Genomic DNA, 57,671 nt, shown 5'->3' with positions numbered 1-57,671 from the left:
TAATTTAATATCTTCTTTATAGTGATGATAAAAATCAATAGCAGAGTGGTTAGGGTAATTCTTACCTTCTTTAACGCCGTGAGTAATTTCACGTGGTTTATCAACGCTACCAGCAGTCATTACATCGGCTACTGAAACGCCTTTGCCATCTTCATTCCAAGCACCTTCTAATTGGTGAGCAGCAACAGCGCCACCCCACAAAAATCCTTTTGGCATCTTATATCCAGTCATAAAATAATACTTCCTTTCGAAAAAAATTATAATTATTTTTTGTATTACTCTTGAAAGCACTTACATTTTAGTATATTATACAGGTGTTGTCAAAATTGTTTAGGAACAATTTAGAAAGGAAAGAAACAATATGATCAAAACAGATCCAGAACTTGAAGCTAAAAAGCATGATATGAGCGTCCGCTCAATGTATTTTAGTCGCTATCTGATGATTAGATATTTTTCAGCGGCCTATGTTTTTACTAATCTATTTTGGTTTATATTTGCGATTTCCTATCGTGATATTGTTGCTTCAATCGTAGCAGGAATTTTACTAGCTTTAATTCTAATTGCTTCTATTGAGCAAGCTGGCAAGTGGCATAAAAAAGATACTGATCTGAAATTTACAACTTTATACTATGGAGTTCAGTTGATTTTTAACGTGCTTTTGGCTACTGCTTGCTACAGCCCACTTGGAAAGATGTTTTTCCCATTTATAACTACAATTGGGGTAGCGCATGTGATTTTTACAGTTTTAATTGCGGGTATTCTGGGATGCGTTTTAGTTTTGAAGAGAGTTCAAGCTATTCAAAGTGGAAAAGACAAATACTTACGAGCAATTAAGACATTTGAAAGAAATAGACAATAGACACAATTAAGAGGGGGATTATTATGTCAGATACTGCTAAACCTTCATTCAAGGATAATATGATGAAGTATCTCGGTAAGTTCTCTGGTTCACGTTTTGTACGTGCAATCATGGGTGCCGGATATTCAATCATTGCCTTTTCAATTATCGGATCAATGTTTTTAGTTTTAACTGTTTTGCCACAAGTTATTACTGCTAACTGGTTCGTAGAATTTTATAATGCAACTATTGGTCGTTTTAGTAACATGTACACTGTTATTTACAATGCGACAATGGGAATTATTGCTATCTTCTTTGCTGGATCATTTGCATATAACTATGCCGATATTTATCGTAAAGAAGAAAATTTGTTGCTTGATCCATTAAACGCTGTATTTTTAACTTTAATGGCTCTATTTATCACAGTTCCACAATTGATTTGGAAAAACGGTGCAACTATCTTTGTAGATATTTTAAAGAAAGGTAATGTTGTATCTGGTGGCTACGGTGTTTCTGGTTCTGGATTAACTAGAATCGGTGCTACTGGTATTTTTACTGGTTTGATTGTTGCCTGGTTAACTGTTCAAATTTACCGTTACTGTATGAAGCATAACTTGAGAATTAAGATGCCAGCTTCTGTTCCAGCCGGTGTTGCAAACTCTTTCTCAGCTATGATTCCAGGTTTCTTAATTGCAATTATTGTTGGAGTTATTGATGCAGCGTTAATTATTTTAGGAACTGATATTTTCCAAGTTCTTTACATTCCATTTTCATTTATTTCAGCAATTGCCGACACTTGGTGGGGATTCTTGATCGTTATCTTCTTTATCCACTTCTTATGGTGGTTTGGTATTCATGGTGCCACAATTACATCAAGTTTCTACCAAGCAATCGTTTTAGCAAATATGGCAGATAACGTAAAGGGAGGTTTTCACGTATTTGCTGGTGACCCAATTAACGCCTTTGTTACTATTGGTGGTTCTGGTGCTACTTTGGGTATGGCAATCTTTATTGCTTTCTTAGCTAGATCGCAACAATTGAAAGAATTAGGTAAATTGGAATTAGTTCCTGCTATTTTCAATATTAACGAACCTCTAATTTTTGGTTTGCCGATTGTTTATAATGTTAAATTACTTATTCCATTTATTTGTGCACCACTTGCTTCCGGTGCTGTAGGTTATGTCGCTATTGCAACTCACATGGTTCCAAAGATTAGTTTTCAACAACCATGGCCAACTCCTGTTGGTTTAAGTGGGATGATAGCTACTGCTAGTTGGCAAGGTTTTGTTCTTTCAGTAGTATGTGCTATCGTAGCATTTCTTGTTTGGTTCCCATTCATTAAACGTTATGACACTCAAATATATAAGAAAGAACAAGCAGATGCTGCAAAGACTGCTCAAAACTAATAAGTAAAAATAAAAAATCTCCATGGGACCGTCTATGGAGATTTTTTAATGAAAAGTAAGTTATTTAAGTAAGAGAAGTATTATGAAGAAATATCAATTGGTAGCTAGTAAAATTAGAAATTATATTATTGATAACAATTTAAAGCACGGAACGCAGCTTCCTAAGATAACTAAGCTAATGGAAGAATTTGATGTAGGTAAGTCAACAGTTTTGCAGGCTTTGACTTTGCTTGATCAGGAAGGTAGTGTGTATAAGATCCAAGGCTCTGGCATCTTTGTTCGCAGGCCTCCGGAAAAAGGCTACATGAGTTTAGGTGCTGATTGGGGTTTCAGCCATGCTTTTAATGACAATATTCATAAAATTAACGTCAAGGTTTCGCAAGTAGATAAACCACCAGTTGAATTAGCTAAGAATGTCTTTCCGCTTGAACCTTGTTATAAGGTTGTAAGAACGGTAGTTAAAAATGCTGATGAGCCACTACTTCAAGAAGAATCGTATTATTTAAAAGAGTACGTACCATTTTTAACTAAAGAAATTGCAGAAGGATCGATTTTTAGTTATTTACAAAAAGCTTTAAAACTAGAAATTCGTTTTTCTGATCAATATATGGAAATTAGAAAGTTAAACGACTTTGAAGCCAAGGCATTGCAGTTAAGTACTGGCGATCCTACCTTGCAAATTAAAGAACTACATTATTTAGCAAATGGTGAAGTATTTGATTTAGCCAAGTTGGTTTATAATTATAAAAACGTCAAGTTTATCAATCAAAGTCCAGATAAAATTATATAAAGTTTAATTAGTGACAAAAAGAGATCTAACGGTATAGTTAGATCTCTTTTCGTGATGTGAGTTTTCGTATCTATTTTAAACTTATTTTTGCAATTAGTCTAAGTCTTTTCCATTGGAAGCGATAACTTTTTTGTACCAGTTAAATGAATCCTTAGGATATCTCTTTAAGGATCCGTTGCCACGATCGTCACGATCAACATAAACAAAGCCATAGCGTTTCTTCATTTCGCCAGTGCCATTAGATACTAAATCAATTGCTGACCACATGGTGTAGCCCATTAGATCAACGCCGTCGATATTCACTGCTTGCTCCATTGACTTAATTTGAGAGCGTAAATATTTAATACGGTAGTCATCATGAATGCTATGATCTTCTTCTAATTTGTCATCCCAGCCTAAGCCGTTTTCTACGATAAATAATGGCTTGTGGTAACGATCCCAAAGATCATTTAAGGCAATGCGTAAAACATCAGGATCAGTTGCCCAGCCCCAGGCATTACTTTCTAGGTATGGATTAACTACGCCACCTGCAGAAACGTTTCCTGAGGCCTCAGCTTCTTTATGATGGGTAGTTAAGACGTTAGATGTGTAGCAAGAAAAACTTAAAAAGTCGACTGGATAGTTCTTAATTAAGTCATAATCTTCAGGTTTGTCATCTAACTTGACGCCATCGCGTTCATATTGCTTTAAGCGATAATCTGGATAGCGGCCGCCAGCTTGAACGTCGCTATAAAAGAGCATCTCTTGCTTAGCCTGCATTACTTTAACTTGATCTGCAGGATCGCAAGTATATGGATAAAGAGCGCTGTAAGCTAGCATCATGCCAACTTGGTTATTAGAGTCAATTTCGTGAGCCAATTTAACTACTTTAGAGCTAGCTACGAATTGATTATGAGCTCCTTGAGCGCGATTTTGCTCGCTATCGTCAATTAATCCGCCACCCATGTAAGGCGCCATATCCATTGCGTTAATTTCGTTAAAAGTTAACCAGTAACGGACTTTGCCTTTGTAATGCTTCATTACGATTTCAGCATAGTGGGTAAAGGCATCGATTAAATGGCGATCTTTCCAGCCACCAAAGCGTTGAATTAAAGATAGGGGAGTTTCATAGTGCGATAAGGTTACCAGTGGCTCAATGCCATATTTTGCGCATTCAGCGAATACTTTATCGTAAAACTCTAATCCTTCTTGATTTGGTGTTTCATCATCACCATTTGACAAAATACGCGACCAATTTAGCGACAAGCGAAAGACGTTAAAGCCCATTTGTGCCATATATTTAATATCTTCTTGGTAGTGGTGGTAAAAATCAGTTCCTTGGTGGCTAGGGTAGTAGTAGCCATCAACTAATTGAGGAACAGCTCTTTTTGGCAAAGCAAATTTTTTACCCCAAACTAAGTCTGTTGTCCCAGTTTCACCATCATCTTTTTTCCAAGTAACTTTTCGAGGTTCAGTAGCTGAGCCGTTTGTCAAAACGTCAATGGCATTTAAACCTTTGCCACCTTCGTCAAAACCGCCTTCGTATTGGTTAGCAGCACTGGCTCCGCCCCACATAAAATTCTTTGGTAAGGTCATAATTTCTCCTTGCTAATTATTAAAAACTCTTTGTTTCTAAAACAACATAATTTCGTTCATTGAATCGATTGCGACTAGTAGAGTATTCAATAGGCTGACCATTAGATAGCCAGATAATTTGTTCTAATTCTAAAATAAGATCGTCTTTTTTAGCTTTTAAAAATTCTTGATCCCATTGATCAGCTTTAGCCGCTTTTATTTTTCGATAAGCAACGCTAAATTTTAGTTTTAACTGTTTGTGTAGATACTCGTAAATTGAGTCATTCAAAATCACGTAATCAAGGTTAGGAACTAATTTTACAGGCATATAAGTATGCTCTAAGATAAAAGGCTTTTTATCATAGCGACGCAGGCGCAAAATATTGTAAACAGGTTCATTATTTTTGATGCGTAGATTTTTTTGAATATTCTCATCAGGAAAATCGATTGTGAAATGCAATACTTCGCTAGAAATATGATCTCGGCCCAGTTCTTCTTGAAGTCCGAAAAAGCCATTTGCGGCTGCATCATTGGACTCTTTAATGGGGATATCGCCTAAGACAAAAGTTCCTAAACCCGATTGCTTATAAACAAGGCCCTTGCGCTCCAGACCATCTAGCGCTTTTTTTACAGTCAACCGACTGACGCCGAGTTCCTTTGCGAGGGCCTCTTGATCAGGAAGGGGAGTTTGAGTTTTATAAGTCCCATCCTTGATTCTATTTTGAACTATCCGAGCAACTTTTAAGTATTTTGCTTCGTGCATAATTATTTTTCTTCATCCATCTTTTTGTAAACGTCAACAACTTCTTTTGCCAAATCGATAAAGGTAATTGCAGTCATTAGGTGGTCTTGGGCGTGAACCATGTATAAATCAACTTTTACATGGTGGCCTTGAGCTTCTTTAGTAAGCATGTCAGTTTGAACGTTGTGAGCATTTACTAAAGCTTCGTTTGCTTGGTGAATAAATTCATCTGCTTTTTTAAAGTCGCCTTTCTTTGCAGCTTGAATGGCTTGCATTGCAGCAGCTTTACCATTACCAGCTTGCATAATAATTCCCATTACGACTTCCATGTTTTGACTATTTTCTTCTGCCATTTTGATGAACTCCTTATATTTTGTAGTGTTTTTGAAATAAAAAATGCTGGAGACATTGTTTTTCGTGTCTACAGCATCTCTTAAAGTTTATATCGATTATTTTTCACCCATTAATTCCATTGCGGTGTGAAGAACTTTTTCACCGTTCATCATACCGTAATCCTGCATGTTAATAACTGCTAATGGAATACCTGCGGCATCAGTCATTTTTTGAACGCTATCTTTCATGTATTGAACTTGAGGTCCGAGCATTAATACGTCTGGGTGATCTTTATCTAATTCGTCTTGAATACCTGAAGCTGCAGTAGCAAAGATCTTGTAGTCCTTGCCTTCAGCTTTGGCTGCGTTTTGCATCTTTGAAACAAGTAATGAAGTTGACATACCAGCTGCACATGCTAACATAATAGTTTTTTCTGCCATAATAATTATCTCCCTTTAATAATCATAAAAGTGTTTATCTATTTTAATAAATGTATGTACTTTCTTCCCTTTGAAAGCACTTTCATTATACACTATTTTTTTGTTCCGGAACAATTATTTTTGTGAAAATTTTAAAAATAATTGTTTTTTATTTTATTCAGCAGTTTTTGTAAGTTAGTTTTTACAATTCATCGCCATTGTCTTTCAAGACTTTTTGGAACCAATAAAATGACTTCTTTGGTACGCGTTTTAAGTCTTTAAGATCGTGATTAGTGCGGTTGACATAAACTGCGCCGTAGCGCTTTTCAACATCGGCATGTGAGCTTGGAATATCAATTAAGCCCCAGCCTAAGTAGCCTAGTACTTTTGCACCGTCGATAAATACAGCATCTTTCAAGGCTTTGATATGATCGCGGTGGTAAGCAATTCGCTCATCATCTTCGATCATGTGCTTGCCATCCCAGGTTTCTTTTAAGCCAATTCCGTTTTCAATTGGAAAGACTGGAATGTGGTAGCGATCGTACATAGTAGTAATTGCATTTCTAAAGCCAAGAGGATCAATTGACCAGCCCCAGTCATTAGTTTTAAGAAACTTGTTTTCTACCGTTGCATCATTTAAGTAGCGATTAGGTGCAGTATTTTCTGGAATCTTATTAGAATCTAATACATTTGAAGAGTAGTAAGAAAATGCTAAAAAGTCAGCTTTAGCTTTTTTCATTTCTTCCAAATCTTCGTCGGTAATATCCATTTTAATATTGTGATCTTTGACATATTGCATGACTTGAGGGGAGTAGCCACGTCCAGTGTCAGCGTCATAAATATTAAAATCTAAGAATTCTTGGGCTTGCTTAGCTGCAAAGATATCGCTTGGCTGACAAGTTTCAGGATAGATTTGAGCGTAAGCAAGCATGCCGCCGATTTTAACATCGTCATATTTTTCATGAATATAATTTGCTAGGCGAATATGCGACATCATTGTGTGATGGAAAATAGTGTACATATCGTCTAAAGTCTTATCGCCTTTTTCGTATCCTGAAATTTGGAAAGCTTCGTCTTGGAAGTAAAGGTTATGTTCGTTAAAGACGATCCAATATTTAACGCGGTCGCTAAAGTGGTCAATCATCTTTTTACCAAAACGAACAAATGCATCAACGACGTGGCGTGACATAAATCCGTTATATTCTTTAGCTAAATGCAGTGGCATATCGAAGTGATAAAGACAGATCATTGGCTCAATGCCGCGCTTGAGCATGGCATCAACTAAGCGATCATAAAAGGCAATCCCTTTTTCATTGAATTTGCCGTCTCCATCAGGACAAACACGTGACCAGGATATTTGAATCCGGTACATGTTCATGTTCATTTCTTTCATTAAGTCTAAGTCTTCATCGTATCTGTGATATTCATCAATAGCTACATGCCAATCAGTAGTGTTTTCAGTAGCAGGACGGACATCGTAAACGGATAAGCCTTTACCATCTTCGTTCCAAGCACCTTCAGTTTGCATACTAGAAACTGAGTTACCCCAGAAAAAGTTGGCTGGTAATTTACGATTACTGTTCATTATCTATATCCTCCTATGTAAGTGCTTTCATAATTTTACGCTTTAATTATAGAATTAGTTTTTATAAAAATAAATAGTTTTTAAATAAAAAGCTATACTTTTATAAAATGCAAAGAAAAAAGCTTGAAAAATCAAGCTTTTAAGACAAATTATTTACTTAAATTAGTTACAGTGCTCATTTTCAAAATCAGCAATTGCTCCGCGCAAGTTGGCATTAGCTTTTAATTCACAAACGCTAATTTCTGGTTTTAAAGTAGCGATATCAAAGTTGTGACGAATGCGATCAATTTCATCGTTGATTAGAGGAACTAATTCTGGATTATTTGAAATGCCGCCTCCGAGTACAATTTTTTCTGGGTCAAAACTATGTTGAATATTAAAAATTGCACTAGCTAAGGCATGCAGCATAATATCTCTTTCTTTGGTAGCAATAGGGTCGCCATTATCAGCTAAAGTAAAGACAGTTTTGCCATCAAAATTTTTGCCAGTTTGTTCGTTATAGCGCTTAGCCATTGCCACAGGAGAGGCAATGGCACTTAACTGTTTACCATCAATTAGCATATAGCCGAATTCACCGCCATAAAGATGGGCGCCATGCCAAATTTTATTGTTGATAATGATACTGCCACCAATGCCAGTTCCGATTACAAAAAATGCTAAGCTATTGCAGCCTTTGCCAGCTCCGTCAGCTAATTCGCCTAAAGCAGCACAATTTGCATCATTTTCAATACTTATTGGCAAGTCAAAGCGTTTTTCTAATTCCGGTACAATTTCGAAGTTGTGAATATAAGGCAAAGCGCTAGCTCCTTCAATGACGCCAGTTTTTTTGTTAACTGCACCAGGAGAAGAAATTGCTACGCCCTGAGCATTTACTTTTTCTTTTAATTCGTTAACTCCATCAGTTAATTCTTCATAAAAAGTATTTAAATCCTTTGGAGTATCAATTGAAAATTCCTTGTGTAATTCATTGTTTTGCCAAGTAGCAAACTTGATAGTTGTGCCACCGATATCGATTGCGATTAGATTCATATAAAATCACTCCTTTACAATTCTATATGCTAATCAAGTGTGAAAACGCTGTCAAATGAAAATGGATTTTTTTCTTGAAAGTGATTCTAAATTAGTTTAAGATTTATTACGAACACACGTTCGAAAGAAGGAATAATCATGTATGACTATCGCTATGAACCGAAACGATTAATTTTTATGATTGATAATAAATCCTTTTATGCTAGCTGCGAGTGCATTAGTCGGGGATTAAACCCAATGACCACTGCTTTATGCGTAATATCGCGCCAGGAAAATACTAACGGCGGTTTGATAATGGCGTCTTCGCCCTTAGCTAAGAAAAAATACGGTCTAAAAAATGTAATGAGACAAAGAAATTTACCGCCTAAAGAAAAGACGCCAGGCTTATATCGCGTTGATCCGCATATGAATCTGTACATCAAAAAGGCGATGCAAATTAAAGAAATTTTTTTAAAATATTGTGCACCAGAGGACTTGCATACATATTCTATTGATGAAAGTATGCTGGATATGACTAAGTCTTGGCATTTGTTTGGCAAAGAACCTTATGAAGTAGCGCGAAAAATTCAAAAAGAAATCCATGATACTTTAGGCCTATATACCACTTGCGGTATTGGCGAAAATCCACTTTTAGCTAAATTAGCTATGGATATTTCTGCTAAGCATCGTTTATCAATGATTGACTTTTGGCACTATGTTGAAGTTCCCGATACAGTTTGGAAAATCAAAAATTTAGAAGATGTTTGGGGCATTAATACGCGAACTGCTGATCATTTGAGAAGAATCGGTATTAACAATATGTATGAGCTTGCTCATAGCGATCCGACTTTATTGCATCGCGAATTTGGTATCATTGGCGATCAATTATTTGCCATGAGTTGGGGTGTTGATCGCAGCATTATTAGTCAAAAATACCACCCCAAAAGTAAAAGTTACTCAAATTCGCAAGTCTTAGCTCGAGATTATACTAATCAAAGAGAAATAGAGATCGTAATTAGAGAAATTGGTGAACAAGTTGCTGCTAGAATTAGGGCACACCATTTTCAAACAAAAAGAATTACTTTATTTATTGGCTATTCGTTAAAGCAGAGAGCATTTAACGATCATCGTGGCGGTTTCGTAAAAAGCGAAACGATTAGTCCAACTAATAGCAACAAAGAATTAACGACTGAATTAATTGCCTTATTTCGTAAAAAGTGGCAAGGAGAAACAGTAAGAGAAATTGGTGTTGATTTTGGTAAATTAATTCCTGATACTGAGCAACAATTATCATTATTTTCATCAGTTGAGAGTCAGATTAAGCAATTTAAATTCGATAGAATCGTGGATTCAGTTCGACACAATTATGGCTTTACTAGCTTAGTGAAAGCGTCAAGCTTACTGCCAGGTGCCACTGCGATTGAACGCAGTAATCTAGTTGGTGGTCACAATGGCGGTAATGCGTATGAGTAAAGACTTTGATGAGCGGATAGAAAACTTTTTTAAAAATTATCAAGATCGAGGGATGAAAAAATGGGCTGGTTATTATCTTAGCGATCATACAGCCAAAATTAATCAAGATAATGCTAAAAAAGCTATTGTTTATCAAAAGCGCCCAACTATGACGATTGAACAAATAAGCGAAGTTTTAGCTAAAGCTTATCTTGATCATTATCCGGTAAGCGTGCAATTAAAGCTTTTAAATTCTCAAGATGAATATCAAGCTGATATTTATGGCTTTGTGGAAGGCTATAATGGCGATCAAATAATTATTGCGGCTCAATTATTAAGGCTCAGCGAAATAAATAACATTTTACTCAAAAAATAAACTCTTAGGGCTGATTTTTGGTATAATCAAAAGGATTCAAAGTCTTAAGGGGAGTGGAGTTAGTGAATACAAATGCACCTACATCGATGCAGGGAAATTTAATTAGATATGGGGTTTATATAGTTTTATATCTTTTAGTTTTCGGGCTAAAATCATTAAGCGTTTTAGGCTCTAAAGTGCATTTGGTTGGAGTGGTCTTTTTCGTTCTCTTTAGCGCCGTTGTTTTGCTATTTTATATCAGGCGCTTTAATCGTGAGAAAAGTCGCTACTTTAAACCTGCTTTTTCACTTTCTTTTTTAGGCGATTATGGTTTTATTTTAGGGATGACGATCTTAGTCATTGCTAGTCGTATTTTTATTGCATATTTGCAAGCTAAAGGTCGAATTCCACTGACTAGATATCAGATGGTATACGCTAAAAAAGATTCAACGCCTTTATTTTGGTTTTTGATTTTTTCTCACGGTTTTATTTTGCCAGTGCTGCAGCAATTTTTAACAGTTGGTTTTTTCTTTAATTATGGTTTTAGAAAAGATAGCTTGATAACTGGAATATTGGGAATTATTTGTTCGGGATTATTCTTTAGCGTACTTAATTTCCAATGCTCCTTATCATTATTCATAATTGATGCCATTATAGGCATGACGCTAGCTTGGAGTTATCTGTATTCGCAATCTTTATGGATTCCGATGTATTTAGCAATTTTAAATGGAATATTTGCAATTTTGTTAATTTAAATATTAATACGAAAAAAGACGAGCAAAATGCTCGTCTTTTTCAATAAGCGGATAGCGTGAATCGAACCCGCATCCCCAGCTTGGGAAGCTGGTGTTTTACCATTAAACTATACCCGCATAACGATTTAATTATAGCATTTTTATTTTCTTTCTGGCAACTGAGTGCGAACTAAGTTAAAGTCTGTGCGGTCAATTAAAGATGTAAAGTTTTGAAAAAGCCATCTGCGCAATTCATCTTGAGTGATAACTAGTGGCATGCGATCATGAATTGGTGCCATTATTGAGTTAGGCTTAGTTGTAACCATAGCAAAATTTTCTTGATCATAAATTCCAGCAATCATTGTAATTGGAGTGTTAGCTTGTTTAAAAGCAAATTGTTCATGATAAGTTTTGTTTTGGAGTGTAGTATAAGTTTTTTTACCTGTTTCAAAAAATTGACTAGCTAAAATAATACACCGCTTGCGAGCAAAAGATTCGTCCCACATTGACTTTTTTGCTTCGTAAAATCGCTCAATTCTAGCATTAAAGATCACTTGCTTATTTTTGTATGGACTGGGGTAACCCCAACTTTTAGGTACTAGTTGCAATTCATTATTTTGATAAAGCAAGATAAGAGCTGTTTTTTTAGGATAAATTTCTGAAGGTTTATCGAAAAGATTAGCGTCAAACTTAGGTTTAACTAGCGGTAAGTTAAGTTCTCCTTTTAAATATTGTTTAATTTCTTGAAGAGTAGGTAATTGGTAGTGATTGCACATGATTCGGCCTCGAAAAATATTACTTGATTCAATTTCATTTTAACAATAATTGATGAGTTTTGAACAAAGCAGGATTTTTGCTAGAATAGCAGGTATATTAGTGCTTTATTTAGAATGAAAATTATTCAAGGAGAAAATTATGGCAAAAGAAATTTTATTAACTGGTGATCGTCCAACAGGCAAGCTTCACATTGGACACTATATTGGTTCTTTGAAAAATCGTGTGAAACTTCAAAATGAAGGTAAATATGAGCCTTACATTATGATTGCGGATACTCAAGCATTAACAGATAATGCTCGTGATCCAGAAAAAATCCGTAATAGCTTGATTCAAGTAGCATTGGATTATTTGGCTGTTGGCATTGACCCAAGTAAAGCAACGATTTTTGTACAATCACAAATTCCAGCTTTATTTGAATTAACTGCTTATTATATGGATTTAGTTACAGTTGCTCGTCTTGAAAGAAATCCAACCGTAAAAACTGAAATAAAACAAAAGAATTTTAAAGATTCAATTCCAGTTGGCTTTTTGAACTACCCAGTTTCACAAGCTGCTGATATTACTGCATTTAAAGCAACGATTGTTCCAGTAGGCGATGATCAAGAACCAATGCTCGAACAAACGCGTGAAATTGTACGTACTTTCAATCGTGTTTATGATTGTAACGTGTTAGTTGAACCGAAAGGCTATTTCCCAGCTAAGGGACAGGGGCGTCTTCCAGGACTTGATGGCAATGCGAAGATGTCTAAATCTTTGGGTAATGCAATTTACCTTGCTGATGATGCTAAGACGGTCCAAAAGAAAGTAATGTCAATGTATACTGATCCAGATCATATTCATGTTGAAGATCCTGGTAAAGTTGAAGGTAACACCGTCTTTACTTATCTTGATGTTTTTGATCCAGATAAAGATAAAGTGGCCGAACTTAAAGCTCAATATCAAAAAGGCGGTTTAGGCGACGTTAAGATTAAGCGCTATTTGAACAAGGTCTTAGAAAATGAACTTGCTCCAATTAGAGAGCGTCGTGAAAAATTTGCTCAAGATGAAGATGCAGTTTATGAAATGTTATTGGAAGGCTCAAAAAAGGCTAACGAAGTTGCTAATGAAACTTTAAGTCAAGTTCGTGAAGCTATTGGTTTGAATTATTTCGATCGTAAGTAGAGGGTTATCATGTCACGCGATAGAATTCCTTGGAAACAATATTTTATGATGCAAGCGCTAGTTATTTCGCAGCGTTCAACATGCGATCGTGCACTAGTTGGCAGCGTCTTAGTTAAAGATGATCGCATGATTGCTACGGGATATAACGGTAGCGTTTCTGGTCAGCCACATTGCGATGATGTAGGACATTTAATGGTTGATGGACATTGCGTGCGTACAATTCATTCCGAAATGAATGCTTTGATTCAATGCGCAAAAAACGGCATTTCAACTGAAGGTACTGAAATTTATGTTACTTATTTTCCATGTTTTAATTGCAGCAAATGCTTAGTGCAGGCTGGAATTAAAAAGATTAACTATTATTATGACTATCATGATAATCCGTTAGCTTTGAAGTTGTTGCGTGAAAAGGGCGTCGCCATTGAGCAAGTTCGTTTAGAGCGCAAGTATGTTCAAAGTTTGGAAGATCATTTGAAAAAGGCTGAAAATGCGAATGAAGAATAAAATATTTTTGCTATTTTTATTGCCTATTTGCTTACTTGGAATGTCTATGAGCAATGCTAGCGTAAAAGATCCGCTGCATTTTTATAATTCTCAAACGCGCCAGCTAGTAGAAACAAAAAATAGTTATTATCGTAAAACTAAAGCTAAGCCTGAGGTGATTTTAGTTTCGGTTAAAAACGATGATCAAATTAAGCAGCTTAAGCCAAGTTCTAAGCAGGTAATTATTGCCACAGGCCATAGCCAAAATGATCGCAAGAATGTTCAGATTTTAGCTGGTAAAAGTCTGCAAAAAGTTTTATCGCAAACGCAAGTGGCCAATATTATTCGTTATGCTGGAAAAGATTTACGCAGTAAGAAAAATGCAACTTTTAATAAAGGTATTCGCTCAGTAGTTAATGCTTGTACGACATTAATTGATCAAAAATATAATTTTCCTGGCGATAAAAACACATTAACGAGTCAGCAGATGCAAAAAATTAATCATCCCCAAAGCGTAAACTTGGTTTGGGGAATTGTGATTGCAATTATTGCGACAGGTGCATTTACGTGGTATGAACACTGGAAAATAAAAAATTAAATTAAGTCCTTGACTAATTGAAAAAATCTCTATAAAGTAATTATAGAAATTAAATAAGTAAAGCAAATAAACTGTTAGGTGAGACTCCTACGTGAACACATGCTGTCGCCCAGCAACATCCAGAGATGCCAACGGGTCAAACAGGGATCGTCGATATAAGGCCCTCCCCAGCCAGCTAGTTACATTTTTGTAACCTTACGTCACGTAGTGTTAAAACTGAACGACGAGTATATAGATCGCTTAAAAAAGACCAATGCAGTTTTTGCATCGGTCTTTTTTCGTTTGTTTGCTAGTTTTTGATGAAAGGATGTTGAAAATGCTCAGATTTACCAACTCCGACAAGAAAATAACTGCAGACATGAAGTTAGTTTGTCGAATTGCGCAAGAAGAAAAATTCGCTACATTACAACGCCTTAAAACTTCAACTAGTGGATTACCAAGTAAAGAAGCTTCTCAAAGATTGCAAGCTCATGGTAATAATGAAATCACAATAAAAAAAGGCAATCAGACATTTCATTTGTTAATTGAATCGTTGCTGACGCCATTTGTCTTTGTTTTATTAGCAATCTCTGTTATTTCTTTTTTCACTAATTATCTTTTTGTTACTTCTCAAAAGGATTTAAGTATTACAGCAATTGCATTAACTCTTGCAGTTTTAGTTACTTTAATGAATTTTGTGCAAAAGATGCGAACTAATAGTGAAATCGAAACTTTATTAGATCGTACTGACCATAAAATTAGTGTGCGTAGAGATGATGAAAAACAAGTTTTAGCAACGCAAAACCTAGTTGATGGTGATCTTGTTTATCTTAAAGCAGGCGATGTTGTGCCAGCTGATATGCGTCTAATTGAAACAAATAATTTATATTGCTCATCTAGTTCTTTGACTGGACAAGCTAAACCAGTGAGCAAGAATGCTTTTAAAAAGCCCAATGTTCAAATAAATGATCATTATCTAGACTATCCAAATATTGCTTTTCAAGGCACTAGCGTAGTTGCTGGAACTGGAGTAGGAATTGTCTTTGCTCGTGGCAACCGTAGTGCATTTGGCAGATTGGCACAAGATGTTTCAAAAAATGAAATTAAACAATCTGTTTTAGATATTGGCATTAAAGATATTGTTAAAATTTTATTGATGACAAGTATTTTTATCTTGCCATTTGTCTTACTAGTTAGCGATATAACTAGAGGCAGTTTGATTAATGCAATAATTTTTGCATTAGCTGCAACAATTGGTATCGTTCCAGAAATTTTATCAAGCAAAGTGACTAACAATATCGTTAAAGGAGCACTTGATCGAGCGTCTATGAAGCGATTGTTTGAAGCCGCGAAAAACTAACTAAACATTTAATCAAAAAAGAGAATCAAGCGATTCTCTTTTTTGTGTCCATCTTCGCTTGCTGGAATGCTATGATATACTAGCAATAAAACAATGAGGGAGCAGAAAATTATGGCAGAAAAGAAAACATTTTATATTACAACGCCCATTTATTATCCATCTGGGAAATTAACTATCGGTAATGCTTATACTACTATTGCTGCTGATGCAATGACTCGCTACAAAAAATCTCGCGGTTTTGATACCTTCTTTTTAACAGGTACTGATGAACATGGTTTGAAGATTGAACAAAAGGCCGAAGCACAAGGTATTAAACCACAAGAATTTGTAGATAAAATGGCAGCTTCTTACAAAGATTTGTGGAAGATGTTAGATGTTTCTTATGATCGTTTTATTAGAACAACTGATGAAGACCACGTTAAGGCTGTGCAAAAGATTTTTGAAAAGTTGTTAAAACAAGGCGATATTTATTTAGGTGAATATACTGGCTGGTATTCAGTTGAAGATGAAGAATACTTTACTGAATCACAACTTGCCGAAGTATATAAAGATGATGATGGTAACGTTATTGGCGGAAAAGCTCCATCAGGTCATGAGGTACGTTTAGTTAAGGAACCTTCATACTTTTTTAGAATGAGCAAGTACGCTGATCGTTTGCTTCAATATTATAAAGATCATCCTGACTTTATCTTGCCACACTCTCGTGAAAAAGAAATGGTAAATAATTTTATCAAACCAGGTCTAGAAGACTTGTCAGTAACTCGTACAACAGTTGACTGGGGAATTCCTGTACCTAGTGACCCTAAACACGTAGTTTATGTTTGGATTGATGCACTTTCTAACTATATTACAGCTTTAGGTTATGGTTCAGACGATGATTCGCTCTTTAAGAAATATTGGCCTGCTGATGTTCATTTGGTAGGTAAAGAAATTGTTCGTTTCCATACTATTTACTGGCCAATTATGTTGATGGCTCTTGATTTGCCGCTTCCTAAGCAAATTTTTGGTCATGGCTGGGTACTTATGAGAGACGGCAAGATGTCTAAGTCTAAAGGTAATGCTGTTTACCCTGAAATGATTGTCAAGCGTTATGGATTAGATGCGCTTCGTTACTACTTGATGCGTGCAATTCCATTTGGATCAGATGGTATCTTTACTCCTGAGGATTTCGTTGAGAGAGTTAACTTTGATTTGGCTAATGATTTAGGCAACTTGCTAAATAGAACTGTTTCAATGATTAACCAATACCAAGATGGTCACGTTGCACCAATTGCAGCAGACCAAGATGAATTTGCTCAAGACCTAATTAAGACAGCTAAGGAAACAATTGCCGAATATCAAAAGCAAATGGACGCTCTCCACTTTTCTCAAGCTCTAGATAGTGTTTGGAAGCTTATTTCTCGTGCAAATAAATATATTGATGAGACTACTCCTTGGACTTTGAATAAAGAAGGTAAGAGCGAAGAATTATCTAAAGTAATGTCTAATTTAGCAGAGAGCCTTCGTTTAGTTGCCATTTTAATTGCACCAGTAATGACCCAAAGCCCAGTTAAGATGTTTGAACAACTTGGCCTTGATTGGAATAATGAAGATCAAAAGAAACTTGAATTTGGTGCTTTTGACTGGAATATTAAAGTAACTGAAAAGCCAACACCAATCTTCCCAAGACTTAAGAATGATATTGAAGTTAAGTATATTAAGGAAGAAATGAAGAAGGCAAAGCCAAAGAAAAAAACTAGAAGTCAGCAAAAAGAAGAAAAGCACATTACGATTGATGACTTTGACAAAGTAAAAATTCAAGTAGGTCAAATTTTATCTGTTGAACCAGTAAAGGGTTCAAGCAAGCTTTTAATGTTTAAGCTAGACTTTGGTGATGGTAATGAGCGCCAAATTTTGAGTGGTATTCGTAAATTTTATCCAGATGCAAGTGAACTATTAGATAAAAAGGTATTAGCAGTAACTAACTTGAAGCCACGTAAAATGCTAGGTCATGAAAGTCAGGGTATGCTTTTATCTAGTGAAAAAGATGGTCAAGTCAAATTAGCTATTGTAGGCGATGAGCATGAAGTTGGGGCTGAATTAGGCTAATGGAAATTTTCGATTCACATACGCACTTAAATGATGAGCCATTTCGAGGAAAAGAAGAATTTTATTTAGATAGAGCGCGCAAGCTTTGTGTAACTAAGGCAGCAGTTGCAGGGCAAGATTCTGAATTCAATGAAAGAGCAATGGATTTAAGTCAGCGATTTGATAATTTGTATGCAATTGTTGGTTATTGTCCTGATGTAGCTAAAGATTTTGATCAAAAAGCTCAAGATAAATTGATTGAGCAACTGCAAATGGATAAAAGCGTTGCCTTAGGTGAAATTGGTCTTGATTATTATTGGGATGAATCTCCACACGATGTGCAGCAAAAAGTATTCGCCCAGCAATTAGAGATTGCTCATGATTTGAAAATGCCCGTGAATATCCATACTCGAGATGCTTTTGAAGATACTTATCGGATTTTAAAAGACAGTAAAGTTGGTGAATATGGTGGAATCATTCATAACTTTAATGGTGATCCTGAATGGTTGAAAAAATTCCTTGATTTAGGAATGATGGTTTCTTTTTCAGGAGTAGTTTCTTTTACTAAGGCGACCGATGTACATGCATCTGCAAAAGTAGTGCCTTGGGATCGGATGCTAATTGAGACTGATGCGCCATATTTAACCCCTAAGCCTTATCGAGGAAAACAAAATGAAACAGGCTATGTACGCTATGTTGCGCAAGCAATTGCAGACTTAAGAGATACTAGTGTACAAGAAGTAGCAGAGCATACTTATGAAAACGCGATGAAAATATATGGAATCAAATAATAAACACTTTAATGCCGTCATTGTTGTTGAAGGACGCGATGATACCAAAAGACTAAAACAGTTTTTTCCTGGAATAGAAACAATTGAAACTAATGGCTCAGAAGTATCGCAAGAAACTTTAGACCAAGTAGCTAAACTTTCTCAAAACCGTGAGATTATTGTTTTTACGGATCCGGACTATAATGGAGAAAGAATTAGAAAGCTTGTAACTAAAGCTGTTCCTAACGCTAAGCAAGCTTTTATTACGCGTAAAGAAGGCGAGCCTACTAAAAGAGGCAATAGCCTAGGCGTAGAGCATGCTTCTAAAAAAGCGCTAGAGCGAGCATTGTCTGATCTTCATGAAGTTAAACAAGCAAAAACGCAGATTAGTCATATGCAATACATGTCTTTAGGCTTAGGCATGGGATCAGGTGCTAGAAAATTGCGTGAAAAAGTTGGCATTGAGTTAGGAATTGGCTATGGTAATGCGAAGCAATTTCTGCGTCGCTTAAATATGTTTGGCATCAGTTATGAGCAACTTAAGGAGGCTGTTAGTCATGTCCAATAATATTGCAATTGGTTCGCCAGTTAGAACGCAAGCAATTATCAATCGCTATTTTATGCATGCTAAAAAGAATTTAGGACAAAATTTTTTGGTAGATTTGAATACAATTAAGGCAATTGTACAAGCAGCTGATATTCAAAAAGATGATCAAGTCATTGAAATTGGGCCAGGAATAGGCTCTTTAACTGAGCAATTGCTGCTAGCTGGGGCAAAAGTTTTGGCTTATGAAGTTGATCAAGACTTACCAGAAATTTTGCATAATGAATTACCTCAAACAATTGGCGGACAAGCCCTAGATCAAAGATTTAAATTGGTCATGAAGGATGTTTTAAAAGCTAATTTTCAAGAAGATGCTGGCAATTTTTTGGATTTAAATAATCCGGTTAAAATTGTGGCTAACTTGCCATACTACATTACGACGCCAATTATTTTTGATTTAATTAAAAGCGATCTAAATTTTGTCAGTCTAACTTTAATGATGCAAAAAGAAGTAGCGCAGCGCCTGTCGGCTAAGCCAAAAACCAAGGCCTATGGTCCTTTGACTTTGGCAGTGCAATCGCGAATGCATGTTAATTTTGATTTAGAAGTTATGCATACTTCATTTATGCCGCAACCAAAAGTTGATTCAGCTGTAGTTACATTGACGCCACTTACCCAAAAGCCAGATATTGATGATTATCAATTCTTTGATCATGTTGTAAAAATTGCTTTTGCTCAACGCAGAAAAACTTTATCTAATAATTTAAAAACTTTTATTTCTGATAAAAATGAACGCGAGCAATTTATTACTAATTTAGGATTGGATTTAAAAGTTCGTCCTGAAGAACTTACTTTAAATCAATTTGTCAGTTTAGCTAAAGCATTGAAAGCCCGTTAATCATAGCCACTCTTGATAATATATAGAATTTGTGATAAAATACACTTCGTATATAAAGGAGTGACGTCCAGTGCCAATGAGTTTAACGGCAATTAAGCAGAATTTGGATTCTCACTTGGGTGAGAGTTTAGTAGTAGTAGCTCAAGCAGGTCGTAAGAAGGTTACCCGTCGTAAGGGAACTTTGACTAAGACCTATAGAGCAGTGTTTGTGGTTGATTTAGATCAAGATCAAAACAACTTTGAGAGAGTTTCATACAGTTACACAGATTTATTAACTAAGAACATTGAGCTCGAGTTTGATGAGATGTAGATAAAAACTTAATATATTTCCGAACAATCACTAGCTTTTAGTAAAAAATGCTAGTGATTTTTTTGTTTATAGAGTATTATAAGTCTTTGAAATAAGAAAGTTAGAAAGGTAAAACTCATGAAACGTTCAGAACGATTAGTTGATATGGTGAAATATTTATTAGCAAGACCGCATACTTTAATTGCGCTTCCTTTTTTTGCTGAGCGCTATGATGCAGCTAAGTCCTCAATTTCTGAAGATCTTGCTATTTTAAAACAAACGCTGGCAAGTAACCAAGACGGAATCTTAGAGACAGTTGCTGGTGCTGCCGGAGGAGTGCGTTACATTCCTTTTATTGGAAAAAATTATGCACGCGAGTATTTAACTGAACTTGCTGATCGTATTGAAGAACCAGATCGAATTTTGCCAGGAAATTTCGTTTATCTATCAGATATTTTGGGCTCACCACAAGATTTACGCCGAATTGGTCAATTAATTGCTACTAAATATGCTTATAGCAATGTGGACTATGTGATGACCGTTGAGACAAAGGGAATTGCTATTGCTCAAGCAGTTAGTCGCTTTTTGAACGTTCCCTTTGTTTTGGTGAGAAGACGTCCCAAAATTACTGAAGGAGCAACAATTTCTGTAAATTATGTTGCTTCATCAAGCGATCGTGTTGAAAAGATGGAATTAGCCAAAAGAAGTCTTCCAAGTGACTCCAACGTTTTAATTGTCGATGACTTTATGAAAGGCGGCGGAACGTTAACTGGAATGGAAGAATTAGTTAACGAATTTGACTGTCATGTTGTGGGCATGAGCGTTTTGTGTGAGACCAAGTATGCTTCACAAAAAGTAGTTGACGATTATCAATCTTTAATTAAGATTACTGAAGTTGATCGAAACAAAAAGCTAATTAAAGTTGAACCAGGTAATTTTTTAGAGCAGACTGATTTCGATCGCTTTTAAAAATGCTATACTTATAGCTAGTTAAAATTGAAGGGGATCAAATACAAATGAATAAATACGTAGTTATTTTAGCTGCAGGTAAAGGCACAAGAATGAAATCTAAGCTTTACAAGGTTTTGCACAAGGTTTGTGGAAAAACTATGGTAGAGCACGTAGTAGATGCAGCTAAGGGCACTAACGCTGATAAGATTATTACCGTTGTGGGTACTGGTGCTGAAAAGGTAAAAGACGTTTTAGCTGGCCAATCAGACTTTGCTTTCCAAGAAAAGCAATTGGGTACTGGCGATGCTGTAATGGCTACTGCAGATTTATTAGAAAACCTAGATGGCGTAACTTTGGTTGCAACTGGAGATACCCCATTATTTACTAGTGAAACTTTCAATAATTTATTTGAAAAACACATTGCTGACGGTAATAGCGCAACTGTTTTGACCGCTAAAGCTCCAAATCCATTTGGTTATGGCCGTATTATCCGTGACGATGCAGGCAATGTTTTGCGTATTGTAGAACAAAAAGATGGCAATGCTGAAGAATTAGCTGTTGATGAAATTAATACTGGCGTTTTTGCCTTTAATAATAAAGAATTATTTGACGCCTTAAAGCAAGTTGGTAATGATAATGCTCAAGGCGAATACTACTTAACTGATGTCTTAGAAATTATGCGTAAAGCTGGTAAAAAAGTTGGTGCTTACGAAATGAGCGACTTTAGCGAAAGTTTAGGCGTTAACGACCGCATTGCATTGGCTCAAGCAACCAAGATTATGCAAAAACGCATTAACGAAGCACATATGCGTGATGGCGTTTCATTTATTGATCCAGATACTGCTTATATCGATAGCGATGTAAAAATTGGTAACGATACTGTTATTGAAGGTAACGTAGTTATTAAGGGCAATACTGAAATTGGTAGCGATTGCTACATCACTAGTGGTTCAAGAATTGTTGATTCCAAGATCGGCAATAACGTAACCATCACTTCTTCAACTATTCAAGAAGCTGAAATGGACGATAATACTGATATCGGTCCAAATTCACACCTTCGTCCACAAGCAATTATCCGCAAGGGTGCTCACATTGGTAACTTTGTTGAAATTAAGAAAGCTGAAATTGGTGAAGATACTAAAGTTGGTCACTTAACTTATGTTGGGGATGCTACTTTGGGCAAGGATATTAACATTGGCTGTGGTACGATATTTTCTAACTATGACGGCGTTAAGAAGTTCCATACAAATGTTGGTGATCATTCATTTATTGGTGCAGGTGCAACTATTATTGCCCCAGTTAATATTGCTGATCATGCATTTGTGGCAGCTGATTCAACCATTACTAAAGATGTCGATAAATACGACATGGCTATTGCTAGAGGCCGTCAAACTAATAAGCCAGACTACTGGCACAAGCTTCCTTTATCAAAAGATAAAGAATGGGAATAATTTAGATAATGCATTTAAAAGAGTTGGATTGAAAAATTCAACTCTTTTTTCAAAATATAAGCATCTTGGTCATTTTTTTGCTATTATAATAATTGATATGTAAGCTTTTTTTGCGGAGGAAATTATGTCTAAATTAGACGAAAATATAAAACTCTTTGCGCTTAATTCTAATAAGCCATTAGCTGAAAAAATTGCTGATGCTGTAGGTGTAAAGTTAGGTAAGTCCAGCGTTAAACGTTTTAGTGATGGAGAAATCCAAATTAACATTGACGAGTCAGTTCGTGGTAAGGATGTTTATTTGATTCAATCCACAAGTGCTCCAGTAAATGACAATTTGATGGAATTGTTGATTATGATTGATGCCGTAAAACGTGCTTCAGCTCGTACAGTTAATGTAGTAATGCCATATTATGGCTATGCTCGTCAAGATCGTAAGACTCGTGCACGTGAACCAATTACAGCAAAATTGGTGGCTGATATGATCCAAACTTCTGGTGCAGATCGTGTATTGTCACTTGACTTGCACGCTCCTCAAATTCAAGGATTCTTCGATATCCCTGTTGATAACTTGATGGGGGCTCCATTATTAGCAGATTACTTCTTAAGTCATAATTTGGAAAAAGATTGCGTCGTTGTTTCACCTGATCATGGTGGAGTTACGCGTGCACGTAAGTTAGCAGAATTCTTGAAAGCTCCAATTGCAATTGTTGATAAACGTCGTCCAAAGGCAAATGTGGCTGAAGTTATGAACATTATTGGGGATGTTCGAGGCAAGCGTGCTATTATTATCGATGATATGATCGATACTGCTGGTACAATTACTTTGGCATCACAAGCTTTAATTGATGCAGGTGCTACTGAAGTTTATGCTTCAGCAACGCATGCAGTTTTATCTGGTCCAGCTGTAGATCGCTTGAATGCTTCTCCAATTAAGAAGTTAATTTTAACTGATTCTATTAATCAACCTGAGGAAAAACAATTAGATAAAGCAGAGATTGTTTCTGTGGGGCCATTAATGGGACAAGCTATTAAATTTATTCAAGAACATAAACCAGTTAGTCCATTATTTGATACACGTTTTGAAGCAAATAAATTTAAGAACTAAAGGAAGATAAACGAAAAGATCCTCTGTCATTAAGCGACAGAGGATCTTTTTTGCATTAGAAATTATTGTTTAATTGTTCTTATTAGGTTTAATAGTTAACATTGCTAAAGCAATTAAGCCGGTAATTAAACCACCCAAAAAAGTTAAAAAGATATTATTTTTACTGCCAGTTTGTGGTAGAAGAGTTTGTGTCTTAGCTTTAGCTTGTAGTAAAACTTGATGAGTAGATTTTTTAGTTGAAATTGCTACATTTTCTATCTTTTGAGCTTTCATTGGTGAATTAGATTTTGGTTTTGCAACTTGTTTAATAGGAGCAGGATTTGTAGGCTCTTTAGTTGGTAATGGTTTAGGAATGTTAGTTTTATCATCTGTTGGCTCGTCTGGAGTAGGGGCAGGCTCTGGTTGAGGTTGAGGAATTGGATCAACAGGTATTACTGGTGTAGGATCAGGTTTATTATCTGGAGCTTTTACAATTAAAGTAGCTACAGTTTTACCATGATTACCGTCTGGGTATGTAGCAATTAGTGGTAAAGAAAATGTACCTGCATTAGCTGTAGAAGGTTGATCTTTTGCCCATTCAATTTTAGAGCCAGTAGGTAAACCGGTTAAATATTGACTAGGATCAGTGGAGATGCTATCTCCAATATTTTTAGTGATTGTTTTTCCTTCAAGTTTCACCACGACAACATTAACGTTGGCGGAAACGGTGCCGTTAGCATAAGTAATATCGATGGCAACAGGGTAATTTCCGACGGTTTTACTTAAAGTATCTGGATTGATATTATTTTGCTTATTAATTTTGTTATCAAAGGTTAAAGACTTAATATTGGCTTTTTGCTGGGAAAGGTCTAACCCGCGTTGGGCCTCATTTATAGAAAATGGATCGCCTTGGTTAATATAAATAGTTTTACCGTTAATAACAGGATAAACTTTATAGTCTTGAATTATAAATAGAATTGGATTTAAGCCTTTAGGAATAGAAACATATTTGTAGAGTAAGTCAAATGGTGCCATAGGATTAGGGTATATGCCGACGTCATCTGCACCTGCAATGTCACCATGAGCATTATGTTCTGGAATAAAAGAACCACCGACAATGTCTTTATAAATCTTGCCTTCTTTTGTTGTATTTAAATATAATTTAAAATCCCATTTAGCTTTAACTGTAACTTTCACACCATTTTCTAAATAAGTGTTTTTATCTAGACCTAATGCTTTTAGCTGTTCTGAAGAAAGCTCATTTTTATTATTGAGAAGTGCGTCTTTAAATTCTTCTTTTTGCTTTTCAGTTAAATCTGGAACTTTCCAATTTTTCCATTCTTGAATTTTATCATTTGAGTAATCAACAGGCTGATCAGCTGCAGATTCTGAATCAGAAGTTTTAGTTTGACTGTTTGTTTTATCATTGGTCGTAACAGTAGTCTGATTCTTATTTTTTGAAACTACAGTAATATTAGAATCCTTTTTAGGATTATTTTTATCGGTCTGAGTTTGTACTGCTTGATCTTGATTTAAAACGTTGGTTTTAGTGGCTGCATTAACTTGTCCTGAATTATTGAGTAAGACTAAAGTGCTTAAAGCAGCGGCAGCTATACCAACCGATAATTTTTTATTAGCATTCTTTTTATTTAACACGGTTCAAATTCCCTTCCAATATATAAAATTGAAGGTGCTTAATGATACAGCATCATTATAAAACTCAATATTTACCCAAACAATATAGCAAGTTGTTATTTAAAAGCATATAGAAACAAAAAAGTCCGAAAATAATCGGGCTTTTTAAAATACTATTTATTTTTTGCTAGGTCTTCTCAAATAATGCAATTCGTTGTTTCTGATATATTTTTGAAACTCTTGATAAATAGGATCAAAAATTTGTGGTTCATTATTTTGTTTAACCATAGTTTTTGGGAAGAAGAATCTTTCATCACCTTGTAAGGTTCCATTTAAGGACTTGACTAAGGGGCTGAACTCAGATAATTCAACTAAAGTCCCATCTTCTTGCATAATTTCGATTGGACTGTGAGCATTTTTGCCTGTTGGTTTATAAGCATCATATGGTTCATCAAATGCGGAATTAGTATCAGTATAATATTTAGGATTAAAACCAGCTTGCTCAATTAGTTTATCTAGTTTAGGGATCAAATTTTTAGTTTCTTCGTTAATTTTGACACTTTCTAGAGGGTGACGATATAGATAACGATTGGCTAAATCAGCTAGAATTTGATCGCTGGACTCACTCCACAATAAAAAGTTGGTTTCCATTACCCCATCGTCTAACTTAAGATAATCACTTAAAGTCCAATTTTCTCCTAAAAAGGCAGCTAGTTGAGGCGTAACTTGCAGTTTGTTTTCTTGATAAAGTCTTTGTGCACGTTGAAGTAAATGGTGTAAGATTACTTCCATTGAGCGATTTACGCGGTGAAAGTAGACTTGTTGATACATTTGATAGCGACTGATTATATAGTCCTCAACAGCATGAATTCCCTTATAAGTAAAACAAATTCCATCGCGATATGGTCTAATTACTTCTAAAATTCTGGTTAAATCGAAGGCACCATAAGTTACGCCTGTAAAGTAGGCATCTCTTAATAAATAGTCCATTCTGTCGGCGTCAGCTTGACTGGAGATTAATTTGACCACTTGCGGATTAGGGTAAGTTTTTGCAATGACGCTAGCAACTAGTTCAGGAAAGCTAGGGCTGACTTGGCGCAAGGCTTTGTTGATCTCGGTATTTTTATCAGTGATAATTTCTTGGCCCATTTTTTCATGGTTGGTATCAAATAAATGCTCAAAAGTATGAGAATATGGACCGTGACCAATATCGTGAAGTAATGCTGCGCATTGTGCAAGCAAGCTTTCGTTTGGATCCCATAAGCCGTCGCCCGGATGGACGCTAGGATACTTTTCTTCAAAAATATTACAAATGCGACGCGTTAACTCATATACGCCTAAGTTATGTTCAAAACGCGTGTGAGTGGCTCCTGGGAAAACATAGCTTGCTGGCCCCAATTGCTTAATACGACGCAGGCGCTGAAATTCTTTGGCATTGATTACGTCAAAAACCACTTTATCTTTAACATGAATATATGTATGTACGGGATCGCGGAATACTTTTTCGTGATCTAATTGTTTGCTTTGAAATTTTTCCATTTTTCTTATAATATTTTCTAGTCTACTAAAAACAAAATTCTTTATTTCTTTACTAAAATTGATTATAACAATAATGCAAGTAAATGGCTATGCAAGGCTTTTTGAGGATAATTGTATAATGGAAAATATAAAAATAAAACTAACAAGTAAAATTACCCAGGAAGATCAAAGCGCAACTTTTTCTCGTACTGGATTTGGGACGATAGAGCAGCTTGATAATGGCTTCAGGGTAAATTATCAAGAAGAAAATAAAAACGGTAATGTGCCCGTAAAATTGCTGATTAAGCCTAAAGAATTAGTAATGCAACGTGGAAAAATCGAAGATAACGATTATACGATGATGAAATTTGAACCTGGTGAAAAGAAAAACTGTCGTATTATTGCCCATTCTAAGATTATGGATTTAACTAGCGTTACAAATAAATTGGATTTTTCTGGAGAAATCGGAGAGAATATGCAACTAAATGTTGAATATGATCTCTTTTCTGGTCTATACTTAGTAGGTAACTATGCAATTAAGATTGATTTTTACCATTAAGCTTAGTAAAATGGTAAAGATTTAAAGTGAAAGGACGTGCCATTAGTGGGTTTAGATGATTTTAAGGGCCAAAATAAAGACGAATTGTCAATGATTGAAGTTGCTCGAGCAATTTTGCAAGATAGCGGCAAGAGAATGGCCTTTGCTGACATCGTGAACGCTGTTCAAAGTTTCTTGGGCAAGAGTGATGAAGAGATCCGTGAACGTTTACCACAATTTTATACTGATTTAAACACTGACGGCGAATTTATTTCTATGGGTGATAATGTTTGGGCATTACGTTCATGGTTCCCATTTGAATCAGTGGATGAAGAAGTAAATCACCCTGAAGATGAAGAAGACGCACCACGTAAAAAGCACCATAAGAAAGTTAATGCCTTTATTGGCGATTCTGATGATGATGACATTATTGACTACGATTCTGATGACCCAGAAGACGATGATTTGGATATCGATGATGAAGATAATGATGACGAATATTCAGATGATGACGATTTAGATGATGCTAATGATGACGATGATTTAGATGACGGTATTGAAGGTCAATTATCAGAACTTCATCAAGATGATTTAGATGACGATGACGAATAAAATACTTGACGAAGAGATAAAATCCCTTTAGTATTTTGTATGGGCACTCTACGTGCATTTTAGCTCCCAAGTGGGAGCTTTTTTTGTTTTATTTGATTTTATTTCTATAGGAAGGAAGCAGGGCATGACCAAGTATATTTTTGTAACCGGTGGGGTTGTATCATCTTTAGGTAAAGGAATTACCGCTTCAAGTTTAGGACGTTTATTAAAAAATCGTGGCTTAAAAGTTACGATGCAAAAATTCGATCCATACATTAATATTGATCCAGGTACGATGAATCCTTATCAACACGGGGAAGTATATGTAACTGATGATGGTACTGAAGCTGACCTTGACTTAGGTCACTATGAAAGAATTGTAGACGTTAGAACTAGTAAATATTCTAATGTTACTACCGGTAAGATTTATAAAGAAGTTCTTGAAAAAGAACGTCGTGGCGATTACCATGGAGCAACTGTTCAAGTTATTCCGCATATCACTGATATGATTAAGAAAAAGATCATGCGTGCTGCACTTACTACTGATTCTGATGTAATTATTTCTGAAATTGGTGGTACTGTAGGTGATATTGAATCAACTCCATTCATGGAAGCAATTCGTCAAATGCGTCGTGAAGTTGGCGATGAAAATGTAATGTACATCCACTGTACATTAGTGCCTTATTTGCATGCTGCTCATGAAATGAAGACCAAACCAACTCAACATTCAGTTGCTGAACTTCGCAGTATTGGTATTCAACCTAATATGCTAGTACTTCGCGCTGAAAAGCCAGTTGGTCAAGAATTGAAGAATAAGATTTCTACTTTTACTGATGTTCCTGTAGAAAGAATCATTGAATCGATTGATGAACCTTCATTATTTGATGTTCCACTTTCTTTCCAAAAGCAAGGCATGGATCAATTAGTATGTGATTTCCTTCATCTTAAAAGCCCCAAGCCTGAAGCTGATATGGCAGCTTGGAGTAAGCTTGATGAAAGAGCTAAGAACTTAAAGCATACTACTAAGATTACTTTGGTAGGTAAGTATGTTGAATTAGAAGATGCTTACATTTCAGTAACTGATGCTTTGCAGCATGCAGGATATCTTTACAATACTAAGATTGAGGTCGATAAAGTACAAGCAGAAGATATTACGCCAGATAATATTGCAGATATTATGAAGGGTTCAGACGGTTTAATTGTTCCAGGTGGTTTTGGAACACGCGGACTTGAAGGCATGATTACTGCAATTCAATATGCTCGCGAAAACGACATTCCATTTTTAGGAATTTGCTTAGGGATGCAAATGGCTAGTGTAGAATTTGCACGTAATGTTTTAGGCTTAAAAGATGCTAATACTGCTGAAGCTGATCCTAAGACACCAAATAATATCATTGATATTATGGCTGATAAGCGTGATATCGAAGATATTGGTGGAACTTTACGTTTAGGACTTTATCCAGCTGCCTTAAAGCAAGGCACTAAGACGCGTAAAGCTTATGACAACCAAGACGTCATTCAAGAACGTCACCGCCACCGTTATGAATTTAACAATGATTATCGTGAAGCTTTTGAAAAAGCAGGAATGGTATTTTCAGGCGTTTCGCCAGATAATCGTTTGGTAGAAATTATTGAATTGCCAAAGAATAAATTCTTTATTGCTGCTCAATATCACCCGGAATTTTTGAGTCGTCCGCAACGTCCAGAAGGATTGTTTAAAGCATTTATTGGAGCTGCAAGTAACTTGCCTGAATCAAAATTTGATTAATTTTCAAAAAAGACATGTATTCCAATAAAAAAGATTAAAATTTGATAACAAGCAGGGCTGGTCTAGACTGATCCTCTTGTTTTTTTGTCGATTTTTCTATATTATATTTTGTGATACATTTTGATATTACAAATAGATGAAAAGGATTGTTTCCCCAATGAAACAAATGATTATTCATGGCGGAAAGCCCTTAAAGGGCGACGTATGGATTGGTGGAGCCAAGAACTCTACTGTGGCTTTGATTCCAGCGTCAATACTTTCCCGTACCCCGGTAACGTTAGAAGCTGTGCCGAGAATTGCGGATGTTGATAACTTAATGGACCTGCTTACAGAAATGGACGTTAAATGTAATTTCCATGAAACGACTTTAGAAATTAATCCCGACAAGATTAAGATGAGTCCACTTCCAGCAGGAAAAATTAAGTCTCTTCGTGCATCTTATTATTTTATGGGTGCTTTACTTGGTCGCTTTGGAAAAGCTGTTGTAGGCTTTCCAGGTGGCGATGATATAGGTCCTCGTCCAATTGATCAACACATTAAAGGTTTTGAAGCTTTAGGAGCTACTGTAAAAAATGAAAATGATCAAATAATAATTACTGCGCCAGCAGATGGTCTTCATGGAGCAAAAATCCATTTGAAAATGCCATCCGTTGGAGCAACGATGAATATTATTATGGCTAGTGTAACTGCACAAGGACAAACGATTATTGAAAATGCAGCTAAAGAACCAGAAATTATTGACTTAGCTACATTTTTAAATAATATGGGTGCAACTATTCGTGGTGCAGGAACTGATTCAATCAGAATTGAAGGTGTTGAACAGTTAAAGGCTCAGATTCCGCATACTATTATTCCTGATCGAATTGAAGCTGGTACTTATGTTTCTTTGGCAGCTTGCATTGGTAATGGAATCAGAATTCATAACATTATTGAAGAACACCTGGATTCGTACTTAGCCAAAGTAGAAGAAATGGGAGTTGTTATTGATTCTGATGAAGATTCGCTTTATGTTTATCCAGCTGGCGATTTGAAAATGGTGCAGGTAAAAACTGATGTTTATCCAGGTTTTGCAACTGACTTGCAGCAGCCAATTACGCCGCTTTTACTTACTGCTAAGTCTGGTGAAGGTGTAGTAATCGATAATATTTATCCTAAACGTGTGGGTCATATTCCCGAATTGCAAAAAATGGGCGCTGACATTAGGGTAGAAGATAATATTATTTTAGTTCATCCAACTCCTAAGTTGCGTGGTGCACATGTTAGCGCTGGTGAAATTCGAGCTGGAGCTTGTTTAATGCTGGCTGGTCTTATGGCAGATGGGGAAACCGTCATTTCTAATGCTGGTAATATTTTGCGCGGCTATGATCGTGTCCAAGAAAAAATCCGTCAATTAGGCGGCGATGTTACAGTAATTGATAAATAATAAAATATGAAACACAAAAGGCCTGAAATTAATTTTTCAGGCCTTTTTTTGTTAGTGATTATATTGATTAATAAGAGTGACTGGTAAGGTGTAAACACTTTCTAGGGGATATAAAGGATCATTTATGTGCTTAAGAAGAAGATCGCTCATTAACTGTGCTAATTCTTTTGTATGCTGGCGGACAGTAATTAAGCTAGGGAAGAGAGTTTGGATTAAATTAGTACCGTCAAATCCTGTAATTAAGGGATCTAATTTTAAAAAGTCGCTGCATTGTTTGGCAATCAGCGCCGTAATGTCATCTGTGCAGCAGATTGCATCATATTCATGTTTTTGCAAGATTTGCTGGATCATAATTTTCTTAGCAATGATTGATTCGTTCGCATTTAAAGATTCAAGAGTGACTTTCATCTTATAAGTGTTAAAAACACGCATCATACCCTTAATACGATCATTAATTGGGTAATAGTCTTCTTTTGCTCCAGCGATAATTAAAATTTTATTTTTTCCCCGATTTAAAACCGATTGTGCGATTTGAGCACCAGCATCAAGGTTATTAGATTGAATAGTCGGAATTTTGGGACTAATCTTTCGATCAAAACTAATAATTGGCAAATTGCGATTTAAGTCTTTTTGCGAAATATGGAGTAAGGAACTGGTGATTAGCCCAGAAATTTCATGTTTTTTAAAACGTTTTAAATAATAGTCAAAATCTTGGATATGAAAGTGGTCTATATGAAGAACGCAGTCATATCCTTTTTCTTTTAAGTAACCTGACAAGTATTCAAATAGTTCGGCGTAAAATGGATTGTCGATATTAGGAAAATTGACCTCAATTAATTTTACTGGAGTCGGATTAAAGCTTGAGATTTTTTGCTTATAGCCCAATAGTTCAATGGCTTGTTTTATTTTTCGTGCTGCTTCTTGGCCTACGTAGCCACTGCGATTTAAGTAGCGTGAAACTGTGGCCGTTGAAACTTGAGCTTTTTTTGCGACGTCTGTAATAGTTACTGGCATAATTTACACCTCCACATGTAAATTATCATAACACTAATGCTTTAATATATGGAAATTACAAGATATCTTTATGTAAATTTATGAAAATGGGTTGAAAAATTTACAGATTGAGTTATGATTGATTTGTCAAATGAAAACGTTTACTTATTTTTAACTTGGCAGAGATACTTAAGTTTGGAGGAAAGAAAGCTATGAATAAATGGCTACGAAGATTATCGCTTGTTGGCTTGGCTGCACTAGGCTTAACTCTAGCGGGATGCGGGAATAAACAAGCTAGCGAAGAAAGTCATAATGGGAAAAAAGTTACAATAGAGTATTTTAACCAAAAAAAGGAAATGTCTGGCACCTTAAAAGAAATTATCAAGGATTTTGAAAAGAAAAATCCAGATATTCATGTTAAGGAATTGGACGTTCCTGATGCTGGGACAGTTTTAAAAACTAGAATGCTTTCTGGTGATGTTCCAGATGTAATTAATATTTATCCACAAAATATCGATTATCAAGAGTGGGCCAAGGCAGGGTATTTTGAAGATATGACGAATGCGCCATATATTAAGAACATCAAAAATCATTATGCAGATCAATTTAAGATTAATGGGAAAATTTATAATGCCCCATTAAGTGCGAATGTTTATGGATTTTTCTATAATGCAACAGAATTTGAAAAACTAGGAATTAAGCCACCAAAGACTTGGGCAGATTTTGAAGCAGCAGTTGAGAAAATTAAAAAGAGCGGCAAAGCTCCATTTGCAGTTGCTGGTACTGAGCCTTGGACTTTGAATGGTTATCATCAATTGTCGCTTGCTACAGTCACTGGTGGTGCTAAACAAGCTAATAAACTTTTAAGATATTCTGCACCAAATGGAATTAAGGTCAATAATCCATATATTCAAAAAGACTTTAATAGACTTAACTTACTAAGACTTAATGCTCAAAAGAATTGGCGTGGAGCGAGTTATAACGATGCGGTTGTATCATTCGCTAGTGGCCAAAGCTTAATTATGCCAAATGGTTCATGGGCTTTACCAATGATTAATCAGCAAAAGCCAAAATTTAAAGTTAGAACTTTTGCTTTCCCAGCTGCTAAACCAAACCATGAAATGACAGTTGGTTCAGGAGACTTGGCTTTATCAATTTCATCTAAATCTAAACATAAAAAAGCAGCTGAAAAATTTGTGGCTTACATGACTACTCCAGCTGCCATGCAAAAATACTATGACGTAGATGGAAGTCCAGTAGCTGTTAAAGGAGTTAAACAAAAAGGCCCTAATTCACAATTAGGTGGACTTTCACAATTAGCCTTTACTAAGCATGATATGGTCTGGCTTGCACAGGATTGGACTAGTGAAAACGACTTCTTCAATTTGACAGCAAGTTACTTGATGACTGGCAATAAACAACAAATGGTTAACGATATGAATACATTCTTTAACCCGATGAAGGCTGCTAACTAGAGGGGAATCAATAATGAAATCAAAGAACTTTTTTGAAAGACATTGGGGCTGGTTGTTCCTCATTGTGCCATTGATTTTACAAGCTATATTTTTCTACTTCCCACTATTTCAGGGAGCATTTTACAGTTTTACCAACTGGACAGGATTAACTTATAACTATAAATTCGTTGGTCTGAATAACTATAAATTATTATTCATGGATCAAAACTTTGCTAAATCAATTGGCTTTACTGCAATATTGACTATTTGTTTAATAGTAGGTGAAATTGCAATTGGTATTTTGGTAGCTAGGGCTTTGAATTCAAAGATCAAGGGTCAAACATTTTTCAGAGCATGGTTCTTCTTCCCAGCTGTTTTATCAGGTTTAACTGTGGCTTTGATTTTTAAGCAAGTGTTTAACTATGGTTTACCTGCTATTGGTAATTTCTTACATATTAGCTGGCTTCAAACTAGTTTATTAGGTACAAATGTTGGTGCGATTGTTGCGACTATCTTTGTTTTGTTATGGCAAGGCGTTGCGATGCCAATCATTATTTTCTTAGCAGGTCTTCAAAGTATTCCTGATGAAATTAAGGAAGCTGCCGCTGTTGATGGTGCTAACAGTCGTCAAATCTTTTGGAAGATTGAATTGCCATATATGTTGCCAAGTATTTCAATGGTCTTTATTTTAGCTTTGAAATCAGGTTTAACAGCATTTGACCAAATCTTTGCGATGACTGCCGGTGGACCAAATAATTCAACTACTTCTCTTGGTTTGTTAGTTTATAACTATGCATTTAAGAACAACTCATTTGGTTACGCTAATGCGATTGCGATTGTTTTATTCATTTTGATTGCAGTTGTTTCATTTATTCAAATTAAGTTATCTAATAAGTATGCGGTTGATTAGGAGGACTTTTAAGAATGGAAAAAGATAATAAATCTAAAAAATTTTGGGATTATGCACTCCTAGTTGTAGGAGGAATATTAATTCTTATCCCGCTTTTATACACGATTCTTAGTTCATTTAAGGATACCAAGCAAATTATGAATCACTTCTTTGCTTGGCCAAATCCTTGGACAATTGCAAACTATCAAAAATTATTTGCAGATGGAGTATTAAACTACTTCTGGAACTCAATTGTAATTACTGTTTTGTCAGTTGTCTTGGTAATGATTTTCGTTCCAATGGCTGCTTATTCAATTGCTAGAAATATGTCAAAAAGAACTGCCTTTAATTGGATGTATATCTTATTAATTATCGGTATTTTCGTTCCTTTCCAAGTTATCATGATTCCAATTACTGTCATGATGAGTAAAATCGGTTTGGCAAATATGTGGGGCTTAATTATTTTGTATCTTACTTATGCCGTCCCACAAACGCTATTTCTTTATGTTAGTTACATTAAACAAAGCGTACCTGAAAGTTTAGATGAAGCAGCTGAAATTGATGGTGCTAATAAGTTTACAGCTTACTTTAAGATTATTTTCCCATTGCTTAAGCCAATGCATGCCACAACTTTAATTATCAATGCAATGTGGTTCTGGAACGACTTCATGCTTCCATTGTTAATTTTGAATAGAGATTCAAAGATGTGGACGCTTCCTTTGTTCCAATACAACTACACCGGTCAATACTTCAATGACTATGGTCCAAGCTTTGCTTCTTATGTTGTAGGTATTATTACAATTACGATTGTCTACTTAATTTTCCAAAAGAATATTATTGCTGGTATGAGTAATGGTGCGGTTAAATAGATAGATTTTTTAAAATTAAAAAAGCTAGAACTGCAGTAAGGTTCTAGCTTTTTCATTAGTATGAGTAATTAGGAGAAAAAGATGCAAATGATTTCTTTCGATGAAAAAGATCAAGTATTTCACTTACATAATGATCAAATTTCTTATTTATTATCAGTTGAAGATGGTGGTACACTAGCTCATTTATACTTTGGCAAAAAAGTAGATAATTATCATGGACAGCTTCGCTATCCTCGCGTTGATCGTGGATTTTCGGGAAATTTACCAGGATCAAATGATCGAACATTTTCTCGCGATTCACTCCCTAAAGAATATAGCTCAGCAGGAGAAATGGACTATCATACGCCAGCTTGCATCGTAAGACAAAAAAATGGTTCAAATGCTTTATTTTTAACTTATGAGGGATATCAGATTGTTTCAGGAAAGCCTGACTTGAAAGGTTTGCCACATACTTGGGTGAAAGATAAAGACGAAGCGCAAACTTTAATTGTGACTTTGGTAGATAAGGTTACTGGCGTAAAGTTTGACCTAGCTTATACTATTTTTCGCAATCGCCCAGTTATTACTCGCTCAGTAAAAGTTAGAAATACGGGAAACGAAACAGTTAATTTAGAAAAAGTTGCCTCAATGCAACTAGATTTTGTGGATCGTGATTTTGATTCGATCACTTTGCCAGGAGCACACGCTCATGAAAGAAGAGTAGATCGCAATCCTATCAATCAAGGAATTCATGTTTATTCAAGTATTCGTGGCACTTCAAGTCATCAAATGAATCCATTTTTGGCTTTGGTTGATCCTGAAACTACTGAATTTAGTGGGGATGCCTTTGGATTTGCTTTTGTATATTCAGGCAATCATAAATTTGAGGTTGAAAAAGATCAATTTGCGCAAACACATCTTAATATTGGAATTAATGATTTTAATTTTAATTGGCAATTAAAACCACAAGATAGTTTCCAAACTCCTGAAGTTGTGATGGTTTATTCCGATCAAGGCTTGAATAAGATGAGTCAAGCCTTTCATAGCATAATTCATGAACGAATTATGCGTAGTAAATTCAAAAACGAAGTTCGTCCAATTTTAGTTAATAATTGGGAAGCTACGTATTTTGACTTTAACGAAGATAAATTAAAGACAATCGTTGATGATGCCAAAAAACTAGGTATTGAAATGTTTGTTTTAGACGATGGCTGGTTTGGCCATCGCGATGATGATAATTCTTCTTTGGGCGATTGGAACGTCTTTAAGAAAAAGTTTCCTAATGGCTTAGATCACTTCGCAGATTATGTTCATGACCGAGGATTGAAATTTGGTTTGTGGTTTGAGCCAGAAATGATTTCTGTAGATTCTGATTTATATCAAAAACATCCTGAATATTTGATGCATGTGCCAAATAGAAAGCCTAGTCCATCGCGTAATCAATACTTGCTAGATTTAGGGCGTAAAGAAGTCCGCGATAATATTTTTGCACAAATGGAGCATATTCTAGATAGTCAAAAAATCGACTATATCAAATGGGATATGAATCGCCATTTATCAGATATTTATGAAGCAGACTTGCCAGCAAATCGTCAAGGCGAAGCCTACCATCGTTACGTTTTGGGACTTTATGACTTATTAGAGCGCCTTGTAGATAAGTATCCAAATATTTTAATTGAAGGATGCTCTGGTGGTGGTGGCCGTTTTGATGCGGGAATGGCTTACTATAATCCACAAATTTGGGCAAGCGATGATAGCGATGCAATTGATAGATTGAGTATTCAATATGGTACAAGCTTAGTTTATCCACAATCGATGATGACGTCGCACGTTTCAGTAAGTCCGAATGAACAAAATGGACGTATTACACCATTTAAGACACGCGGAATTGTTGCTATGTGGGGTGATTTGGGATATGAACTTGATCTAACCAAAATGAATGAGCAAGATCGTAAGGCTGTTCAAAAACAAGTTGCTGAATACAAGAAAATTAGAAAAGTAACGCAATTTGGTAAGTTTTATCGTTTAAAATCAGCTCAAACTAGCAACCAATGTGCTTGGGAAACAATCAGTCCAGATCAAAAAGAAGCAGTGCTCTGTGTAGTAAGAGTTATGGCAAGTGCCCAGCCCTATATCACCAAAACCAAGATGGTGGGACTTGATCCTGATAAGCATTATGAAAATCAAATGACTCATGAAGTTTATGGTGGTGATGAGTTAATGAATATGGGGATTTACGATCCAGTAGAGCATGGAGATTTTAAGGCGCAACTATATCACTTTAAGGAAACTGATTAGGGAGAGTTGAAAATGGCAATTTCTAACAAAGTAATGTTGATTACTTATCCAGATAGTTTAGGAAAAAATATTAAAGATTTAGACGAAGTATTGCACACGGATTTAAAAGGTGTAGTTGGGGGCGTTCACTTACTCCCATTTTTCCCTTCAACTGGGGATCGTGGATTTGCGCCAACTGATTACACAACTGTTGATCCAAAGTTTGGCGATTGGTCGGATGTGGAAAAATTAGGTGAAGATTATTACTTAATGTTTGATTTTATGATCAACCATATTTCTCGTCAGTCCAAATATTATAAAGATTTTCAAAAAAAGAAAGATAAGTCAAAGTATGCCGATTTATTCTTGAGTTGGGATAAGTTTTGGCCAAAAGGGCGTCCAACTAAAGCAGATGTTGATTTGATTTATAAGCGTAAAGATCGTGCACCATATCAAGAAATCACTTTTGCAGATGGCAGTAAAGAGAAATTGTGGAATACTTTTGGTCCTGAACAAATTGATTTAGATGTACGCAAGAAAGTTACCCAAGAATTTATTAAGCAGACTCTGAATCAATTAATTGACCATGGGGCAGATATCATTCGCTTAGATGCATTTGCCTATGCAGTTAAAAAGCTTGATAGCAATGATTTCTTTGTTGAACCTGAAATTTGGGAATTGCTGGCTCAAGTACGTGACGATATTGCCGATAAAGGCGCTATGATTTTGCCGGAAATTCATGAACACTATTCAATGCCATTTAAGATTGCAAAGCATGGGTACTTTGTTTATGATTTTGCGTTGCCAATGGTAACTTTGTATTCCTTGTATAGCGGTAAAAGCGAGCGCTTAGTCAACTGGCTTAAGATGTCGCCAATGAAGCAATTTACTACGCTTGATACGCATGATGGTATTGGAGTAGTTGATGCACGTGATATTTTGGCTCCAGAAGAAATTGAGTATACTACCAAGCAGTTGTATAAGATTGGTGCAAATGTCAAAAAAAAGTACTCAAGTGCTGAGTACCATAATTTAGATATTTATCAAATTAATACAACATTCTATTCTGCATTAGGCGATTCAGATAAGAGATACTTTATTGCTCGTTTATTGCAAATGTTCGCTCCGGGAATCCCACAAGTATATTATGTAGGGATGCTTGCAGGAAAGAATGATATTAAGCTTTTGGAAGAAACAAAAGAAGGACGCAACATTAATCGGCACTATTATAGTCGCGATGAAATTGCAAAAGAAGTTAAACGTCCAATAGTAGCAAGCTTGTTAAATCTATTTAGATTTAGAAACAGTGAAGCTGCCTTTGACTTAAATGGAAATATTGAAGTAAGTGCCCCAAGCGAGAATGAAATCCGTATTGTTCGCTCAAATAAAGATCAAACTCGCAAGGCCGCATTATTAGTTAACTTAAAGGAACTAACGTATAAAGTTCTGGTGAACGGTAAAGAGATTGATTTTTAAAACTAAAACGAAATAATCTATTTGCTAAAGTGGACTGTCAAAAACTTGACCGTCTGCTTTTTCTTCGTGCTTAATTATCTTTTCGTTATGTAAACCTTCTTTACCTTTAAATAAAATATTAAGTAAAGTAGCGCTTAAACTTGCAACTACGATTCCATTGCCTAAGAATAACTGGATAGTTTCAGGAAGGTTTTGGAAAAGCTGTGGATAAACAGTCACGCCTAGACCTAAACCGATAGAGATAGCGACAATTAATACATTGCGGGTGTCTTCAAAGTCAACGACTTTCAGCATTCTCATACCTTGAACTGCAATCATAGTAAACATAACTAACATGGCTCCGCCTAAGACAGAAGTTGGAATGATTGTGACTAAAGCACCAAATTTTGGTAGCAAACCCATCAGCATTAAAAAGCCGCTAGCCCAGTAGATTGGCTTTTTATTTGTAATACCAGATAATTCAAGCAAGCCGACGTTTTGAGAAAAAGTGGTGTAAGGAAATGTATTGAATACCCCACCTAAAATTTGTGCTAAACCTTCAGCACGATAGCCTTTTTTAAGGTCATCAGCAGTTATATCTTTTTTCAATAAATCGCCGATTGCAAAGAAAACACCAGTGGATTCAACCATTGATACTAAGGCGATAATGATCATTGTTAAGCTTGATGACCATTCAAATTGTGGCATTCCGAAGTAAAATGGCTGTGGCAAGTGAAACCACGAAGCTTGACTTACCGGGGTTAAACTTACCATTCCTAAGCCTGCTGCAATAAGCGTTCCAATGATTAAACCGATCAAGACAGCTATTGACTTAAGAAAGCCTTTGCCCCAAACTTGCAAGGCTAAAATAATGGCTACTGTAATAAAGCCGGTGAGTAGATTTTTAGGATCTCCAAAGCCCTTGGCGCCGATATTTCCACCGCCAATGTTTTGAATTGAAACTGGAATTAGAGATAAACCAATGACGGTAATCAGAGATCCAGTGACCACTGGTGGAAATAATTTTTTGATTTTTGAAAAATATCCCGCAATACAAAAAACAAAAATACCAGCAATAATAATTGCACCATACATTGTGCCAATGGAAAATTTCTTGCCGATCATCTGCAAAGGAGCTACGGCTTGAATGGCACATCCTAAAACAACAGGTAAGCCAATCCCGAAATATTTATTTCGAAGTAGTTGCAAGGCAGTTGCTAAACCACACATAAAGATATCGATTGAAACTAGATATGTCATCTGTGTAGAGTTGAATTTTAGCGCGGTTCCGATTAAAAGAGGTACGGCAATTGCTCCAGAATACATTGCCAGCAAATGCTGCAAACCTAATAAAGCTGCTTTTTTGTGGTTAACGTGGATATTGTTTTGCATTTTATTCTCCTACGAAATGAACCTGACCATTTTCAAAACTTGCAATATTTGCTAGGGCTTCTAAACGAATATTTTGCTCTTTAATCCAATCACTGCCGCCTTGGAACTCTTTGGCTACGACGGCGCCAATACCAGCGATATTGCAGCCAGCTTGGCGTGCGATGTTTACCATTCCTTTGACTGCTTCACCATGAGCGATAAAGTCATCAATAATTAAAAGATTGTCGTCTTTATCTAAGAATTTTTCTTCAACGCAAATTTTATTGGTAACTTTTTTGGTGTAAGAAAAAACATCAGCCCAATAAACAGCATCGTTCAAAGTAGATGGCTTTTTCTTTCTGGCAAAAACCATTGGCACTTTCAAGCAATAAGCTGTCATGACACCTGGAGCAATTCCTGAAGCCTCGCAGGTCAATACTTTAGTTATATTGCTATCTTTAAAAAGACGTTGAAATTCTTGTCCAATTTGCATCATCAATTCGGGATCCACTTGGTGATTTAAAAATGAATTGATTTTTAGCACATCACCAGGTAAAACGGCACCGTCTTTACGAATTCTATCTTCTAGTAATTTCAAAATTTCCTCCAAAAAGTAAACAAATAAGGACCTCGTTTTACCTTCGACTACAGGGTAAAAGAGGTCCTTTAATTAATTTGACGTTTTACCTATAGTCCAGAATTTATGGTTCCGGGTAGAAACTGTCGACCTTATTTCGACGATATATAAGTATTATTAAGTTGCTTATATGTTAGCAAAATAGTTTAGCTAACACAAGATAAATTATGCAAAAATGCGAATTTAAATTTAGGACAAGGCTTAATTATTCAGTTTTTATTATTGCGAGATAGCCAAAAAATAATGAATTAAAAATAAAAAGTTGAATTAACGCTGATTCGCATTTAATCTAGATGTTTTTGATTTTAAAAAACGAACAATTTTGAGCGAGAATCATTTTTTTGATTGACCTTTTAATTTTTTCCTAGTAAAGTTAATTAAAAATGTAGATCAGAAAAGGAGCAAAAAAGTGGCAACGAAAAATCTTAGCGACTTTGATAAAATTATTGTCTTAGATTTTGGTAGTCAATATAATCAATTGATTACTCGTCGAATTCGTGACTTTGGTATTTATTCAGAACTTTTACCGCATGATTTAAGCATTGATAAGATCAAGCAAATGCAGCCTAAAGGGATTATTTTTTCCGGTGGTCCTAACAGTGTTTATGATGATGGTGCTTTGAAAGTTGATCCAGAAATATTTAAGTTGGGTATTCCAATTTTGGGTATTTGTTACGGGATGCAATTAATGAGTTACGACTTAGGCGGTAAGGTTGAAAAAGCCGATAACTCAGAATATGGTCGTGCTGATATTGAAGTTACTGATCCAAATGCTGTTTTGTTTAGCGATTTGCCAAAAGAGCAATATGTTTGGATGAGTCACGGCGATTTAGTCACTAAAGCTCCAGCAGGTTTCAAAGTAACTGCTAAGAGTAAGAATTGCCCAATTTCTGCAATAGCCAATGATGAAAAGAAATTCTATGGTATTCAATTCCACGCTGAAGTTCGTAATTCAGAATATGGTTTAGATATTTTAAAGAACTTTGCTTTTAAGGTTTGCGGTGCTAAAGCTAATTGGACGATGAACGATTTTATTGACATGCAAGTTGATGAAATCCGTCAAAAAGTTGGTGAGAAGAAAGTTATTTTAGGTCTTTCTGGTGGGGTAGATTCAAGTGTTACGGCAACTCTACTCCATAAGGCAATTGGTGATCAATTGACAGCAATCTTTGTTGATCACGGGATGCTGCGTAAAGACGAAGGCGACCAAGTAATGCAAGCCTTGAACAAGGATCTTGGTGTAAACATTATTCGTGTTAATGCACAAGAAAGATTTTTGAATAAATTGAAGGGCGTTACAGATCCTGAACAAAAGCGTAAGATCATTGGTAAAGAATTTATCGAGGTCTTTAATGAAGAGGCTAAAAAGCTTAAGGATGTTGATTTCTTAGCTCAAGGTACTTTGTACACTGATGTCATTGAATCGGGTACTAACACTGCTCAAACAATTAAGTCTCACCACAATGTGGGTGGACTTCCTAAAGATATGCATTTTGAATTAATTGAGCCACTTCGTAAATTGTTCAAAGATGAAGTTCGCGTTCTTGGCGAAAAATTAGGCATTCCGCATGATTTAGTATGGCGTCAGCCATTCCCAGGACCAGGTCTTGGAATTCGCGTTCTTGGCGAAGTTACTGAAGATAAGCTTAAGATTGTGCGCGAAAGTGATGCAATTTTACGTGATGAAATTAAAAAAGCAGGACTTCAAGAAGATGTTTGGCAATATTTTACTGTTCTGCCAGGTATTCGTTCAGTTGGTGTAATGGGAGATGGTCGTACTTATGACTATACCATCGGTATCCGTGCAGTAACTTCTATTGATGGGATGACTGCTGACTTTGCTAAATTACCATGGGATGTATTGAGTAAAATTTCTACAAGAATCGTAGATGAATGTGATCACATCAACCGCGTAGTTTACGATATTACCAGTAAGCCACCTTCCACAATTGAGTGGGAATAATATAATATATAAGTAAAGCTCGCAATTAGATTTGCGGGCTTTATTTTGAAAAAATATGGTATAATTTGTATAAAGAAAAAGGAGATCCGATGATCTCCTTGCAGCCCGCTTTAAGAGCGGTGGTCGATATTATAAAAATCGTAGAAAACGACGCTCTATAACTCGCCAAAGTTATGTAAGTAGAGCGGCGTTTTTATTTTTTGTGGTGGTCGATGTAGGTTAGCAAAGCTAACACAAACGTACCAAATAAAAGCATTAAAGAAATGCTTTCGTAAACCGACATGGTTGAACCCTTTCTGTAGTATATTGACCATAGGCCTCACCTCTGGGAGGAAAAATAACCGCCGCTCATAAAACTTTCTGCGATAAATGTTATATCGAAAATTCGTTCGTAAATAAATATGATCAAATTAAAAAAGCTCGCAATTAATTTGCGGGCTTTTTTTTAGATAGTTATTCAGCTTTTTCTTTGATAAAGAAGTACGTAAATAGACAGTAAACAATAAAACCTAAATATAATATATTATCAGCGTTGAATATATTGTAAGTATAGTAACGGATAAAATAAGTAATTCCTAAAATGAAGAAAGCATAAATCCAACTGCCATAGACAAACAATCTGTGGAGCTTAATTGGCAAATGCTTTTTATGCTTAATTAGGGTAGAAAGATAATTTCTTTGGAATAAATAGAAAGTAAATAAATATGAAGCACCACTAAAAATTATAAAAGTTATTCCCCAGGTAATAATAAATCCTATGTTGGAGCTTGAAAAATTACTGAACCCATTAATCATTGGTCCGATAATACTTAAAACGGCTAAAATACTAGCGAAGACTATGTATTTATCATTATTTTGGTGAAATAATTTAATTGTGAACTCTAATTTCTTTCTCTCTTCAGTCAAATCAAAGTTTTGCTTTTTGATTTGTTCAAACTCACGCATATTTAATAGACTATAAATAAAAAGTCCCAATGCAATGGCAATAGTAATAATAGCTGCTACGTAGCCACTGAGAGAAATTGTGAAAGTTAGAGGAGTTTCATAGTGACTGCCGTGGTTGAAGAAGATAGATAAGATACATGCAAAACATATCCACACAGGACTAAAAATAATTAAGGCAATAGCTAAAGCACGTAATTTGGAACTTTTCTGACTAGCAGCTAAATATTTTTTAACTAGTTCATCAGATAAAACAGGTAATTTATCTTTATCATTAATATCTTCATTTTTAAGTTCAAATGAAGGTTCGCCGCTCTTTAATAGATAATCAGTTGTTACACCAAATAATTCTGATAAATTAACTATTTTTTCAATATCTGGAATTGATTGTTCACTTTCCCATTTTGAAACAGCTTGGCGGCTAACGTTCATTATTTCAGCTAAGCCTTCTTGAGAAAGATTATTCTTTTTCCGCAAGTCTGCGATTTTTTGACCTAATCTCATAATAGATCGTCCTTTCTGTTTTTATTGATCTTAATTTATAAAAAATCTTAGTTGCAGACAACCACTTTTTGATTGCTTAGCACGCAACTATTAGTTGCAAATACCTTTTTATAGGCTAAATGATGCTATATGTATCTACAAAATGATAAAATGTAATCACACAAAATGAGTGGGAGGTAGTCTTATGGACTTTTTGAAGGATAATAAAACAGCCAAAGTTTTTAAAGCAGGAAATTCAGAAGCAATCAGATTAACTAAGCAAGATACGGCTATCTTTAAAGTTAAGCCTGGAGATCAGGTAATCAAAGAGGTTTCTCCAGATGGGATGTCAATTACATTTAAAAAAATGCCTGAAGTATCAGAGGATGTAAAGAAAGAAGTTAGTGAGATCTTAAATGAAGATGCAGATTTAATTCAAGCATTAAAGGATTTGTAAAATGGAATATAGATATTTATCTTCTAGCGATTTGATATATGTTAACAAAAGAGTTCTAGAATTTACTGGCGAAAAGCAAGAAGTTATTCAATACCCCGAAGGATTAAGTGTAATTATTGAACAGCCACAAATGGTTCTTTTTGGACATGAATTATATCCAAGTTTATGGTTAAAAGCTGCTTTTATTTTGCAAAAAAGTACTAAAAAACATATTTTTACGGATGGAAATAAGAGAACAGCATATGTGATAACGAAATTATTTTTAAAATTAAATGGATATGGTTTAAAAGTTTCAAAATCTCAAGGTATCGCATTAATGCTGAGTGTAACTACAAGTGCAGATTCAGAAGAGATGATGCAAAAAGTAGCAGTATTTTTGGAGAAAAATAGTGTAAGGAGTAATAAGTAAATTATTTATGGTTTAAGAAGTATGATTACTGAGTATTTGAAGAAGATAGTAAAAATCAATTTATAAAAAAGGTTCAGCATAATAAACTACTAATGAAATTTTTTGTAAAAGAAGACGAATAAGTCAAAAAGCTCGCAATTGATTTTGCGAACTATTAGTTTACAATTTTAAAATCTCTAAAAAATAATCATCTTTTTTACGTAATTAATATACGAATAGGCAAAATGAAAGAAGAAAAAATGGTTTCGTTGGTGAAAAAAGGTGATGAGCAACCTGTAGAAAATGGTTTTCGGGAAGTTCGCTCATAAGATTCAGCCGTAATTTACAAATATGCTAGATTAGAAGGAATTGAGAATGCCTAATTTTTTTAGTACATTAGGTTGTCAGATTTACTTTTGGTTAAATGGAATACAAAAAAGCCCCAACTATTGTTGGAGCTTTTTTCTATAACCAATCTTAACTATTGTCTTAATTAGCTAACGGTCTAACCGTTATTTCCTCGTTCACTATATTAGACTTTTCAGCTTAGATAGTCAATTAGTTTAGCAAGAATTGATATAAAAGTATTAATCTTCTGATTTTCAGAATACCATTCATTATGTCGATTAAATCTATTTAGAAGTCGTTTTCCTTCTCTTACTCTATGCTCTGCCAATTTAGAGCTTTGAATCTTTCGATGAAGATAAAAAGTAGAAATCAAATCATTTATTTTCAAATCAGTAATGTATTCTTTGGAGATATTCATCTTTTCTCCAATAGACATAACTGGTGCAGATGGATGACGTAAAAATTCTTTATCCGAGAAAAGGTTTATTAAAAATGGATCACTATGTGCACATGCGTTCCTAATGTTTTTACAAAACTTTAAGTGAGCGTGAATTTGTCTAAGATTCTTAGTTTTATATTTTTTATAGTAAAAATCAGTGAATAATGATAAAACACCGAAAGAAGAAATTTCCATAAATACCCAAATTGGCATATTTGAATGATACTTTTTATATAAATCATGTAAATATCTATTTTTATTTAGCTGAGTTAAAGTGTGTTCGTATTGTGCAGGATATTTATTTTTAAATTCTTGGACTATTGAATAGCCATCTTCTGTTGAATTGTTAGAGATGTTAGTAATGATAAATGTTTTAATACCATGTTCTATATCTAATGTAAGTTCTAAAAGGTATTCTCTTAATTGCGCATCGATAGCAGCTAAATCTGTTAAATATGCAAAGTCTAAATTGATATATTTTTCATCATTATCTTTAGCAAAATTTTTTCTATAAGAGGTTAACTTGAAATAGTAATTAGTTGTATCTAACATGTGTTGAGCTTCAGCAGTATCCATGTAACTAAATGTTATACCTTTAGACTTAAGATGCTGTATGAGCTCTGTAGTTGTACACATTCTTTTTCTTGGCATAATATAACCTCAATTTCGTTTATTTTATATCATTATATCAAAACGTAAGTTCGAGTAATATAGCAGTATGTTATACTTTTTTATAAGAAAAGTAAAAACACAATTCGGTTGGTAGTCCGAATGTATAGTTTATAACTTTATATCAGTAACCTTCCCCCCCCCTTAGGATGTCCGTCTTTCCTAATAAGTTTTATTAGGAGGAACGCATTATGATTAAAGGTGAATTGACTATTATTTTTGATGATCCGTTTTATAAAGCAATTTTTGAACGGATTGATGGCGCTAATTATGAAGTAGCACAGGTTAATTTAGGAGCATCCCTGCCACATATGTCAGAGATACTTAAGCTAGTAAACTTTCAGTATTCGAAACTGCATTTTTATCAAACTACAGTGAAGAAAAGATTCATCCTGTTAATCCTAAGAGAGCACAAAGATTGGCTCATAAGGCTACAAAAAAGAAAAATATTGGTACCAAAGCTCAACAAGCATTGAAAAAGCAGTTTGAGCAGTCAAAGATAGCCAAGAAAAAGGCAAATAAGGATAGGAAACGAGAAGAACAAGAAGGACGTTTCTTACAAAAACGAACTAAACGCCGAGAAAAGCATCGCGGTCATTAATGCAAAAAAGCTCGCAATTAACTTTGCGGGCTTTTACTTACAATCTCGATAAAAATAGATATCTGCTTTTCCTTCTTGAGCAGTTCCACAATAATCGCGATTATTAAAACCACCAATTTCAAATTTATTATTTAAATAAAAAAGACAAGCTGATAGATTATTATCTTGAGCGATTGTGTAAATTCCTTGTAAGTTTAGCTGTTTTGCTTCGCTTAAGCCGGCTTCAATTAATCGACTACCGATATGACGCCTTCGGTAATCTATATCAATTTTTAGATCATCTAAGTATAAGTAATTGAACATAGATTTACTAAAAATAGCTAGTCCGATGCAGTGGTTATTATCATAGGCACCAATATAAATTAAATTTGGATCATGTTGGTAATTCTCATTTGGAAAACATTGTTGAAATGTTTTAGCAAACTTATGAATTTTGTAATCCCATTTTTCATTATTAAGACTTGGAATTAATTTACCCCAAATTTTGAATGGTTGATTGGGTAAGTTAATATCATTTTTATTATTTGCAGTTATTTTTTTGATTTCGATCATAATTAATTAAACCTTATATTTATTTGAAATGTTTACGCCAATTGTAAAATCAAATCAAATTAAACCCTTTAGATTCTAGCATGAATCAGCATATTAAAATGATAGTTAGCAAAGAATATTTTAGAATAGATAATAAAGACTATTAAACTAAAGTGAGGGATATTGGGTGTTAAATAAAAATATATCCAAAAAGTTATATTATTGGATTATTTCAATGATCATTTTAGCCTTATGTGTAATATTTTTTATGCTTTGGACTAATTATAAAAAGAAAGAAGTGCCCCATCATTCCTCTATAAAATCGCAGCCCGCATTAGTTGACAATACTAGTACTCGTCCCGCATCTTATTCTACTAAGGACTTCAAATCAGTACTATTTGAAACTTATCCTGATGTCTATAAAAATTTAAATTTTAAACAAAAACCGACTTTTTATGTGATTCCGGGACTAATTCAATCGGCTGCTATTAAATATACTTCGCCTAATCAAGGTCAGCCTGGAATAGCATATGACATGGATCCACAAGGATTGGCCATCATTCATCACAAATATTTGATTATTTCAGCCTATAGTAAAAGTAAAACATTTGATTCAGTTCTTTGGATGTTAGATTTTAAAACTGGACGTTTTATAAAAACTATCGCTCTGAATAATATTGATCATGTGGGTGGCATTACCTATGATGATGATCATGATCGACTATGGGTTGCAACAATTAATCAATATCAACGTGCTCAGGTTCAATCTTTGAGTTTAAAGGAATTGGAGAAATATAATATCAAAAAACAAAAAAGACCTATAAAATTTAAACATGGAACTAATCTAGCAGCACCTTTAAGAACATCTTATTTGACATATCATAAAAGTAAAATCTATGTAGGATATTTTGATAAAATTCATGGTGGTCAGCTTTTTGGCTATAGATTAAACAAAAAGGGCTTATTTAAGAAAGACAAGTATGAAAATGATTTAGCTATTCCGGAGGAAAATTGGTCAACATATTCTCAAATACAAGGTATCAGTTTTGATAGAAACGATATTTTATTATCTGAGTCATACGGCGATTTCAATTCTCAGCTGCTAGTTTTTAGAAATAAGTTGAACAAGCCAAACTATAATCTTGATTTAAATCAAGCAGATAAGACTATTATTTTGCCGCCATATTTAGAGCAGATTATTGGTAAAGATGGGGAAATCTATCTATTATTTGAATCTGCAACAGCTTTGTATCGTCAAAATCCTAACTTAGTCCACATGGATCGGGTTATTAAGTTAAAAGTTAAATATAAGGATGGGATAATTTCCGAAAAATAGTAGGATGTGTAACAAATTATTGTAATGACATATCTTTATTAATATTTGAAAATGAATGACATACTAAAAAAACAGTTAGAAATTAATCCAATGCCTTCACTTAATGACATTGGAAATTAATCTAACTGTTTTTTGCACAAAATTTAACTCGTAATTATTGCTCTTTCCCATCAATAATTACTTTAGTGCGCGGATTCTTTGGCCCTTTAGCTTTAGAAATAACGCCTTTATTAACAAGATCTTCGATTTGATCAGGATCATAGCCCAATTTAGATAAAATTTCTTTGTTGTTTTCGCCTAAATCTGGAGCCTTATCATAAACTGGCTTGTAGTTTGAAAGAGTAAATGGCAAACCAATAGTCTTAAAGTTGCCACGATTGCCACCTTGATTAATAGTGACGATGGAACCATCTTTATTTAAGTCAGGATCGTTTTCAAGTTCATGCCAGTCAAGAATAGGACCAACAGGAACACCAGCAGCACCAAGTTCTTTAGTTAGAGTGTATTTATCGTATTGCTTAGTATATTCTTCGATTAGTGGGTAAAGTTCTTCTTTGTGTAATTGACGGTGTTGCCAATCAACGAATCTTGGATCAGTTTCCCATTCTGGGTGACCCATTGCTTCACATAGCTTGTCCCATTTCTTGTTTTCGTTTTGAACAACAATGTAAACGTAAGCGTTTGGATCAGTTTCCCAGCCTTTTGCCTTGTAAGTCCAGCCAATAACTTGACCGCCTTCAGTGTTTTCTGAGCGAGGAATTGCCTTACCCCACTTCCAGTCAGGGTAAACAGCATAGTGAGGAAGAGCACCTAAGTTATCTAACATGATTTGGTCACGTAATTTAATACGGCAAAGATTCAATACTGCATCTTGCATTGATTGGTAAACAAAAGTACCTTCACCAGTATGTTCACGTTGAAGTAGCGCTGCTAAAATACCGATTGCTAAGTGCATCCCTGAGTTTGAATCACCTAACGCAGCAGCTGACTGAGTAGGAACATTATCTTTTCCTTTGTTCCAACCAGTAGCAGAGGCAGCCCCACCAGCAGATTGAGCAACTGGTTCAAAGGCTTTAACGTTTTCAAAACGTGAACCTTGGTTGAAGCCCTTTAATGAAGCATAAATTAATCTAGGATTTAATTCGTGAAGTTTATCCCAGCCGAACCCATTTCTATCAGCTGAACCAGGAGCAATGTTTTCTACGAATACGTCGGCTTTCTTAATTAAGTCGTACATAATCTTTTTACCTTCTGGAGCCTTGATATCAACAGTTAAAGACTTCTTGTTTGCGTTTAATTGTAAGAAGTAAAGACTCCAAGAATCTTTAATATCAAGCAATTCGTTTCTAGTTGGGTCACCGGTATTAGTACGTTCAATTTTTATAACTTCAGCACCTAACCATGCTAAAAGTTGTGTACATGAAGGACCAGATTGTACTTGAGTCCAGTCGATGACTTTAATTCCTTTTAGTGGAGCATATTCATTTTGCTCATTTTTTTCATTTTCGCTCATTTTAATTACTCCTTTTCGCTTTTCTCTTTTTCTGCTTCTTCAAGAGGTTTTAAGTTTAATGTTGGGTTTAAATTACCAATATGTCCAGATTCCTTACCCATTGATGGATCAATTTGAACATTGATAATGTTGGGACGACCAGATTCAACAGCTGTAGTAAAAGTATCTTTCATTTCTTGATAATTAGTAACGTAGTAATTGTCACCGCCAAATGCCTTAGCAATTAAATCGTATCTAGCAGTTGGATCAAGAGTAGTTGGACCTAATTGATTAGGAACAACATTTTCAACACCGTTGTAAATACCACCATTGTTAATAACTACAACAGTAATTGGGAGGTTGTAGCGACACATTGTTTCAACATCCATACCATCAAAACCAAAAGCACTATCACCATCTAAAGCAACAACATGCTTGTCAGTTTCAATAGCAGTTGCGATAGCATAACCCATGCCAACGCCCATGACTCCCCAAGTACCAGTATCAAGTCTATGACGAGGAAGTTTCATACCGATCATGTCACGACCAATATCAAGTGTATTAGCACCTTCACTTACCAGGTAGGTATCAGGATGTTCTTGGAAGTAGTCATTAATTGGTTCAATAGCTCCGTAGTAACCGAATTTTGGATTAGTTTCGCCGGCTTTAATTCTCTTAGCAAACTTAGCATCATTCTTGGCAGTATCTTGAGCAATTGCATCAAGCCAGTCAGAAGGGGTTTTATATCCAGTTGCAGTAAGAGCTGGAACTAATTTGTTTAAGGTAGAGGTTAAGTCACCTTGAAGTGGGGCAGAGATCTTTTGTGCAGAATCAAATTGAGTTGCATCAATATCTAATTGAATGAATTTAGCATCTGGGTTGAATTGTGGTGCGTTCCCGTATGAAAGCATCCAGTTTAATCTAGCACCAATTAGAATAACAACGTCGGCACCCTTTAATGATAATGAACGAGCTGCAGATGCAGAGTGCTTATCGTCATCAGGCACAACACCTTTAGCCATGGACATTGGCAAAAATGGAATATCAGTCTGGTTAATTAATTCTTGAACTTGTTTTTCAGTTCTATCATAAGCAGCACCTTTACCAAGAATGATTAAAGGTTTCTTAGCTTGTTTTATGATGTCAACGGCACGATTAATTGCCTCATCGCTTGGCTGCTGTAATGGAGCAGGGTCAACTAACCTGTAAACACCCATGTTCTTTTCACCAAGATCATTATTAAGTTGAGCAATAGTGTCAGCTGGTAAGTCAAGATAAACCCCACCTGGTCTACCCGAAACGGCTGTGCGAATAGCACGTGCAACTGCAATTCCCACGTCTTGAGCTCTATCAATACGATAAGCTTTCTTGCAAAATGGTTTAGCAGTATTATATTGATCTAATCCTTCATAGTCACCTTGAGACAAGTCAATAATGTGACGTTCTGAAGATCCTGAAATCATAATTAATGGGAAGCAATTCTTAGTAGCTTGTGCTAAAGCTGTTAGTCCATTCAAAAAACCTGGAGCAGATACAGTCATAGCTACACCAGGTTTTTTAGTTAAAAATCCAGCAGCAGCAGCTGCATCTACAGCTGAGTCTTCACGACGAAAGCCATAATATTTCATACCTTTCAATTCAGCTAGTCTTGCTAAATCGGTGATTGGAATTCCTACAACTCCATATAAATTGTTAATCCCATTTGCTTGCAGTGCGTCAATTAATAAACTGGCACCGGTTCTATTTAAAGAGTCATCTACCATAACAAAACCTCCATGGTAATGATAAATCTTGCTATTGTTCAAAAGCGCTATTCCAAATAAAGATGCGTTCAAGTTATTTATAAGCTTTTTTAAATTTGTAAGCAAGAAAAAGAGATGGGAGATGAAATGGAGAAATTACTCTAATAAAGCAAAACCATATTTAAAATTGGGTAAGGGTTACCTTGATCGTCAAGGGGCGAGCGGGAGACTACCTCAAATCCCATATGTTCATAAAATCCCTTAGCTGCAGGATTCTGTTCGTTAACAGCTAATTGACCAACATGGTATTGGATAAGTGAGCAACTTTTTGCTAACGCGTTTAGTGGCATTCACAAATAACATTTCCAACAAGGAAATTATGAGTTGCAGTTACTGAGCTTTCCCAAGTAGTAAGAAGTTGTTTCATTTCGATGTCATTGATTATAGTTAATTCTTTAAGTTCCATTGATATTTAATCTCTTTCATTTTATTTTTTAGTGCAGCAGGTTTATAAATCTATGAAAATTAAAAAATGCCTAGATTTTTTTCCAGACATTTTTTCTTATTTGGTTAACTTGTGTACTTTATGAGCTAAGACCATTTCTTTATTGCGGTCTTCATAGATGACGTCTTTGACATAATTCCAAGGTGCTTTTAAGTAGCCTTTATTGTTCTTGCGGAAAAGAAAATCAGCATGATTATTTTCTAAGTGGCGCAAATATCTTTTCGCATTTTGAACTTGAGTATGATGTTTTAAATTCAATCGTGGCTCAAAGTCAATAATCTTATGATCTGCGTTAAAGATCGGTCTAACCTTGTGGTGCCAGTGATGAGGACTAGCCACGTGGCGACTAACTTTTTTACCGGCCTCAACGATATTTTCTTTGGTGGCTAAACTATTCTGATCTTTTTCTTTAAATTCTGCATGCGGATCTAGATAATAGTTTCCTAAACCATCTTGACGATAAAGTCGAATCTTCTTGAATGATTTGTTCTTCTTATCCATCTTTACTTCAATGACGTCACCATTTTTATGGTTCATTAAGTACATGTGATGTTTTCTAGTGTAGTTTATACGCTTCATGATCAGAAATTCACCCCTTATTTTGTAACTATACGCCGTACTATTATAGACATATTTTTATTCAATGCCAAGGTAAAGAGTTTGAATTTTATTAATTAAATAAAGCTTTATCTAATGCCTTGCTAAACTTATCTTTTTGCAGAATTGTCGTTAGATAATAAACAATCGCTTGATCTTTTTCAAGAGTAAAGGCGATACGAACGGAGCCGATTTTTCCTAAATTTAAACGCATTTCATAGCAAGAAAGACCATTAACTTTATTTCTAGTTGCTAGTTTAACTTTTTTCATATTCGTTTTGATTTCAACAGCAATTGCTTTTTCGATTTTTCTTTTTGCTTCTTCAAAGTTATGAGGATATTTTTTAAAGAAAGCCTTACAACCCTTATTAGAAAAAGTTACATTCATTGATATTTCACGCTCTCTTTAGTTTCTATTTTAATGAAGAAGTTTTGAAAAGGCTAAAGAAGTTACAAAAAATTGAGTTTCCTCGTAGCAATAAATTATATTTGGAAAATAAGTAAATAAAAACCACCTCAGGTCTGTTTTCTAGTCTGAGGTGGTTAGCATTTTTTATCCTTAGTCGATGACTATCTTTTGTTTTAATCGCATTCTTTTTTGTATCTTTCCTAATTCCACATGAATCATAGAAAAGCTAGCTAAAGCTAAAATAGTTAGCCAATTAAAAAGACTAAGTGAAGTTAGGTGAAAGAGAGTTTGCAATTGTAGTGTAAATAAAATTATTCCCATAAAAATGGTGGAAATTAAAGACGAAATAATTAACCATGGATTTTGCAAAAGACTGCTTTTGCTTATGGCCTCAACATTGGAATGCAGGCTAAAGCTACGTAAAATTTGACACAATGCTAAAACTGCAAACGCCATTGTTTGCCCGGTAGCGTAATTTTGCATTGAGCCAATCCCGAAGGCGCTTAAGGTTAGGAAGGCCACAAAAATACCTTGAGAAAGAATCTGCTTAACATAGTCTTTTTCAAATAAAGTACCTGATTTTACAGGTTTAAACTGCATGATATTTTTTGTAGCTGGATCTACGCCTAAAGCTAAAGCAGGCAAAGTAGCAGTAGCTAAGTTTACCCAAAGGATATGGAGGGCGAGCAGCGGTGCATCCCAATTAAAAATGGTAGCTATTGTTAATGATAAAATTTCAGCAATATTTCCAACTAATAAGAAATGGATTATTTTTTGAATATTGCGATAAACGCGTCTACCTTCTTTAATAGCACTAACAATAGTACTAAAGCTATCATCAAGCAAGATCATATCTGAAGCTTGCTTAGCAACATCTGTCCCGTTTTTTCCCATAGCAATTCCGATATGGGCTGCTTTTAAAGCTGGTGAATCGTTGACGCCGTCTCCAGTCATTGCGACGACTTCTTGGCTACGTTTTAAACTTTCAATGATTCGTAATTTATCACTTGGCGATACTCGTGCAAAAACTGTGATCTTTTTAGCTGCTTTATCTAGCTCTAAATCAGTCATCTTGTTTAGTTCTTGACCAGAAATTGCTAAATCGCCATCTTGAAAAATATGTAATTTCTTCGCAATAGCAATGGCTGTTAATTTGTGATCGCCAGTAATCATGATTGTTTTAATACCAGCTTTTTGGCAGGTTTTTACAGCATCGAAAGCCTCAAGTCGAGGTGGATCGATAAGCCCAACGATTCCGATGAAAGTTAAGTTTTGTTCTAATTTGTAGTCTTTAGGATAATCAGATAAGGCACGCTTAGCAAAACCTAGAACGCGCAATGCTTTATTAGCCATTAGTTCATTTAATGCTAAAATTTGCGCTTTTTTATCTGCAGTTAATTCAATTTCTTGATTGTCAATTAAGATTTTGTCGCAACGAGAAAGTAGTTCATCAAGCGCTCCTTTGGTATAAGCAACTTTTTGTTTATTAACTTGATGGACTGTTGTCATAAGTTTGCGTTTTGAATCAAATGGCTTTTCGCCAATCCGCCGATATTGTTTTCTAAGTTTTGCCAGATCAAGTTTTAATTGCTTGGTTAAGCTTAAAAGTGCAGCTTCAGTAGGATCGCCAATTATTTTTTCATGCTGATTATCAAAGCTAGCATCATTACATAAGCTTGCTGCAAGCGCTAGTTCTTTACTAGCAGTATTTTGTTTTAATTTATCGATACTTTGCAAAGTTTGACGGGAAAAATCATGGTCGACTGCTAGGTGCGTGAGGGTCATCTTATTTTGCGTTAAAGTACCAGTTTTATCACTGCAAATTACTGTAGCATTGCCTAAGGTTTCTACTGCTGGTAATTTTTTGATCAAGGCATTTTGTTTAGCCATACGCTTAACAGATAGGGCCATGACAATACTTGCACTAGCAGGTAAACCTTCTGGAATGATTGAAATAGCTAAAGAAATAGCTACTAAAAATTGCGGTAAAATTGGTCTGCCATAAACAATTCCAATTCCCAATATTGCAAAACAGACGATCAAGCCAATCACAGTTAATATTTTGCCAACGCTATTTAGTTTCTTCTTTAACGGTGTTTCAATATTATCTTGGTTATCAAGTAAGCGAGCAATTTTACCAACTTGGGTATCCATACCGCTAGCAACTACAATTCCTTTAGCGCGACCATTAGTGACAGTTGATGAAGCAAAAGCCATGTTTATTTGGTCTGCTAGAGCGCTATCTTGAGTCAAAAGCATGTCAGCTTTTTTATCTACTGCCATTGCTTCACCAGTTAATGGCGCTTCTTGGACTTGCAAATTTGCACTTTCAATTAATCTAAGATCAGCTGGCACCATGTCGCCTTGTCTTAATTCAACAATATCGCCAATTACTAACTCTCTTGCTGGAATTATTTGCAAATGCTTGCGAAGAACTCTTGCTTGTGGAGCAGCAATATTTTTTAAAGCATCAAGTGAACTTTGTGCCTTTTTTTCTTGAATAATACCAATTAGGGCATTTACAACAATAATTAAAAAAATGACGACGGATTCGACCCATTCATTTAATAAAGCGCTAGTAACGCTAGCCGCAAATAATATAAAAATCATGGGATCCCAGATTTGCTCTTTGAGCAGTGCCGATAACGATTTAGGTGGATGCTGTTTTAATTCGTTATAGCCTAAAGCTTTTAAACGCTTTTTAGCTTCTGTTTGGCTTAAGCCGGTTTGACTTGAGTTTAAATTTTGATAAGCTGCAGCGATTTCTTGGCTATGCCACAGCTGTGACCTGTGATTATCCATAAAGGATATATCACTCCTTTCTTATTCTTGAGATAATTTTTATTATATTTAAAACTATACAAACTTGCAAAAATATATGCTTATAAAAAGAAACTACCAGTTTGAAATTATCAAAACTAGTAGTTTCTTTTTGTTATTTGACTGAATATTAGTCTAATAAGTCATATTTTAAGGTCATTAAACTGTGGCCCTCATTGACCATGTTTCCTAATAATTCAACAGTATTATTGTAGACAGTGTTAGCCATCTTTTGATTTGCTTCATTAAGTTTATCTTGAAGTTCATCGCCAGAATAATTTTCAGCTTCTTTGTCAGTTTCATGTTGGATCTTGTGGCATTGAGCCAAGCTCTTTTGCTCAAAGTCAGCTTCTAGTTCGCCGTAAACGCGGAAATTTGTGTCACCCAATTGAGCAGTTAATTTATTTAGCCAAAAAATCTTATTTAAATCAAATTTAGGTCCAGTTTGAAAACTAGCTGGAGTAGTAGTGATATTAGTGTAAAATGGCACCATACTATTAAAGGTATTTGGTCCAAATGCTAACCATTGAACGCCAGCAATTTTTTCTGGAACATCATTTCTAATTTGTAAAATGTGAGTTTCAAAGTTTCTGTTAATACCAATTGGACGAAAAGTCTTTTTTTGTTCAGGTGTACCTTGATCACCGTAAGCGTCGAAAGGAGTGTCTTGGTAGTGAGAACTTTCAGCCCACTTAATATCTTCAATACTGATTTTACGGTTTGCATGGCAGATAAATGGTTGGTCTTGGTCGCTAGGATCGCCACCAAAATCAGGATCAAAGAAGTTGTGGATATACCAAGCACGTGGATTATTGTAGTGAGCGTCTTTGATAGTTGATGAACCAAAAATATGACGCAAATTATAGCCGTTAAGATCAGGATTTAAATGATATTCTGCAATTAAATTTTCTAAATCTTGACTTG

General features: G+C 35.2%; 55 protein-coding genes, 1 tRNA gene, 1 pseudogene and 2 riboswitches (2 of these 59 cut by a window edge). Of the genes and pseudogenes, 32 read left to right on the top strand and 25 right to left on the bottom strand.

Annotation, left to right across the window (positions count from 1 at the left end; all coding sequences use genetic code 11):
- Window positions 1-231: the start of a 6-phospho-beta-glucosidase gene (locus tag BN55_RS02295; protein WP_008470049.1), read on the bottom strand. It extends 1,221 nt beyond the left edge of the window; the window shows 231 of its 1,452 coding nt (coding positions 1-231); it begins with the start codon at window positions 229-231; the stop codon falls past the left edge of the window.
- 130 nt (window positions 232-361) lie between these two features.
- Between BN55_RS02295 and BN55_RS02290 the strand changes: the two genes are divergently transcribed.
- From BN55_RS02290 to BN55_RS02280, 3 genes are all read left to right on the top strand, one after another.
- On the top strand, window positions 362-859 hold the full coding sequence (locus BN55_RS02290; protein WP_008470048.1) for a hypothetical protein: 498 nt from the start codon (window positions 362-364) through the stop codon (window positions 857-859).
- A 23-nt stretch (window positions 860-882) separates the two neighbouring features.
- A complete protein-coding gene (gene celB, locus BN55_RS02285; protein WP_008470047.1) occupies window positions 883-2,244 on the top strand; it encodes a PTS cellobiose transporter subunit IIC in 1,362 nt (453 codons plus the stop codon).
- 82 nt (window positions 2,245-2,326) lie between these two features.
- Entirely contained in the window at window positions 2,327-3,034 is a 708-nt protein-coding gene (locus BN55_RS02280) for a GntR family transcriptional regulator (RefSeq protein WP_008470046.1), read from the top strand.
- Window positions 3,035-3,127: 93 nt separating this feature from the next.
- Here BN55_RS02280 and BN55_RS02275 read toward each other — a convergent pair whose 3' ends face one another.
- The 6 genes from BN55_RS02275 to BN55_RS02250 form a co-directional block, all read right to left on the bottom strand.
- A complete protein-coding gene (locus BN55_RS02275) occupies window positions 3,128-4,609 on the bottom strand; it encodes a glycoside hydrolase family 1 protein (protein WP_008470045.1) in 1,482 nt (493 codons plus the stop codon).
- Window positions 4,610-4,628: 19 nt separating this feature from the next.
- Window positions 4,629-5,351 carry a GntR family transcriptional regulator gene (locus BN55_RS02270; protein ID WP_008470043.1) on the bottom strand — a complete coding sequence of 241 codons (723 nt, stop codon included), beginning with the start codon at window positions 5,349-5,351 and terminating at the stop codon, window positions 4,629-4,631.
- 2 nt (window positions 5,352-5,353) lie between these two features.
- On the bottom strand, window positions 5,354-5,683 hold the full coding sequence (locus BN55_RS02265; RefSeq protein ID WP_008470041.1) for a PTS lactose/cellobiose transporter subunit IIA: 330 nt from the start codon (window positions 5,681-5,683) through the stop codon (window positions 5,354-5,356).
- Between the two features lie 96 nt (window positions 5,684-5,779).
- Window positions 5,780-6,103: a PTS sugar transporter subunit IIB gene (locus tag BN55_RS02260; protein ID WP_008470040.1), complete on the bottom strand. Its 324-nt coding sequence runs from the start codon at window positions 6,101-6,103 to the stop codon at window positions 5,780-5,782.
- A 181-nt stretch (window positions 6,104-6,284) separates the two neighbouring features.
- The gene (locus BN55_RS02255; RefSeq protein WP_008470039.1) at window positions 6,285-7,667 is read right to left on the bottom strand and encodes a glycoside hydrolase family 1 protein; all 1,383 of its coding nucleotides are present in this window, start codon (window positions 7,665-7,667) and stop codon (window positions 6,285-6,287) included.
- Between the two features lie 162 nt (window positions 7,668-7,829).
- Entirely contained in the window at window positions 7,830-8,696 is an 867-nt protein-coding gene (locus BN55_RS02250) for an ROK family protein (RefSeq protein WP_008470038.1), read from the bottom strand.
- 138 nt (window positions 8,697-8,834) lie between these two features.
- Here BN55_RS02250 and BN55_RS02245 point away from each other — a divergent pair, with 138 nt between their 5' ends.
- The 3 genes from BN55_RS02245 (at window position 8,835) to BN55_RS02235 (ending at window position 11,237) form a co-directional block, all read left to right on the top strand.
- The gene (locus BN55_RS02245; RefSeq protein ID WP_008470037.1) at window positions 8,835-10,148 is read left to right on the top strand and encodes a Y-family DNA polymerase; all 1,314 of its coding nucleotides are present in this window, start codon (window positions 8,835-8,837) and stop codon (window positions 10,146-10,148) included.
- Window positions 10,126-10,503, top strand: coding sequence for a hypothetical protein (locus BN55_RS02240; protein WP_236699156.1), 378 nt, complete (start codon window positions 10,126-10,128; stop codon window positions 10,501-10,503). Before BN55_RS02245 ends, BN55_RS02240 begins: the two co-directional genes overlap by 23 nt.
- 62 nt (window positions 10,504-10,565) lie before the next feature.
- Window positions 10,566-11,237 carry a CPBP family glutamic-type intramembrane protease gene (locus BN55_RS02235; protein WP_008470033.1) on the top strand — a complete coding sequence of 224 codons (672 nt, stop codon included), beginning with the start codon at window positions 10,566-10,568 and terminating at the stop codon, window positions 11,235-11,237.
- 46 nt (window positions 11,238-11,283) lie between these two features.
- On the opposite strand, the gene BN55_RS02230 is transcribed toward BN55_RS02235, so the two are convergent.
- Both BN55_RS02230 and BN55_RS02225 read right to left on the bottom strand, forming a co-directional pair.
- Window positions 11,284-11,354: transfer RNA gene (locus tag BN55_RS02230), tRNA-Gly, on the bottom strand.
- Between the two features lie 23 nt (window positions 11,355-11,377).
- Window positions 11,378-11,992 (bottom strand): SOS response-associated peptidase family protein, encoded by a 615-nt coding sequence (locus BN55_RS02225; protein ID WP_008470032.1) that lies wholly within the window; start codon window positions 11,990-11,992, stop codon window positions 11,378-11,380.
- Between the two features lie 139 nt (window positions 11,993-12,131).
- On the opposite strand from BN55_RS02225, the gene trpS reads away from it, so the two are divergent.
- From trpS to BN55_RS02165, 12 genes are all read left to right on the top strand, one after another.
- Window positions 12,132-13,154, top strand: coding sequence for a tryptophan--tRNA ligase (trpS, locus tag BN55_RS02220; protein ID WP_008470031.1), 1,023 nt, complete (start codon window positions 12,132-12,134; stop codon window positions 13,152-13,154).
- 9 nt (window positions 13,155-13,163) lie between these two features.
- Window positions 13,164-13,658 (top strand): deoxycytidylate deaminase, encoded by a 495-nt coding sequence (locus BN55_RS02215; RefSeq protein WP_008470030.1) that lies wholly within the window; start codon window positions 13,164-13,166, stop codon window positions 13,656-13,658.
- Complete coding sequence (locus tag BN55_RS02210) at window positions 13,648-14,235, top strand: hypothetical protein (protein WP_008470029.1); 588 nt, start codon at window positions 13,648-13,650, stop codon at window positions 14,233-14,235. Before BN55_RS02215 ends, BN55_RS02210 begins: the two co-directional genes overlap by 11 nt.
- Before the next feature lie 63 nt (window positions 14,236-14,298).
- Window positions 14,299-14,471, top strand: a riboswitch (M-box (ykoK) riboswitch).
- A gap of 80 nt (window positions 14,472-14,551) precedes the next feature.
- Window positions 14,552-15,574 (top strand): P-type ATPase actuator domain-containing protein, encoded by a 1,023-nt coding sequence (locus BN55_RS02205; protein WP_008470028.1) that lies wholly within the window; start codon window positions 14,552-14,554, stop codon window positions 15,572-15,574.
- 111 nt (window positions 15,575-15,685) lie between these two features.
- Window positions 15,686-17,662, top strand: coding sequence for a methionine--tRNA ligase (gene metG, locus BN55_RS02200; RefSeq protein WP_008470025.1), 1,977 nt, complete (start codon window positions 15,686-15,688; stop codon window positions 17,660-17,662).
- Window positions 17,662-18,432: a TatD family hydrolase gene (locus BN55_RS02195; protein WP_008470023.1), complete on the top strand. Its 771-nt coding sequence runs from the start codon at window positions 17,662-17,664 to the stop codon at window positions 18,430-18,432. The genes metG and BN55_RS02195 overlap by 1 nt, the downstream gene beginning before the upstream one ends.
- Entirely contained in the window at window positions 18,419-18,979 is a 561-nt protein-coding gene (gene rnmV, locus BN55_RS02190) for a ribonuclease M5 (RefSeq protein WP_008470022.1), read from the top strand. The genes BN55_RS02195 and rnmV overlap by 14 nt, the downstream gene beginning before the upstream one ends.
- Entirely contained in the window at window positions 18,969-19,853 is an 885-nt protein-coding gene (gene rsmA, locus BN55_RS02185; protein ID WP_008470021.1) for a 16S rRNA (adenine(1518)-N(6)/adenine(1519)-N(6))-dimethyltransferase RsmA, read from the top strand. The genes rnmV and rsmA overlap by 11 nt, the downstream gene beginning before the upstream one ends.
- Before the next feature lie 70 nt (window positions 19,854-19,923).
- Window positions 19,924-20,163, top strand: a complete 240-nt coding sequence (locus tag BN55_RS02180; RefSeq protein ID WP_008470020.1) for a Veg family protein — start codon at window positions 19,924-19,926, stop codon at window positions 20,161-20,163.
- A gap of 117 nt (window positions 20,164-20,280) precedes the next feature.
- Window positions 20,281-21,111 carry a pur operon repressor gene (gene purR / locus BN55_RS02175; RefSeq protein ID WP_008470019.1) on the top strand — a complete coding sequence of 277 codons (831 nt, stop codon included), beginning with the start codon at window positions 20,281-20,283 and terminating at the stop codon, window positions 21,109-21,111.
- A gap of 47 nt (window positions 21,112-21,158) precedes the next feature.
- Entirely contained in the window at window positions 21,159-22,544 is a 1,386-nt protein-coding gene (gene glmU / locus BN55_RS02170; RefSeq protein WP_008470018.1) for a bifunctional UDP-N-acetylglucosamine diphosphorylase/glucosamine-1-phosphate N-acetyltransferase GlmU, read from the top strand.
- 124 nt (window positions 22,545-22,668) lie between these two features.
- Window positions 22,669-23,649: a ribose-phosphate diphosphokinase gene (locus BN55_RS02165; protein WP_008470016.1), complete on the top strand. Its 981-nt coding sequence runs from the start codon at window positions 22,669-22,671 to the stop codon at window positions 23,647-23,649.
- 69 nt (window positions 23,650-23,718) lie between these two features.
- Here the strand turns inward: BN55_RS02165 and BN55_RS02160 are convergent, their stop codons facing one another.
- Both BN55_RS02160 and BN55_RS02155 read right to left on the bottom strand, forming a co-directional pair.
- A complete protein-coding gene (locus BN55_RS02160; protein WP_008470014.1) occupies window positions 23,719-25,284 on the bottom strand; it encodes an LPXTG cell wall anchor domain-containing protein in 1,566 nt (521 codons plus the stop codon).
- Window positions 25,285-25,440: 156 nt separating this feature from the next.
- Window positions 25,441-26,802 carry an HD domain-containing protein gene (locus BN55_RS02155; protein ID WP_008470012.1) on the bottom strand — a complete coding sequence of 454 codons (1,362 nt, stop codon included), beginning with the start codon at window positions 26,800-26,802 and terminating at the stop codon, window positions 25,441-25,443.
- A gap of 118 nt (window positions 26,803-26,920) precedes the next feature.
- Here BN55_RS02155 and BN55_RS02150 point away from each other — a divergent pair, with 118 nt between their 5' ends.
- The 4 genes from BN55_RS02150 (at window position 26,921) to BN55_RS02135 (ending at window position 31,101) form a co-directional block, all read left to right on the top strand.
- Window positions 26,921-27,340, top strand: a complete 420-nt coding sequence (locus tag BN55_RS02150; RefSeq protein WP_008470011.1) for a YwiB family protein — start codon at window positions 26,921-26,923, stop codon at window positions 27,338-27,340.
- A gap of 45 nt (window positions 27,341-27,385) precedes the next feature.
- The gene (gene rpoE, locus BN55_RS02145) at window positions 27,386-27,931 is read left to right on the top strand and encodes a DNA-directed RNA polymerase subunit delta (RefSeq protein WP_008470010.1); all 546 of its coding nucleotides are present in this window, start codon (window positions 27,386-27,388) and stop codon (window positions 27,929-27,931) included.
- A gap of 124 nt (window positions 27,932-28,055) precedes the next feature.
- Window positions 28,056-29,678 (top strand): CTP synthase, encoded by a 1,623-nt coding sequence (locus tag BN55_RS02140; protein ID WP_008470009.1) that lies wholly within the window; start codon window positions 28,056-28,058, stop codon window positions 29,676-29,678.
- A gap of 157 nt (window positions 29,679-29,835) precedes the next feature.
- Complete coding sequence (locus BN55_RS02135) at window positions 29,836-31,101, top strand: UDP-N-acetylglucosamine 1-carboxyvinyltransferase (protein WP_008470007.1); 1,266 nt, start codon at window positions 29,836-29,838, stop codon at window positions 31,099-31,101.
- A 51-nt stretch (window positions 31,102-31,152) separates the two neighbouring features.
- Here BN55_RS02135 and BN55_RS02130 read toward each other — a convergent pair whose 3' ends face one another.
- Window positions 31,153-32,115: a LacI family DNA-binding transcriptional regulator gene (locus tag BN55_RS02130; RefSeq protein WP_008470005.1), complete on the bottom strand. Its 963-nt coding sequence runs from the start codon at window positions 32,113-32,115 to the stop codon at window positions 31,153-31,155.
- A gap of 191 nt (window positions 32,116-32,306) precedes the next feature.
- Here BN55_RS02130 and BN55_RS02125 point away from each other — a divergent pair, with 191 nt between their 5' ends.
- The 5 genes from BN55_RS02125 to gtfA all read left to right on the top strand — a co-directional run bounded on the left by BN55_RS02125 (window position 32,307) and on the right by gtfA (window position 39,038).
- The gene (locus BN55_RS02125; RefSeq protein WP_008470004.1) at window positions 32,307-33,569 is read left to right on the top strand and encodes an extracellular solute-binding protein; all 1,263 of its coding nucleotides are present in this window, start codon (window positions 32,307-32,309) and stop codon (window positions 33,567-33,569) included.
- Window positions 33,570-33,582: 13 nt separating this feature from the next.
- Window positions 33,583-34,458 carry a carbohydrate ABC transporter permease gene (locus BN55_RS02120; RefSeq protein WP_008470003.1) on the top strand — a complete coding sequence of 292 codons (876 nt, stop codon included), beginning with the start codon at window positions 33,583-33,585 and terminating at the stop codon, window positions 34,456-34,458.
- Between the two features lie 14 nt (window positions 34,459-34,472).
- Window positions 34,473-35,306 carry a carbohydrate ABC transporter permease gene (locus BN55_RS02115; protein ID WP_008470002.1) on the top strand — a complete coding sequence of 278 codons (834 nt, stop codon included), beginning with the start codon at window positions 34,473-34,475 and terminating at the stop codon, window positions 35,304-35,306.
- Window positions 35,307-35,387: 81 nt separating this feature from the next.
- Entirely contained in the window at window positions 35,388-37,583 is a 2,196-nt protein-coding gene (locus BN55_RS02110; RefSeq protein ID WP_008470001.1) for an alpha-galactosidase, read from the top strand.
- A 12-nt stretch (window positions 37,584-37,595) separates the two neighbouring features.
- A complete protein-coding gene (gtfA, locus tag BN55_RS02105) occupies window positions 37,596-39,038 on the top strand; it encodes a sucrose phosphorylase (RefSeq protein ID WP_008470000.1) in 1,443 nt (480 codons plus the stop codon).
- 24 nt (window positions 39,039-39,062) lie between these two features.
- Here the strand turns inward: gtfA and BN55_RS02100 are convergent, their stop codons facing one another.
- Window positions 39,063-40,409 (bottom strand): nucleobase:cation symporter-2 family protein, encoded by a 1,347-nt coding sequence (locus BN55_RS02100; protein ID WP_008469999.1) that lies wholly within the window; start codon window positions 40,407-40,409, stop codon window positions 39,063-39,065.
- A 1-nt stretch (window position 40,410) separates the two neighbouring features.
- Window positions 40,411-40,986 (bottom strand): xanthine phosphoribosyltransferase, encoded by a 576-nt coding sequence (locus tag BN55_RS02095; protein ID WP_008469997.1) that lies wholly within the window; start codon window positions 40,984-40,986, stop codon window positions 40,411-40,413.
- 72 nt (window positions 40,987-41,058) lie between these two features.
- A riboswitch (purine riboswitch) is annotated at window positions 41,059-41,156 on the bottom strand.
- Window positions 41,157-41,434: 278 nt separating this feature from the next.
- Between BN55_RS02095 and guaA the strand changes: the two genes are divergently transcribed.
- Complete coding sequence (guaA, locus tag BN55_RS02090) at window positions 41,435-42,988, top strand: glutamine-hydrolyzing GMP synthase (protein ID WP_008469995.1); 1,554 nt, start codon at window positions 41,435-41,437, stop codon at window positions 42,986-42,988.
- 193 nt (window positions 42,989-43,181) lie between these two features.
- On the opposite strand, the gene BN55_RS09695 is transcribed toward guaA, so the two are convergent.
- Entirely contained in the window at window positions 43,182-43,244 is a 63-nt protein-coding gene (locus BN55_RS09695) for a putative holin-like toxin (protein WP_225793009.1), read from the bottom strand.
- 197 nt (window positions 43,245-43,441) lie between these two features.
- Window positions 43,442-44,434 (bottom strand): helix-turn-helix domain-containing protein, encoded by a 993-nt coding sequence (locus BN55_RS02085; RefSeq protein WP_008469994.1) that lies wholly within the window; start codon window positions 44,432-44,434, stop codon window positions 43,442-43,444.
- Between the two features lie 184 nt (window positions 44,435-44,618).
- On the opposite strand from BN55_RS02085, the gene BN55_RS02080 reads away from it, so the two are divergent.
- Window positions 44,619-44,870 (top strand): AbrB/MazE/SpoVT family DNA-binding domain-containing protein, encoded by a 252-nt coding sequence (locus BN55_RS02080; RefSeq protein WP_008469993.1) that lies wholly within the window; start codon window positions 44,619-44,621, stop codon window positions 44,868-44,870.
- A gap of 1 nt (window position 44,871) precedes the next feature.
- The gene (locus BN55_RS02075) at window positions 44,872-45,279 is read left to right on the top strand and encodes a type II toxin-antitoxin system death-on-curing family toxin (protein ID WP_008469992.1); all 408 of its coding nucleotides are present in this window, start codon (window positions 44,872-44,874) and stop codon (window positions 45,277-45,279) included.
- A gap of 520 nt (window positions 45,280-45,799) precedes the next feature.
- On the opposite strand, the gene BN55_RS02070 is transcribed toward BN55_RS02075, so the two are convergent.
- Window positions 45,800-46,696 carry an Abi family protein gene (locus BN55_RS02070; RefSeq protein WP_008469991.1) on the bottom strand — a complete coding sequence of 299 codons (897 nt, stop codon included), beginning with the start codon at window positions 46,694-46,696 and terminating at the stop codon, window positions 45,800-45,802.
- Window positions 46,697-46,905: 209 nt separating this feature from the next.
- On the opposite strand from BN55_RS02070, the pseudogene BN55_RS02065 reads away from it, so the two are divergent.
- Window positions 46,906-47,315: pseudogene (locus BN55_RS02065) on the top strand (YjdF family protein).
- 33 nt (window positions 47,316-47,348) lie between these two features.
- Here the strand turns inward: BN55_RS02065 and BN55_RS02060 are convergent.
- On the bottom strand, window positions 47,349-47,867 hold the full coding sequence (locus BN55_RS02060; protein ID WP_008469986.1) for a GNAT family N-acetyltransferase: 519 nt from the start codon (window positions 47,865-47,867) through the stop codon (window positions 47,349-47,351).
- Between the two features lie 166 nt (window positions 47,868-48,033).
- Here BN55_RS02060 and BN55_RS02055 point away from each other — a divergent pair, with 166 nt between their 5' ends.
- Window positions 48,034-49,182 carry a YncE family protein gene (locus BN55_RS02055; protein ID WP_236699157.1) on the top strand — a complete coding sequence of 383 codons (1,149 nt, stop codon included), beginning with the start codon at window positions 48,034-48,036 and terminating at the stop codon, window positions 49,180-49,182.
- Between the two features lie 154 nt (window positions 49,183-49,336).
- Here BN55_RS02055 and frc read toward each other — a convergent pair whose 3' ends face one another.
- From frc to BN55_RS02020, 7 genes are all read right to left on the bottom strand, one after another.
- On the bottom strand, window positions 49,337-50,695 hold the full coding sequence (gene frc, locus BN55_RS02050) for a formyl-CoA transferase (protein ID WP_008469984.1): 1,359 nt from the start codon (window positions 50,693-50,695) through the stop codon (window positions 49,337-49,339).
- A 5-nt stretch (window positions 50,696-50,700) separates the two neighbouring features.
- Window positions 50,701-52,437: an oxalyl-CoA decarboxylase gene (oxc, locus tag BN55_RS02045; protein ID WP_008469983.1), complete on the bottom strand. Its 1,737-nt coding sequence runs from the start codon at window positions 52,435-52,437 to the stop codon at window positions 50,701-50,703.
- A 140-nt stretch (window positions 52,438-52,577) separates the two neighbouring features.
- Window positions 52,578-52,766, bottom strand: a complete 189-nt coding sequence (locus BN55_RS02040; RefSeq protein WP_008469982.1) for a GNAT family protein — start codon at window positions 52,764-52,766, stop codon at window positions 52,578-52,580.
- A 212-nt stretch (window positions 52,767-52,978) separates the two neighbouring features.
- Window positions 52,979-53,500, bottom strand: a complete 522-nt coding sequence (locus tag BN55_RS02035; protein ID WP_008469980.1) for a hypothetical protein — start codon at window positions 53,498-53,500, stop codon at window positions 52,979-52,981.
- A gap of 91 nt (window positions 53,501-53,591) precedes the next feature.
- Window positions 53,592-53,906, bottom strand: a complete 315-nt coding sequence (locus BN55_RS02030) for a hypothetical protein (RefSeq protein WP_008469979.1) — start codon at window positions 53,904-53,906, stop codon at window positions 53,592-53,594.
- 171 nt (window positions 53,907-54,077) lie between these two features.
- Entirely contained in the window at window positions 54,078-56,729 is a 2,652-nt protein-coding gene (locus tag BN55_RS02025) for a cation-translocating P-type ATPase (protein ID WP_008469977.1), read from the bottom strand.
- Window positions 56,730-56,877: 148 nt separating this feature from the next.
- Window positions 56,878-57,671, bottom strand: the 3' portion of a protein-coding gene (locus tag BN55_RS02020) for a C69 family dipeptidase (RefSeq protein ID WP_008469975.1). 622 nt of this gene lie beyond the right edge of the window; 794 of the gene's 1,416 nt are visible here — the last part of the coding sequence; the start codon falls outside the window, past its right edge — the gene reads right to left on this strand; it ends in the stop codon at window positions 56,878-56,880.

This window comes from Lactobacillus hominis DSM 23910 = CRBIP 24.179 (genome assembly GCF_000296835.1).
GTDB lineage: Bacteria > Bacillota > Bacilli > Lactobacillales > Lactobacillaceae > Lactobacillus > Lactobacillus hominis.
Note: the sequence above shows the minus strand (reverse complement) of the source record. Positions and strands in the feature narration are given on the sequence as shown.

Excerpts from the sequence above, each read along its gene's own strand:
- BN55_RS02290 (WP_008470048.1), top strand. The coding sequence starts at position 362 with ATGATCAAAACAGATCCAGAACTTGAAGCTAAAAAGCATGATATGAGC.
- celB (WP_008470047.1), top strand. The coding sequence starts at position 883 with ATGTCAGATACTGCTAAACCTTCATTCAAGGATAATATGATGAAGTAT.
- BN55_RS02280 (WP_008470046.1), top strand. The coding sequence starts at position 2,327 with ATGAAGAAATATCAATTGGTAGCTAGTAAAATTAGAAATTATATTATT.
- BN55_RS02275 (WP_008470045.1), bottom strand. The coding sequence starts at position 4,609 with ATGACCTTACCAAAGAATTTTATGTGGGGCGGAGCCAGTGCTGCTAAC.
- BN55_RS02270 (WP_008470043.1), bottom strand. The coding sequence starts at position 5,351 with ATGCACGAAGCAAAATACTTAAAAGTTGCTCGGATAGTTCAAAATAGA.
- BN55_RS02265 (WP_008470041.1), bottom strand. The coding sequence starts at position 5,683 with ATGGCAGAAGAAAATAGTCAAAACATGGAAGTCGTAATGGGAATTATT.
- BN55_RS02260 (WP_008470040.1), bottom strand. The coding sequence starts at position 6,103 with ATGGCAGAAAAAACTATTATGTTAGCATGTGCAGCTGGTATGTCAACT.
- BN55_RS02255 (WP_008470039.1), bottom strand. The coding sequence starts at position 7,667 with ATGAACAGTAATCGTAAATTACCAGCCAACTTTTTCTGGGGTAACTCA.
- BN55_RS02250 (WP_008470038.1), bottom strand. The coding sequence starts at position 8,696 with ATGAATCTAATCGCAATCGATATCGGTGGCACAACTATCAAGTTTGCT.
- BN55_RS02245 (WP_008470037.1), top strand. The coding sequence starts at position 8,835 with ATGTATGACTATCGCTATGAACCGAAACGATTAATTTTTATGATTGAT.
- BN55_RS02240 (WP_236699156.1), top strand. The coding sequence starts at position 10,126 with ATGGCGGTAATGCGTATGAGTAAAGACTTTGATGAGCGGATAGAAAAC.
- BN55_RS02225 (WP_008470032.1), bottom strand. The coding sequence starts at position 11,992 with ATGTGCAATCACTACCAATTACCTACTCTTCAAGAAATTAAACAATAT.
- trpS (WP_008470031.1), top strand. The coding sequence starts at position 12,132 with ATGGCAAAAGAAATTTTATTAACTGGTGATCGTCCAACAGGCAAGCTT.
- BN55_RS02215 (WP_008470030.1), top strand. The coding sequence starts at position 13,164 with ATGTCACGCGATAGAATTCCTTGGAAACAATATTTTATGATGCAAGCG.
- BN55_RS02210 (WP_008470029.1), top strand. The coding sequence starts at position 13,648 with ATGAAGAATAAAATATTTTTGCTATTTTTATTGCCTATTTGCTTACTT.
- BN55_RS02205 (WP_008470028.1), top strand. The coding sequence starts at position 14,552 with ATGCTCAGATTTACCAACTCCGACAAGAAAATAACTGCAGACATGAAG.
- metG (WP_008470025.1), top strand. The coding sequence starts at position 15,686 with ATGGCAGAAAAGAAAACATTTTATATTACAACGCCCATTTATTATCCA.
- BN55_RS02195 (WP_008470023.1), top strand. The coding sequence starts at position 17,662 with ATGGAAATTTTCGATTCACATACGCACTTAAATGATGAGCCATTTCGA.
- rnmV (WP_008470022.1), top strand. The coding sequence starts at position 18,419 with ATGGAATCAAATAATAAACACTTTAATGCCGTCATTGTTGTTGAAGGA.
- rsmA (WP_008470021.1), top strand. The coding sequence starts at position 18,969 with ATGTCCAATAATATTGCAATTGGTTCGCCAGTTAGAACGCAAGCAATT.
- purR (WP_008470019.1), top strand. The coding sequence starts at position 20,281 with ATGAAACGTTCAGAACGATTAGTTGATATGGTGAAATATTTATTAGCA.
- glmU (WP_008470018.1), top strand. The coding sequence starts at position 21,159 with ATGAATAAATACGTAGTTATTTTAGCTGCAGGTAAAGGCACAAGAATG.
- BN55_RS02165 (WP_008470016.1), top strand. The coding sequence starts at position 22,669 with ATGTCTAAATTAGACGAAAATATAAAACTCTTTGCGCTTAATTCTAAT.
- BN55_RS02155 (WP_008470012.1), bottom strand. The coding sequence starts at position 26,802 with ATGGAAAAATTTCAAAGCAAACAATTAGATCACGAAAAAGTATTCCGC.
- BN55_RS02150 (WP_008470011.1), top strand. The coding sequence starts at position 26,921 with ATGGAAAATATAAAAATAAAACTAACAAGTAAAATTACCCAGGAAGAT.
- BN55_RS02140 (WP_008470009.1), top strand. The coding sequence starts at position 28,056 with ATGACCAAGTATATTTTTGTAACCGGTGGGGTTGTATCATCTTTAGGT.
- BN55_RS02135 (WP_008470007.1), top strand. The coding sequence starts at position 29,836 with ATGAAACAAATGATTATTCATGGCGGAAAGCCCTTAAAGGGCGACGTA.
- BN55_RS02130 (WP_008470005.1), bottom strand. The coding sequence starts at position 32,115 with ATGCCAGTAACTATTACAGACGTCGCAAAAAAAGCTCAAGTTTCAACG.
- BN55_RS02125 (WP_008470004.1), top strand. The coding sequence starts at position 32,307 with ATGAATAAATGGCTACGAAGATTATCGCTTGTTGGCTTGGCTGCACTA.
- BN55_RS02120 (WP_008470003.1), top strand. The coding sequence starts at position 33,583 with ATGAAATCAAAGAACTTTTTTGAAAGACATTGGGGCTGGTTGTTCCTC.
- BN55_RS02115 (WP_008470002.1), top strand. The coding sequence starts at position 34,473 with ATGGAAAAAGATAATAAATCTAAAAAATTTTGGGATTATGCACTCCTA.
- BN55_RS02110 (WP_008470001.1), top strand. The coding sequence starts at position 35,388 with ATGCAAATGATTTCTTTCGATGAAAAAGATCAAGTATTTCACTTACAT.
- gtfA (WP_008470000.1), top strand. The coding sequence starts at position 37,596 with ATGGCAATTTCTAACAAAGTAATGTTGATTACTTATCCAGATAGTTTA.
- BN55_RS02100 (WP_008469999.1), bottom strand. The coding sequence starts at position 40,409 with ATGCAAAACAATATCCACGTTAACCACAAAAAAGCAGCTTTATTAGGT.
- BN55_RS02085 (WP_008469994.1), bottom strand. The coding sequence starts at position 44,434 with ATGAGATTAGGTCAAAAAATCGCAGACTTGCGGAAAAAGAATAATCTT.
- BN55_RS02080 (WP_008469993.1), top strand. The coding sequence starts at position 44,619 with ATGGACTTTTTGAAGGATAATAAAACAGCCAAAGTTTTTAAAGCAGGA.
- BN55_RS02075 (WP_008469992.1), top strand. The coding sequence starts at position 44,872 with ATGGAATATAGATATTTATCTTCTAGCGATTTGATATATGTTAACAAA.
- BN55_RS02070 (WP_008469991.1), bottom strand. The coding sequence starts at position 46,696 with ATGCCAAGAAAAAGAATGTGTACAACTACAGAGCTCATACAGCATCTT.
- BN55_RS02060 (WP_008469986.1), bottom strand. The coding sequence starts at position 47,867 with ATGATCGAAATCAAAAAAATAACTGCAAATAATAAAAATGATATTAAC.
- frc (WP_008469984.1), bottom strand. The coding sequence starts at position 50,695 with ATGAGCGAAAATGAAAAAAATGAGCAAAATGAATATGCTCCACTAAAA.
- oxc (WP_008469983.1), bottom strand. The coding sequence starts at position 52,437 with ATGGTAGATGACTCTTTAAATAGAACCGGTGCCAGTTTATTAATTGAC.
- BN55_RS02040 (WP_008469982.1), bottom strand. The coding sequence starts at position 52,766 with ATGCCACTAAACGCGTTAGCAAAAAGTTGCTCACTTATCCAATACCAT.
- BN55_RS02035 (WP_008469980.1), bottom strand. The coding sequence starts at position 53,500 with ATGAAGCGTATAAACTACACTAGAAAACATCACATGTACTTAATGAAC.
- BN55_RS02030 (WP_008469979.1), bottom strand. The coding sequence starts at position 53,906 with ATGAATGTAACTTTTTCTAATAAGGGTTGTAAGGCTTTCTTTAAAAAA.
- BN55_RS02025 (WP_008469977.1), bottom strand. The coding sequence starts at position 56,729 with ATGGATAATCACAGGTCACAGCTGTGGCATAGCCAAGAAATCGCTGCA.